Below are 57,671 nucleotides of genomic sequence, written 5' to 3' on the forward strand. Positions count from 1 at the left end.
AAGCAGCTCAGGGTTAGCGAGCAGCTGTTTAATGTAGTTCATAAAGTTTTGTGCTGTTGCGCCATCGATGATACGGTGGTCGAAGCTCAGGGAAAGAGCCATTACAGGTGCTGCAACTACTTCGCCATTTTTGATAACGGCTTTTTCGCTGATGCGTCCAGTTCCGAGAATTGCAACTTCTGGGAAGTTGATGATTGGAGTAAAGAACATACCGCCAGCAGAACCAATGTTACTGATGGAGATTGTGCTTCCTCTCATTTCGTTCGCGCTTAATTTGCCATCGCGGCCACGAGCTGCCAGATCACGAATGGAATCAGCGATCATCCAGATGGATTTACGATCAGCATCTTTGATAACAGGAACGATCAAGCCGTTGTCTGTATCTGTAGCGATACCGATGTTGTAGTATTTTTTGTATACAATTTCATTAGCTTCTTCATCGATCATAGCGTTCAATGCTGGGAACTCACGGGAAGCTGCAACCAGAGCTTTAACGATGAATGGCAGATAAGTTACTTTTGTACCTTTTTTCTCAGCGATAGGTTTCATGCGAGTACGGAAAGCAACCAGTTCAGTTACGTCCACTTCGTCCATGATTGTAACGTGAGGTGCTGTGTAAGCTGATTTAACCATCGCATTGGAGATCGCTTTACGGATACCTTTGAATGGTACGCGCTCTTCTTCCACACGTTGATCAGCTGCAGCTGCTGCTGGTGCTGCGGATTTTTTCTCTTCTTGAGCCGGAGCTTCGGAAGATGCCACTGCGGAAGAACCGCCACCGTTTTTGAAGGATTCAACATCTTCTTTAGTAACTTTACCATTGTTGCCAGTACCGTTAACTTGAGCGATGTCTACGCCTTGTTCGCGAGCAAATTTACGCACGCTTGGTGTTGCCAGAACGTCCTTGGCAGGTACTGCCGGAACGCTGTTGTTTCCGCCTTCTTTAGCTGCATCCGAGCTGGAAGCTGCTGCGGAAGAACCGCTTGTGTCAGCTCCGCCTTGAGCTGCATCTTTTTCTTGATCGTCTGCAGGAGCGTCGTCTTGCTCAGGAAGCTCGCCTTCAGCATCGATGATTGCAACAACTTCGCCAACGTGGCAAACTTGGCCATCTTTTGCGAATACTTCTGTTACTGTGCCGTTAACCGGACAAGGTACTTCAACGACCGCTTTGTCATTCTGTACTTCCATGATGATGTCGTCGTCAGTTACTTTGTCACCGACTTTGATGTGCATCTTGATGATTTCGCCTTCGTGAAGGCCTTCGCCCAGTTCAGGGAATTTGTATTCAAATTTAGCCAACTGAAAAACCTCCTTGATTATGTCTCAATCCTGAAAACAACCCTTAACTCCAAGAAACAACCGTTACTGCTAGTGCAATAAACTGTTACTCAAGGGGCTAATGGCTGTTTACAGTGCAGCTTGCGCTGCGGTGTGGATCACCATACTGCGCCTTGCGGCATGTCAGATGATTAAATTAGAAATTTACGACTTTGTTAACCGCAGCAACGATACGTGCTGGGTTAGGAAGCCATGTATCTTCGATTTGTGCAAATGGATATACAGTATCCGGACCAGCTACACGCAGAACCGGTGCTTCCAAGTGCAGGATTGCTTTTTCATTGATTTGGGCAATGACTTCAGCTGCAACACCTGCGCTCTTTTGAGCTTCCTGTACAACAATTGCACGGTTTGTTTTCTTAATGGAAGCAACGATAGTATCGATGTCGATTGGGCTAACCGTACGAAGGTCGATAACTTCAACTTTGATTCCTTGTTTTTCGAGTTCTTCTGCTGCTTTCACAGAAGTGTGAACCATCATACCGTAAGTAACGATAGTTACATCAGAACCTTCACGAACAACGTTCGCTTTACCCAGCTCAACTGTGTAATCTTCTTCAGGTACTTCTGCACGGAATGCATGGTACAAGTTCAAGTGCTCCATGAAGAATACAGGGTCGTTATCGCGAATAGAAGCGATCATCAGACCTTTTGCATCGTAAGGGTTAGAAGGTACTACCACTTTAATACCCGGAGTTTGCGTAAGCAAACCTTCGAGGGAATCTGTGTGCAATTCTGCCGCTTTTACACCGCCACCGAATGGTGTACGGAATACGATTGGAGAATTATATTTACCGCCGGAGCGGAAACGCATACGAGCTGCTTGAACTACCATTTGGTCAAGGGCTTCGAAGATAAAACCAACGAATTGGATCTCGGCAACCGGACGGAAACCTTGAACACCCAAACCAACAGCCAGACCGCCAATAGCGGACTCAGCGAGTGGAGTATCAAATACACGCTCTTCGCCAAACTCTTTTTGCAGACCTTCCGTTACACGGAAAACGCCGCCTACATTACCTACGTCTTCACCGAAAAGCAGAACGTTAGGATCACGTTTCAACTCAACGCGAAGCGCATCACGGATTGCTTCTTTCATGTTCATTTGTGCCATTTGCTTCATTTCCTCCTTAAACATTGACAGTTCACATTTGAATTCATACATGTATACCGGGACACCGGAACCCGTCCCGGATGTTTATGCTTTATCGGAAAAAACTTATTGGAAATCAGCTTTTTGCTCTTCCAAGTGCTTAGGCGTTTGTTCGAACATGCTGTCGATCAAGCCTGAAATCGTCATTTTCTCGGTTTTTTCCGCTTTTTTGATCTCTTCGTTCACTTTTGCTTTTGCTTCTTCTTTCACACGTGCTGTATCTTCTTCAGTCCACAGACCTTTTTTCTCCAGATATTTAGCAAAACGTGCGATTGGATCTTTAGCATTCCATTCAGCCTCTTCTTCTTTTGTACGATACTTGGAAGCATCGTCAGAAAGGGAGTGAGGACGGAAACGGTAAGTTACTGCTTCGATCAGAGTTGCGCCTTCGCCGTTACGACCACGTTCAGCAGCTTCCTGAACCGCTTTGATAACTGCGAAGATGTCCATACCATCAATTTTAACACCTTTGATACCTGCTGCTACCGCTTTGTGAGCGATGGACAGCGCTGCCGTTTGTTTAGCAAAAGGAGTTGTGATGGCATAACCATTGTTTTGTACAAAGAAAATAACAGGCAATTTGTAAACACCAGCGTAGTTCAGACCTTCATAGAAGTCACCTTCTGAAGAACCACCATCACCTGTGTACGTAATTACAACTTGTTTTTGTTTCTTCAATTTGTAACCCATAGCAATACCCATTGCGTGCAGGATTTGTGCACCAATGATGATTTGCGGCATCAATACATTAACGCCATCCGGAATTTGTCCACCATGTTGGTGTCCACGGGAGTACAGGAACGCTTGATAAAGAGGAAGTCCATGCCACACGAGTTGCGGAATGTCACGATAGCCAGGACATACAAAGTCTTCTTTTTCAATTGCAAATTCACTACCAACCATTGTAGCTTCTTGACCAGATACTGGAGCATAGAAACCAAGACGACCTTGACGGCCCAGGTTTACTGCACGGTCATCCCAAGTACGGGTAAATACCATGCGATACATAATTTCTTTTAATTGATCGTCGGAAAGCTTAGGCATCATGTCTTTGTTAACGATTTCGCCGTCAGGAGACAGCACGGACAGAGCTTCTACATCCTCCGTATATACTTCATAAGGAACCTTGCTCATTTTTTTCTTCACCTCAACAAAAAATTTGAATATCAAGTTCCGCTGTTATAATATTATTATACACCTGTTTCACTGCATACGTCAAAGATATCCGTAATTTTTTTATGTTTCCTTCCGGATTGTATGTATAACAGGGGCTTAATATTGGTATAACAGCATAATACATGTTTGCGTATTTGACCTATCCCCGCACAAGGTTAATCTTACCGTATTGCGCGGTCGAATGCAAAAATTAACCGAGAAAGGTGACGTTTTATGACGGATTCCCGCTATTTGAAACGCACGATTGTAAAGGAAGAGATTGAGAGCCGCTATCTCGGAGAGAAGCGCAAATTACGAATTTATCTTCCCCCAGGCTATAACGAATTGTTATCTTACCCTGTCGTATATTGTCAGGACGGTGAAGAATTTTTCAACTTTGGACGTATCGCCACCACTGCCAACCGCATCATTCTCGACGAGGGAGCCGAACCTTTCATTATAGTAGGAGTTCAGGTTGACGTGTCTGTAAGAACTCAGGAATACGCCCCTTTCGGCGATCGGTTCAAGGCGTATACCTCATGCTTCGCTGAAGAGATTATTCCCTATGTAGAAGAGAAATATCCTGTGCGCCGCTCTCCGCAGGAACGTGTTCTTGCCGGAGACTCACTGGGTGGCAGCGTTTCACTTCATCTTGCTCTACTCTATCCAGACCTGTTTACACGTGTCATCAGCATGTCTGGGGCTTACTACTCCGCTTCCCAGGAGATCTACGCTGCAGCTGAAGACTTGTCCTGGTTATCGATCTGGATGATTGTTGGTTTGCAGGAGACTGCCTTTGAAGCCGATACCGGCACATATGATTTTGTTCAATTGAACCGGGATACCCGTGATTTGCTCGAAAAACGAGGTGCGCTTGTCTCCTATCAGGAGAAAGACGGGCATCACCAATGGGGATTCTGGCAGAACGAGCTGCCGGAAGCATTGCTTTACTTTCTTCAAGAAAATTAATTGGATTATTGAACAGGCGGCTGAAATGCCGCTTTTGTTTTACATTCACATGGTACCGCTTACATGAACGTTCAAAAAAGAAGCAGGCTCACCTGCTTGTCCGTTCCAGCTTCTTCTCTTGTATCACACAAGTCATTCCTAGAGAACATCACCGATTGTTATATCAAAGAATGTTCCTTCTCAATCCGATCCATCAACACGTCGCAGCCTGCATCAACCAGCCTGTATACTTCTTCAAAATTCCCTGTATAATACGGGTCGGGTACTTCACGGAGCGTCTCGTTCGGCAGCAGATCCATCATCTTGATAATTTCCGCATCCTCACCACCTGTTACACTTTTTACGTTAGCTGCGTTGGAATCATCCATGCATATAATGTAATCAAAATGTGTGAAGTCCGCACTCGCAAATTGTCTTGCCGCCATGTTGGCATAAGAAATTTGATATGAATCCAGCAATGATCGTGTCCCCTCATGCGGAGGTTTGCCAACATGCCAGTCTCCTGTACCTGCTGAGTCCACTGAAATCTGCTGATCAAGTCCTCTTTCACTCACTTTATGACGGAGGACAGCCTCAGCCATTGGTGAGCGGCATATGTTGCCCAAACATACAAACAAAACGTTAATCATGTTATTCCCCCTTACTCAAGGTGCGGTTAAGTGGCGCTGGTGTTGTCTGAGGTTTCACACTCTCCGTTTGTACCAGAGAACGACGAGGCAGCTTCCATTTATAATGAACAGAACACATTCGGAAGAACACAACTGCGGCGAAACATATTAACAGCCCAACGTTGGTTGTGAACCATCCCATACCTATGGCAAAACCAGCTGTTATTGCCCACACGGCATAAATTTCATCACGCAGTACCAATGGCTTCCTGCCAGCCAGCAGATCACGAATGATTCCTCCGCCTATACCGGTCATCACTGCGGCTACAATAACCGCACTAATGGGATGTCCCATATTGGCTGCGTATAACGCCCCTTGAATCGCAAATGCTGCAAGTCCAATCGCATCGAACAGCGCTTCTGTCCGCTTCCAGTGACCAATCCACTTAAGAGGTAGTACGAAAGCAATCGCTACAGATATAAGGGCGAGCATAATCAGCATTCCCTGGCTCCACAGCATCGTTACGGGTACACCAATGAGAACATTACGAATGACTCCGCCTCCAAATGCGGTCACGAGTCCCAGTACCAGCACACCTAAAATATCATATTCCTCTTCCATTGCCACGAAAGCTCCGGACATTGCAAATGCAATGGTACCTATAATGCTGAATACTTCAAAAATGTGCAAGTCCAACCTGTTCAAACCTCACTTTTCAAGTCATCTCCATGTTGCTCTACCCATTGTATCCGCGCATGCCGAAATTGTGCAACCACATTTTGTGGATTATACTGGTTTTGTGAATGATTTTTGCATCATTCTAACACCTTAATTAGAAGTGAATTGTTTCTTTATTGATTAGGAAGGATGAAATAGAATGACTAAGAAACGAATTGTTATTTTTACGGGGGGAAACCTCTCTCCTCAATTTCTAAAAGAAATCGGTAAGGATGACATCATTATCGCAGCTGATCGTGGGGCGTTGTTCTTAATAGAACATGGGATTCAACCACATATCGCAGTAGGTGATTTTGATTCCATTACCGAACAGGAACGGGAGAAGGTACGAGATAACAGCGAACGGATAATCACCTGTGATCCTGTGCATAAGGATTTGACCGATACCGAGATGGCATTTGAAACAGCATTGGATCTTGAGCCTACTGACATTCTTATGTTGGGCGCAACGGGCACACGCATGGATCATACACTGGCTAACGTACATATTATGGTCCGCGCTATGCAGCATCATATTTCCTGTACTCTGCAGGATGAACACAATTATATGATGCTAACAACCTCCGAAGCTTTTGTGGAAGACCGCGGATATGAGTACATCTCCCTGCTCCCACTTACTAATGAAGTAACAGGTATCACACTGGAAGGTTTCATGTACCCGCTAGATCAAGCTACTATACGCATGGGACAATCTTTGGGGATTAGCAACAAACTGCTCGGAAAGTCTGGCACCGTCTCTATTGATAGTGGGTTATTACTCATTATTCAGAGCAAAGATTAACCTTCCGCCTATACTTATTACGTTTTTGTAACCTATGATTTAGATTAAAAATAAGAGCATAAAACAACAAAGACCCTTGAATATCAAGGGTCTTTTCTATTTTTGTAACATTCGAGCTTCGTCAATGATTAATTTTTTGACATTTTTAATGGTATTTTAATAAACAAACCCAAACCGTTGCGGCCCTAGGGAGAATCAGGTTCCATCCAATTTCTAGGCTGTTACAAAGCTGTTATACTCGCTCTAGCAACTAAACGAAAACGAATTTTGGAGGTACTCACATGAAAACAAACATCTTTGTCCAAAAGGCCGTAACCGTCGGGTTGTGCGCTACACTAGGTTTTGGAGCTGTATTAATGACTAATGCACCTGTCGCACAGGCAGCAAGCGCTTCTGTATCCACAGGACAACAAATCGTGAACTATGGTAAAACCTTTACAGGAACTCCATATAAATTTGGTGCGTCAACTTCTACAACCAAAAATTTTGACTGCTCTTCTTTTATGAAATACATCTTCAAAAAGTATGGTGTAGACCTGCCACGTACATCCGTTAAGCAATCCCAAGAAGGTGTAGCTGTTTCCAAAGCTAATCTGCAAGTGGGAGATCTCGTCTTCTTCTCCAGCGGTAGTCGCTCTACAGGCTCCAATATTACTCACGTAGGCGTATATGCAGGCGACGGAAAAGTTCTGCACACGTACGGATCACCAGGTGTAACTCTCTCCGACTTGAACTCGGGGAACTGGAAAAAAACATATATTAAAGCTCGCCGCGTACTGTAGCTCATATTCCGAAAATAACGAAGCGAGTAGGGCCGGATCTGATGATCCGGTCCTTTTATATTTACCCAATGAAGTTCTCTCTCCAAACAGGAGTTATGTGGAAAACAGGAACTATGTTCGGTGATACGACCTCTTTTATTGAGTATGAAGCATATAACCGATGCCACGAACGGTATGAATTAATTTGACACTCCTCCCCTTATCCACCTTCACTCGTAAATGTTTGATATATACATCCACCACATTAGTATCCATTGCAAAATCATACCCCCATACTTCCCTTAAAATAACGCTCCGGGGACACGCCTCATTCACATGACGAGCCAAAAATTCCAGCAATTCGTATTCTTTCGGAGTTAATACCAGATATTCGCCTGCACGACTTACACGACGTGAACGCAGATTGACCTTGAGGTCATGTACTACAATGACTTCTTCATCTTCCTGTGAAGCATGCGAGAACACACGTAAAAGATTCCGTATTCTGGCCATCATCACATTACCGTGAATAGGTGCTTCCATCACATCATTAGCGCCGTAATCGAGTAATTCCACAATCAATTCAGGCGATATCTTGGGAGTTATCACAAGCAATGGGGAGGTGACACCTATGTGTACAAAAGACTCTAGTCCATTTTTCAGGGTATCTTCGTGACATCCTTCATTCATTAATATGATCATATTGAGATTCGTGAGTGTTAGTTCAGAAATACGGTTCAGATCTGTCCATTCCATTTTCTCGACTTGGTACCCTTCTGCACACAGTATGCCTTGAATAAAAGAAACCAGATCGCCCCTGCCAACCAGTAATATGGATGTTTTCATTTTTTCACCCGGCCTGTCTTGTACGCTGCTACATTTGTTGGTTTAAACTACACTTGGTCTCCACATCCTTGTGACCACTGTGCATCGCAGCATTGTTGTATGTTTATCATGCCGTAAAATGAAAAAGTCCATTCCCGGAAGGAACGGACGCGGAACATTCATTTGATTTTTCTCTAACCAAAGTACCGGTGAACCAGTGTACGCGCCTCTGCCGTGTCTTTTGTTCCATGAACAAGGACACGACCATCCTGAAAAATGACCATCCTGTTTGCTCCTGTTGTAAAAGAAACCAAAAATGGATTAACCTCCACTTTGCCTTCATCCAACTTGCCGAGACGATCAGCCGTATGTTGTAAATCCAGATTCATCCGCCGTGAAGGGCGAATCTGTACCGTATCCCTACCACATAATACGTCTGTTTTTTCCAGGTTTGAGGCAGAGAGGTACGGATAGTTAGCCTTTACTCCGCAGGAAGGACAATCTTCTTTTCGGGCACCGTCGACGTTAATGGATATGTATTCATTTCTCCACACATCGAATGATAACAACTTGCGTCTCAGTGCACCTGAATTACCACTGAGAAGCTTCATTGCTTCGGCAGTCTGATTAGCCGTAACCATCTGCACCGCCTGAGGGATAATGCCTGATGTGTCACAGGTATCCCCACCTAACGGAACCTCACCCAACAAGCAGTTTAAACAAGGCGTTTCTCCAGGCAGAAACGTGTAGGTAATTCCATAACTGCCCACACATCCTCCGTAAATCCACGGAATACGATACTTCTGAGACATATCATTTATTAATAGCCGGGTATCAAAATTATCTGTTGCATCCATGATCAAGTCTGCGTTCTGAACCAGTTCTTCCAGTTCATCTACTCTGACGTCCATCACTTTGCCTACAACCTCAACGTTAGAATTAATGTCAGATAGGCGCTTCTTCGCTGCCATCGCTTTGGGCATTCGCTGAATGGCGTCTTGCTCAATATATAATTGCTGTCGTTGTAGGTTGCTCCACTCCACATAGTCACGATCTGCAATAGTAATATGGCCAATTCCTGAACGTACCAATGTTTCCGCAATACCCGTACCAAGCGCGCCCGCTCCAACAATTAATACTTTGCTGTTATTCAATCTATGCTGACCTTCCTTACCGATAGGTGCATACCGTTCCTGTCTGGAATAGCGGTCTCCCTGTTCAGAAGATCGTGTCTGATTAGTCATGTATGAATCATTCCTTCCGCCGGACTACTCGCTGCTGCATAGCGCTTAACGGGAATCATGCCTGCCTCATAAGCCAGTCTGCCTGCTTCAACCCCCATTCGCATGGCCTTCGCCATCTTTACCGGATCTCCTGATCCGGAGACAGCCGTATTCAACAATACACCGTCAGCTCCCAGCTCCATCGCATGAGCAGCATCTTTAGGTGCTCGAAGTCCTGCATCCACAATAACAGGAACGACGGCTTGTTCAATAATAATCTCCAGATTATAGGGATTAATAATTCCTCTCCCCGCCCCTATGGGTGAAGCCCCAGGCATAACAGCATGTACGCCGAGTAGTTGCAATCGCTTGGCCAGAATAACATCGTCCGAGATATAAGGCAGTACCGTAAAGCCCTTTTCAAGCAAGATCTCGCAAGCTTTATAGGTTTCAATTGGGTCAGGAAGTAATGTGATTCCATCGCCGATAACTTCTACTTTTATCATATCACAAAGTCCTGAAGCCCGAGCTAGTTCAGCGATTCGCACAGCTTCCTCTGCTGTTGCAGCACCCGCTGTATTGGGAAGCAGGGTATATCTTTTCAAATCCAGTGTGTCCAGAAAGTGCTGTTTGTTCCGATCTTCCAAGTTCAAACGCCGAACCGCGAACGTTAATACTTCCGTACCGGAGGCTTCAACCGCCTGGCTCTGCACTTCCAAGTCCGAAAATTTGCCTGTACCCAGCAGCAATCTAGACTCAAACGTATAATTTCCAATCCTCAACATAATTCAACCGCCTCCCACAAAATGTACAATTTCAATTCGGTCTCCGTCTCTTAACGCCGTCGTTTCATGATATTCCCGCGTTAAAATTTGCCGATTCAATTCAACCACGACGGTTTTTACTTGCAAATTAAATGAATGGAGCAATTTATCTACACGATTTAAGCTATCTTCAATTTGCATGGTTTGTCCGTTGACAATGATGTTCACTGCAACATCTCCTTTATGTTCAAACGTTCTGGACAAAGGTCCTGAATCCCCAGTTCTTCCGAGGTTTTGCCACAAATCAAGTCAGCCATAAGGCTGGCTGTAATTGCACTAAGCAATATGCCGTTACGATAATGTCCAAAAGCAGCGAATAAACCCGGTACACTATCACAAGCCCCCACATAGGGCAATCCATCCGGAGTCGAAGGACGGACACCAGCCCACGCTTGGATAAAATGTGCTTCCTTCATGCCAGGTACCCAGTTTGTTGCAGCTGCAAGCAACTTCTGAATGCCTTGTACCGAAACTTTCATGTCTGTTCTTCCAGGAAGGCTTGTTGCACCGATCCATACTTCTCCATTGGCTTTGGGAACAATATATATATCCTCTGCATACACCGTTTTGTCTGGCCTGTACCCGGCATGGTGGGGAGAAAACTGCACGGCTGCAATCTCCCCCTTTACTGGTAAAACAGGCGATTTCAGACCTACATGTCTCATCAATTCTTCACCATGTAACCCTGTAGCAATAATTACATTTCTCGATGTCATCGTTCCTATTGAAGTCTCGATTCCTTGCACACCGTTTACATTCGTATGCAAACGGACATCCTGTACCCCTTCCATCACCCTTGCACCCATGGCTTGAGCCGATCTGACATAAGCCTGCGTTAAGTTGACAGGAAGAACCTCGCTCTCGGAAGGTCTGTAAAATGCTCCATACGTATCCCTGTTTAACCATGAAGCTTCCTGTTGGACAGCAATACGATCCCACCAAATATGTTCTGTAGATAAGGTAGACGATCTACGATCATTCTTGTAACTGCTGACCTCACTGTATGAACGAAAAGGAGTAATAAATCCATGCTGTTGCAGCCCCATTTCCACTCCGCTAAGCGAACTGATCCGTTCCTTCTGCTCATGAAGCAAAGCTCTGCTCTGCCTTGCAAGCTTTGCCATTACAGCATGAGTGAATTCCTCACTATCAGCAGCAAGCATGCCTGCGGCTGCACAGGAAGTTCCCCCAGCGATCCGCGCCCGCTCAACCAGAAGAACGTCATGGCCTCGAGTAGCGAGTTCACATGCGATGGCACATCCGATAACTCCTCCACCTACAATAATGGTTTCTGCATGAAGCTTGCCTCGAACTTCCGCTCCAACTTTACTTCCCGAAACGATTCCTGGATGATAGCCTGAACGATTCCTGCTTCGACTTCTTGCTTCCTCTCTCAAGATCTCATCTCCTTGGTTCGGCGTACTTTTCTGAATCCGTGATCGCCTGTCGCAATGAAGCGGCAGCTACTTCCGGCTTATCGGTCGTCCAAATCGTTGAAATTACAGCGGCTCCTCTAGCACCAGCAGTTCGAATGGCAGCAATATTCTCAGGACTAATCCCGCCAATCGCGATCACGGGAATCGAAACATTAGAGCATACCTCAGCTAACGCACTTAGCCCTCTGGGTTCGCAATTCGGTTTACTATTTGAAGCATAGACATGCCCATAAAAGAGATAATCCGCTCCCTGTTCTTCTGCAACTTTTGCTTCTTCCAGAGAATGAACCGATATGCCTACGCGCAGCCGATCGACTCTCCTCAACTCATCCTTATCATAGCTGCGAATAACCGCTTGACCCCAATGCACACCACCAATTGAAGCATATTGATCCAGCTGATCTGAGCCATTCATAATGATTCGGTCAGATGGAACACCTTGTGTTTTTAGACCTTGCGCCCAATAAATCTGTTCTTCAAGGGTCAGCTTTTTTTCCCGAATGTGGATATAATCGACCCACCGCCATATACCCTTAGCAATATTCAGAAAAGAGTCCAAGTCTCCTGTACCTGGTGAAACCACATGCAGTTCGAATGATCTTGTTATTACATGTTCGTGGAAGATTACCGTCCTATTCGCCCTCCTCTTGCATGATTTAAGCTGATATACAACAACAAAAAAGCCACTCCCGTAGGGGAGTGGCCACGAATTTAAAATTCATGGATCAACTGAATGACTGTCGCATGCAATTACTCTATACATAACGCACAACAACTATAGAAACCATCCATAGTCGCAACGCTGTATACATAGAACTGCATGATTCATCTTGCAGGCCATATCGCAAAGTCAACGATAAAGCTCTTTGTCATTAGCTGAAACGCGCCACTTCCCTACGCTGGTATGATCCAGATCAGGTACAAAGGGTCCGGAATCGCATTCTTCCATCTCAGCCGCATCGTGCGGCCCCCCTAGTGTTCATATGAAGCTGTAGCCTATGTTACCATAGACACCTTTTTTTGTCACCGTACATTTCCATGAATTACGTTGTTCACCATTGCTGAAGTCATGTAGTTAACGAAGTTGCTGTTTCTGGTGCGAAGAATTTCGTAGAAACTATTGTTTGTCGGACCAAGCTTCAACATCCCACGTTTTGGTTACCCAACCTTCATAAAATTCAGGTTCATGGGATACGAGCAGCACGGTACCCTTGAATTCCTGCAGGGCACGTTTTAGCTCTGCTTTTGCGGTTACATCCAAATGGTTTGTGGGCTCATCGAACAAAATCCAGTTACTTTCACGCATCAGAAGCTTACATAAACGAACCTTGGCTTGTTCACCACCACTAAGTGCGTTAAGCGGGCGGGTGATATGCTCATTTTTTAATCCACAACGTGCGAGATGGCCCCGGACTTCATTCTGTGTCAGATGAGAAAACTCATTCCACACATCTTCGATCGGGGTAATATTACCTGCACGTACTTCCTGTTCGAAATAAGCTGTTTCCAGATAGTCCCCCAAGAAAGTCTTACCGCTAATTGGTGGGATTTTCCCCAAGATCGTCTTGAGCAGTGTGGATTTACCTACACCGTTACATCCAACAATGGCAATTTTCTCGCCACGCTCAATCGTCATCGTCATTTTAGGCAATAATGCATATGAATATCCGATTTCAAAATCAATACCCTCAAAGACGGTTTTACTACTCGCCCGGGCATCCTTGAATTTGAATGTGGGTTTGGCCGCTTCGTCTGGACGATCAATCCGTTCAATCTTGCCGAGCTGCTTCTCACGGCTCTTGGCACGACCGGAAGTGGAAGCGCGGGCTTTGTTCCGCTGAATGAAATCTTCCTGCTTCTTGATAAACTCCTGCTGTTTCTCATAAGCATCAATATGTTGCGCCTTATTCATGTCGGCCATTTCAAGGAATTTGTTATAGTTCGCTGCATAACGCGTCAACTTGGCAAATTCCAGATGATAAATAACGTTAACGACCTCATTCATAAACTCTGTATCATGCGAAATCAGAATAAACGCATACGGGTAATCCTTCAGGTAACGCGTCAGCCATTCAATGTGTTCCACATCGAGATAGTTCGTCGGCTCATCCAACAAAAGAGCTGTGGGTTTCTCCAGTAAAAGCTTGGCAAGCAATACCTTCGTACGCTGACCACCACTAAGCGCGGCCACATCACGATCTAGACCGATGGCGGACAATCCAAGTCCATTCGCCATCTCTTCCACTTTCACATCGATCAGATAAAAATCACCTTGCTCCAATTGCTCTTGAATGTCACCCATTTCTTCCAGCAACAATTCGAGCTTGTCCGGATCGGCGTCTGCCATCTGATCCGTAATAGACATCATTTCTTTTTCCAACTCAAGCAAGGGCAGGAACGCATCCTTAAGCACATCACGAATCGTTTTTCCAGGCGTGAGCTTGGTATGCTGATCCAGATATCCATAACGAACTTTGGGGGTCCATTCGACCTTCCCTTCGTCCTTTAACAATTTCCCGGTAAGAATGTTCATCAGTGTGGACTTACCCACACCATTTGCACCAACAAGACCTACACGCTCTCCGGCAAGTAAACGAAAAGATACATTTTTAAATAACGTGCGGTCTCCAAAATTGTGACTCACGTTCTCTACTGACAATAAACTCATAAGATGAGGTTGCTCCTATCTATTGGACATTACTATCGTTCCGAAACCCTATTTTAGCACAGGTGTCGCCTTTTCTGAAAGTAATGTAAACATCTCATGCAACCTCGCTTTTATATTACAAACAAACTGCCTTTAATTTATGGAACAGTTATACTCAAAATAACCTTGTGCTGCCGCTTGTTTGGCATTTGTAAACACTTCTTCGGCTCTGTAACCATTGCTACATGTGGAAGGGTAATAGTATTTAATTCCACTTACAGGATCAACTCCGCCAACGATCGCTGTTTTCTTCACCAGTCTGCCACCACCAATGGCATAATTGTTAATCTTTTGGTTACCTACAGGTATTCCCTGAATAAACGCCATCAGCCCCGTATCATTAATCGAATTGTACCAGTCTTCCTGAGAAATCAAAGGCATGGTAAAGGTGTAGGAAACACCATTCCTTCTTGCAAACTCATTATGCCGGTTAATAACATCTGCCAAATCTTCCTGCACACTTGTCACGATCCGGCCTCGTCTGACCTGCTCAAACGTCTCGGCATTCTGAAGCAGAGGGATTTGTGTGCTGGAGGCCAGTTCTTTCTGGAAACCCTCAACCCACATGCCCAAGCCTGCATCATAGGCATACACATACCCATCGAGTGTGAAGTTAATACTGCTACCATTTGAATCAGAATATGTATAGGGCTTTTTAGGACTCCAAACTTGCCGGAATGAATCTTCAAGATCACCTGTCATCTCAGTTTCGTTCGCCAAAATGTAATAACCATCATAATCCAGCACGACCATTGCAGGAATGTAATTAAACATGGCCCGTATAGCAGCAGGATCATCCTGAATCCCCATATTTAGCGCCAGTGTTTGGGTAAAGGTAGTCAAGGCAAGCTCTTTGTCCGCTTTTACAAATTTGGTCGAATCATACCCTGCTTCATCGTCTTGCTTCTCATTTTGATGCATCACAGCCCCTGCATCCAGTACGGCAGTCTGAAGTGCCATCTTATATCGATTGCTTAAATATTGTGCCTCTTGGGCATTGTCTGTATTGTGAGAAATAACCCAGAATATAGGTAAAAAGATAAGCACAAACACAATAGAAAGATCAGTAATCTTCATTGAGCACCATACCCCCATATGTGGTAAACACGGCTGCAGCCTGTGCAGACCCGTTCAACCACTCACGAATCAACATGGCAGGTGTGCGATTGGTATTTTTGACGGTTACAGTGAAGAAATCCCCCATTGCCAGTGTATATCTGCGCCCAGGATCGTCTAAAGCTAGCACACCGGACGAAGGAAACAGCTTTGCTTTAATTTGGGCTGAATAATAGCCATCTTGTACAGTTTCATAGGTGCCAGAAAATGTGCTCTGATCCATCGGATCTGAGTAATGAGGAACATATTTTTTGTGCAAATGCTCCATGGAAATCTCATAGGCATTCCCCGTTCGGGCCATCTGTTCTTCGAATTCTGTATACATGACAGGGGAAATGTATCCCTTTGTTCTGACTGCATCAACAAAACGGGTAACCGTCTGAACAACGGTCATGCGTGCCATGTCATCCTGTCGATCTGCAGTCTCTGCTGCCGGATATACATAAAGCAAAATCACTGCCAGCAAAACAGCAAGCAGCTTGGATGCAGCGTTAATCAAGGTGTACTGGCCTCCTTCCAAAATGCAATCTTCAGCAGTTCGCCAGCCTCACTTCTTATGAACTCGGGTCTATACGAAGCAGCAAGCTGGACAGGAATGGTTCCTCTTCTGTTTACAAGGGGATCAATGACATATGCAATCCCGTCCACCTCCACGCTGACCATTGTCCCTGTCATTTGCCTCACAGTGTTCAACACTTCCGCACCACTATAACGGATTGGCTCACTTATACGCAGAGTGGTATTCAGCCGTCCTTCCATGTCTGCTGTCGTCTGCACCAAGTGATTCAAAGCGTCTGAAAGAACCCGAACATTCTGCTGCCCGTACAGGCAGGCTGTCACAAATAGGACAACCGCCGTACAGAACAACATGAGCTGCTGTGTATTCTGGGACATGTTAAACCAACTCCTGTCAGGATTGCTGGAAAATAAGCCCTCTTACCACATTGGATCTGTCTTTTACGATAATTGCTTTGAATTTACCACTTGGATTGACATATTGGTTGTCTTTTTCACTCATAGTTTGATTAATAATCCCTACTTTATCATCTGGAGAAATCACTGAACCGTAATCTGCATTATTGAGATCCTGGGATATGTTCAACTGATTGCCATACCATTGACCTCCCTTGTTTTTACCTGTAATAACTTGAATACCGAACTGATCCTTGTCCGCATATTTACGCAACGCGTTTGTGACCTGTGATCCGCTAATGGTTGTTCCGTCATACACGGTAAATGCAGCTTGGGACAACTCGGTCTGGATATCGGCAAAATTGTTCTGTGCCGTTTTGGTTGCCTCCTGAGCCGAAATAAACAATAGAACCACAATTGTAATAAGGGCGATGGTCAGAAAGATGCCTGCTGCCACCTTTAAAGCACTTGATGCATTGTTCATGATAAATCCTCCTATATCGTTTTTAATTTATTTCAGACTGTGACGTACATGGTCGTTACAGTTTCTGAATCTGTTCATAATAAATGTTCATTTGCAGGAAACTCATGCCTACCAGCGGAATGACCAGATAGAGGAAGATCAGGGCATACATCGGTGTAAACCCGATCATTCTTCCCCATGATGCTTTAACATCAATCATCTTGGTGTATTCCTGCTTCCGTTGTTCAAAATAAAAGGCCATCATACTATCCAGATCATCAAATGCCTCTCGAATCGAAATTTTCCCAAGTGCAAGTTGCAGTTTTTCAACCAAACGCTGAAATTCAGGCAGACCTGCATCTTCTTTCAATTGTTCAAGTGCATGCTCCGGCCCATGTTCAAAGTGCAACAGACATTTTTGCAGTGGTCTTTTGAAAATAACAGCAAAGCGATTGAGCCATTCCAGTATTTCCTCTACAGACATACGGTCCATCTCTCGCAAGATTGAGATAACCGTCTGAAACTGATAGATTTCATGCCTCATGTCCATGCTTCTCATCTTGCGCTGGAACATCATGAGCCAGATCGGCATGTGATAACCCGCTAAACCTATCATCATTGCAATAATTAACTCCCACCAGTGGAGATATTGCTTGTTGTAACCTTCCAGCTTCTGCAGGATGCGTGCGATAGTTTCAGTCTGTGCATCATGCTCCAGTGGAACGGGATTTACGGACTGCAATGCATTGGATATCTCATCAAAAGTTGCTCCTCGCTTCATTTCGATGCGCTCGAGTACAGCTTGATCCAAGCTTGTCTTCTCGGTAGCCTGCTTCAACTCCGCCTCTCCCATCGCGCCAAACATCCGGTCATCTCTCACAGGATCATGTAAAATATGATTTCGTTCAACCTGATGCAGCAGAAAGACACATCCAATGGTCAGGACAAAACAACTTACAAATAACATCAGCCTTCGTATCGCCAGCCATTCATATTTCAGTTCCGAGCTACTTTCCCGCATCAGTCTTACGGTTTGACTGTAATTGGTACTGCCAGGTTTGGCCACGAACAACATCGCGACTTTACGAATGAACGTCTGCCTGTATAGAAACTGATCGATTCTGGAGTGTTTGCGCCCTGTCCGATAGCGGGTTTCATCATATTGCTGAAGTCTTTGCAAAAGCAGGTAGGCAAGTATGATAATGACATAGATCGATATTTTGGTTACAAACCCGATTTTGCTGCGATAAAATTCATCCATAGTCGGAAAACTTCCTCTGGCCCAACGTTCGATTGGAGCTGTGAATAGAACGGGGGCTAGGGCGATGATATTCAACCCTTTTAACAGATAGTCCAATTTGTCCCGCCGCAAAATCTCCAGATGAATTTCCTGTGTCAGATTCCCCAAGCCTTTCAAGTAAATCGAACCCTGTGCTCTATCTTTATCCCCGAACTCCATCACCATATATGAAATACCGGCAAAACCTTTAAGAAAGCGATTTGGCGCAATCCCATAGTACCGTTCCAAAGCTTCGTTCGGATCCGGAGAAGTCAATGCTTCATAGATCAACAGCACTTGCTCGGCAGCCTCTCCTTTACCTGTTTCCGCTGCTTCATAAAGTGCCTCCTCTACCATTCCATGCTGATGATACCGATGTCTCACGTCGGCAAACAGGTCCAGCATCTGTACCAAAAGTCGCTTCTCCATACGATTCAGACACATATCCAGTACAAGACTGTTTAGAACTACAGCGCAGAGTACCGACAATATAACAAAGGCGATACCCGGCTGCATAAGGAAAAGGATTACACTGATACTCCCGTATCCTCCGAAGATAATTAGAACCACGTTCATAGTCATTCGTCTTAATGCTGGTTCGTCGCCTACATGCCGGAATGAGATTCGTTTCTGTACTTGTAAAATATAAGCAGAGAATAGCGGCACTTTCATGCCCCACCGATAAGACTGTAACAGGACCGATCCCCACCGCAGCGTACGAGTGCCGTTTAGCGTAGCGATCCCGATAGATTTACTTGCATTGTCTCCTCCTCTGTGACGTAACAGGTTCAGTACAAGTAGCGTGATTATCAGGCCACCTGCATATATCCCCAACACCAACAGAAGAGCTATCTTAACGGTCATAGGTATCACCCCAATGTTGCTTGATGAACTGTTCGAACAGCGCAGCGTCCTGCAGTGTCATCTGATCCCGCATATCCGTAATGCTTCCTATGGAGATCGGAGCTGTGATGACGTAATTGCCATCCTTGTACTCGATCACATTGCGAAACGTAAATCCCGCCCGTTCCTCCACGCTATCCCCTTTATTCGCACGTGGCAGACACTCCGTAATTCGTTCGATATATCTTCGTCCCTCTGCGTCCTTTTTCATATGTACATCGAAATTAATGACACTTACTACTTGCTCCTCGGCAATATGTTCATGTTGGAACATACCTGTTTTGAGCAGTGAATTACGGAGGGAGAAAACCAAATCACGAAACGTTTTGGCATGATGGGTAAACAGGGTGAACAGACTGGCAACCTGGGACATCTGAATCATCCATGCGGCTACTTCGTCACTTGCGACCTCACCGAGAATATTTACAGTACCATCCGTCTTTTTCTGTAAGTCCAGTCCCTGTTGACCTGAGATGTGCTCCGTCTCCCGGAAGCTTAGTATGTTACGCCGACTGTATATACGCCGAAGCTGTAACTCGAAAGCCATCTCCTGTACACGCAGGGTATACGAAGCGTAAATATGCTTCACCATTGCCATAAGTAGTGTCGTTTTACCCGATCCCTGTGCTCCTGTTACAGCTGTGATTCGACTGCCTTTCATCAAATATTGCAGCAAAGTGATTGGCAGATCTGCGTTGTTACCAGTAATCAACTGTTCCAGTGAAGCATTGGGAATATCAAATTTCCGGACAAAGAATGCCCATGATTCGGCAAAGGGAGGACGCACAACAACGACACGTGATCCATCCTTCATCTCGTTCACCTTGTATCCATTTGCTTCCGAAAGCTGTCCCGGATAGTTGTATTTATAAATATTTTGACATACCCTCTTCAGTTCACGGATATTGCCAAACGACAGGAAGGACAGATGAATGGACTTACCTTTATAGAAAATCCAGACACTTTCCATTCCAGTAAGTGGTTCTTCAAGGGGAGCATCTTCAAGTCCATCCGTGAGCAGATCATTCCACGAAGCTGGCTGCCGTAGCCCCATATCCTGAAGGGCATCCAGCATGCCACTCACACCACCACTAACGCCATCTATTCGTTGATCTCTTATTTCATCAACCACCGAGAAACCTTTGTAATGCTGGTAGATACGTTGAACGATGATATCTGTTTTTTCTCTGAATCCAAGCTCTCTATACTCACACTCAAACACATATCGGATGTCCTCCTCGGAGATATAGTAACTTCCTCCGTCGTCTGCACCTTCACTCAGCCTCAATCTGCCAAGATCATAAGTGTCAATCATGCGTGACAAGGCATCGACACCAAATTGCTGCCGGTATAGATAAAACACGATTTCGAATTGATCCTGAACCGTCAGCAACTCAGCTTCTCCAAAATATATGACCTCATCGATATTTGACTTATTCAGTCCTATACTGCGGGTAAGCAGATCACCTATCAGGTTTTTGACATACGTTTTATCACTGATGCTTCCTGATACACAACCTTTAAGCGCCTTGCGCATCTCGGCACGCTGATTGATTCTTCGGCGATATTCTTCTTCGTGCAATCCTGCATCCGCAAGTTGACTATGACTAAGCTCATGAAGCGAGTTCTTTACTTTCTCTGTCAGCACTTCAATCGTGAAGGATTCGCGCTCAGGAGCACGGTTATTTTTTTCACGATGGGAAGCTCTGTATTTGAACCAAACATACGCAAGACATAACAGCAAAATTAAAATTAACCATAGGGTATTCCAGAGCATCAGATGTTCAGGCTCCCCTTTCCAGCCTTTTTAGTACGGTACGCATCCCTGCCCCATCCATAATAAGACGAGCGAGTTCAGCCATACTTGCGGCAAAGCTCCCTTTACGAATATCTTTATTGTTGCTCAGACCTTCCAATTGCAAGTACGCAGCCGCATCACGACGATTGAAGGCATCCAGAAATCCGGTGGTATAAGGCAACACTGATATCGATCCCTTGTATCGAAAACGCCGACGAATATTGGTGATGGTTGTGCGTGAATGAGGATCATACTTATTCAGCACGATGTGCAGTTTCTGATCACTCATGCTCTCGGGTCTGATTTTTTCAAAAAAATACTCCAGATCCCTCATATTTTGATTCAGGTTCACCACAACATAGTCCGCTTGATCCAGCAGAACCTGGTCACTAGTGCCTGCGCGATCTGCATCGAGAAGAACCAGATCATAATATTCATTGGCTACGTGCAACAGCCTTTTTAATGTCTCCACATGCTCTTCTGTTGAACGTTCCAATCGATTAATTCTGCCAGTCAACAAATCCAGACGGTCATTGAGGAGCGGCTTGGTGTAGTCCCTCAAATTATGCTTGTTCAGACTCCCGCTGATATGCAGCCGTTCCACAGCATCCCATCCCCCCTCCTCGAATGTAAATACTGATCCCGTGTCCTCTATTTCTTTAGGTGGGAGGGCAGCTTCTGTGCTGCTCCCGACAGGACCTGTATTTACAAGCAAAATTCTTGTCCTATATTGAAGGGCCATCGCATAGGCGCCGATCAACGCACTTGAGGTGCTGCCTGTTCCTGCAAAAGGACTCCAAAACGTAATGGTGCTCATGCCCTCATCCTTTCTGCTTCTTTAATGGCCCGGCGACTCTGGACATTTTCCCATCCGGTCAACTGCTCCACTAACCTGCATAGCGATTTTTTATAGTTCCGTGACAATGGCCCCAGGCGAATACGGCGATGATGCTCATTTTCCAGTTTGACCGCTGCAGTCAGTTCATCCCAAGGCAACATCAGCGATTCCCCTGTCCATACAAATGGACTACCTTCCAGATACGCCCACAAATATCGAGCTTCCAGTTTGCAATCAACGGCATTAATCAAAATGCGCTGAAATGGTAGTTCTGATGGTAGGGACTGCTCTTCAAGCAACCGCTTGAGCCAGCCTTTGCCCCGTTCCAGATTGTAACGTTCATAATCACTGACCCAGACACGGATATCTGCCGTGAGCCATAGATCACGTGACGCAAAGTGTGATGTTTCCATGTCGTAAAGGACGTAATCATAACTCTCCAATTTCTCGCCACTCGCTTCAAGATGACTCTCAACCGCTGTTGAAGTTACGAACTGACATGCGATATCAAAACCTTCAAATTCTATAATACGCAGAGATTGCTGACTTTCCCCAACGCCGTATCCATATTTCTGCTGTAATGTTCCATCAACAAGCAAGACACGTTTACCGGAGGAAGCCAGTATTTTGCAAAGGTACAGCATCAGGTCATTCTTCTCGCATAACCCAGCAAAGATCCATGTTTGCATAGCTATCGAATCTCCTTTAAATTTCTTTTACACGTTGTTACATGAATAATAAATGGTTTGTCCTGCTTTTTACTCCCCGCCCGTCAGCAAGCTTTTCTGCTCATCCGCACTTGAAGCAGATGCTGAAGAATCATTACTCCCTGTACCCGTCGTTCCGCCGCTACCAGAACCATCATTCCAGATGACCCCATCAGTAGATGATGAGTTATTCGCTCCAGGGCGACTATTGTATGAAACGGAGGACTGTGCAACGTCCTGCTCCACACCTTGGGATGGCGCTGAGATGGATGCGGCGAGTGAGCTTTCTAACGAACTCCGCACTTGCCGCGCTAACTCCACTTCAGCCCGACGTACAAGATTAGGATCACTCTCCAGCAGTTTTAACACTTCATTGTTAGCAGGGTATGTCGGAATCGCTGGTGTCTGGAACTGTGGTTCTACATAGGTTAAGGCATAGATTGAAGCTTTATGTAAATAGGCATCTACAATTGCACTTGAAAGGGACAGGATCTCCTCCTCCGTCATCGTAATCCATAGTGTAGCTGCATTTAATCTTTGGACTTTCTTTTTGGACAGGAGAATGTAGTCTTGACCCGTTGGAAACTGAATACGAATATCAATGATGTCTCCCTTAGCAAGTGAAGAAGGTAATAACACAACCTGTAGTTCACGATTCCTTAGATCCGGCGGTGCCGGGGTATCTTCATACACCATTTCAGTTGTAATGGCTGTTCCCTTTTTTAATTCTATTTTCGCCACTTGACCATCCATCTGCTTGGAGCTGGACCAAAGATTCCTTGGTGCCTGTGCATCCGGAACGGCTATGAGTTTGATATCCTCGGGCAATATCGACTCCCCTGCTTCAACATCCCGTATTGTCACCCATCCCTGTGCCCCCGAGTTCCATTGTTGCATCAATTCAGCTTCTTTTTGTTCGTAGGCTGATGAGTATCGGGCCTCCACTTCAGACCTCGTATCACTCATGGTTTTGACATTGTAAATGACATATGCCCCAAACAACAAACCGATTGCTCCTGCTCCCGTCAATCCAGCGTAAATCAGTTGACGGCTTTGTTTTCTTAATTTAGACAAAAGAGGCTCTCCTTTCGCAATCTCTTCTAATCATGTACTCTTTTTCTTGCAAAGAATGAACGTTTCTTGGGAAGCTGCCCCATCATATGAGTCAGAATATGAGCAAAAACCTTATCCATCTGCGGTTCCCGATCAAAGGGATCGATATGTAAAGGCAGACCGTAGACACTGGAAGTGTCCAACGTTTTGCGCATGCGCTGAACTGCGTCAGCTGCTGCGAGTGGCAGGCAGTAGATCCATTTGTCTCTCGGGTACCGGTTGTGTGAACGGACAAAAGATCCAATCTCAGCTTGTCTCCATTCGGCACCCGAACCTATAACAATGGGCAAGTCAGCTCTGAGAAATTCTTCAAGCCGGTTCTGATCCTGACCACTGCCCAGATCCATCACAATGAACTGATAGCTGCCTCCCAATAAAGACAGGATGTCTGCACGTCCCGATTGTTTCCAGTAATGTACACCATCCACTGCAAACTGTCTGCCTGCTGGCACGGGTTTACCTGCATGTGCGACTTGTTGAATCCGTGCAAACGATTGGGAACGTGGCGACATCTCGATTATGGCCACTTTGAAGTTCTGCCGCTCCAGATAGTGACTGATGGCTATGGCCGTATGCGTAACCCCAACTCCGGATGATGCCCCCGTCAAAGCGATCACTCTTGTCCCTCCGCTTATCGTCACCGTCGTTTCTGAACCACCAGCCGCTATTCCCGGTCTGCGCAGTAGCTCCTTACGAACTTCATCAGCCGATTGAAAGCGCTCATTCGGATTCAGTCGCAACAACCTTCTCGCAACAGGAATATAGGTACGTGGAACATCACTGCGAATGGAGCTCTCAACTCCCTGAATCCATTCCGTATAAGTTCCACAAGTCATGAGATAGAGCAACAATGCTCCAAGCCCGTACAGGTCAGAACGCGCATCAGTCTGTCCTGAACCATATTGTTCTGGTGCAGCGAAGCCGGCCGTTCCCAATTTAACCGTATCATCGACTCTTTGTGCTTTATAGCTCCGCGCTATCCCAAAATCAATCAGTCTCACTTCATGTTCCGGTGTAATCATAATGTTGGATGGTTTCAAATCCCGATAGATGACAGGTGGGTCCAGACTGTGCAAATAACTTAATACATCCAGCAGCTGAAGCACAAACTCGGTCATATGTTCAAGCGGAATCTTCCCCCGACATTGCTTGAAATAGTCACTAAGTGTCAATCCCTCAATGTACTCCATAACAAGATAGGTATACCCCAGCTCATCCGGTACAAAAAAATCTACGATTTGCGGTAATCTGGGATGCCTCAGAGATGTAAGAAGAGCAGCTTCTGACTCCATACTGCCTTCGTATGGCATCGCCGTCACGCTTTCTTTGATCGCCCAGGTTTTGCCTGGCAACTTCAAATCCTCTGCTTCATATACATGACTCATTCCACCCGAACCGAGAATGGACACGATACGGTACCTTCCCCCCAGCAGGCTTCCACGCTCGAGCCTAGCCGGATGTCTCATATAGACTCCTCCTTGTGTGCATAACAAAAAAGGGAAAGCTTCACCGAAGCGGAACAGACCGGATATCCGGACTCTTCACTTCGGGATGCTTTCCCTCAACTTGTTATGGTTAATATTGGTATCATTATAGTATAGGCAATAAGGTATTGTAAAGCATAAAGTTTAATGCCTTTAATAACTTAATACTTAATCATATATAGCGTGATTTCTTCACGGTTGTGAAACAACTGTTTGGAACGCTGAATCTGCATCCGGGAGCGCTCAAATGTATCGATGACTTCTTTAATCAAAGCGAGCGGCTTCTTATGCAATAACTTCACCGTTACAACTGCTGTTCCCCCTGATTGAAGACTGTATAACAGATCCGATATAAGACGGCTCATCAGCTTGGGGCTCCAGCTCATATCACATACGAGCAGATCAAATTCCCCTTCGCGGAAACGTACATCACCGGCATTTTTTTTCAAAAAGGTCAGTTTGGGCGATTCCAGCAGGGTCGCATCCATCTTGGCCGGATCAACAGCTGTAACTTCAAGCCCGCGCTCAAGCAGGAAAGAGGTCCATCCACCTGGTGCAGCACCGATGTCCAATGCTTTGTGAAAAGAAGTAAAGTCGATGCCAAATGTCTGCTCCGCTTCAAGCAATTTGAATTTGGCGCGGGAGATTTGCCCCTCTTCCTTCTGAAAACGAACTGCTCCGCCACTCCAGTCCGACAGATTTTGATCAGGTCTGGATACACCGGCATATAACATGTCATCCGTTACGAAGACAGATATAACATGATCCGCATCACGAACAACCCACTCACACCCAAGATCATCCAGCTTCTCAGTCAATAGCTGTTTCAATGAAGCAGCGTTCTCCTGCCAGAAAGCACCTTCAGTTTTACGAACTTGTAATGTAACTTTAGTGCCTGTTAACTCCGTATGGTTCGACACAAATGAAATCAATTTTTCCATTGCTTGCGCTGAATCTTCCGTATTTTCCTGAAATTGAACAGGTTGAATATGACGTAAAAACGTCGGGCTTTCTTCCAAAAGCTTGATCGCTACCTCTTCTTCCGCAATCGGAAGACCGGCAAGCAGAATTTCACCTGGTACGAGTACCGTGCTCTTTACTGCCCCGAACGTACGGCGCAATTCCTCCTGAGCATAGGGCGTAAAACCATGATTGGCTGTGCAAATAAAACGGGAGAAGTCTCCTTCACCCCAAGATGACTGTGTACTCAAAATGTGTTACCCTCCAGAACGTACGCGAATCCAGGGACGTGCATCATCCCACTGGATATCAACCGGAACATCGTACGTATGCTTAATTGTATCTTGTGTTAAAACTTCATGTTTGGGCCCTGCCGCAGCAATACGACCATCGCGGATCAAGGCCACGTGTGTGAACAAAGGTACGATCTCTTCGACGTGATGAGTCACATAAACGACAGTGATATTTCGCTTACGCAGTCGATCAATTTCGGCCAACATTTTCTCGCGTTCATACAGATCGAGTCCGGCACAAGGCTCGTCCATAATCAGCAATTTGGGATCTGCCATCAATGAACGAGCCAGCATCACTTTTTTGCGTTCCCCTTGAGAAAGGGTGCCGAGCGGATGATTAGCCAGTTTTGCAAAGCCCATTTCATCAAGCAGGTTCAATGCTTTGGCCTTCACATCATCCGGGATCGTTTGATAGAAACGCAAAAAAGCATAAGCTCCTGTTGCGACAACTTCCCACACCGGATCTCGAGGTGTCAGTTTCTCAATCAATGTCTGACTGATATAACCAATTTCTTTCCGAACCTCCCGCACATCACATTGACCATACAGATTGCCCAATACTTCAATGCGCCCCTGACTTGGAAACATATATCCATTCATCATTTCCAGCAGCGTTGTTTTACCTGAACCATTACGCCCAAGAATCACCCAATGCTCGCCTTCTTTAACATGCAGATCAACGTCATCCAGAATCTGATTGTCTTCCCTTCTAAGAGAGACATGCTCCATCGAGATTACACTCATTTTAGCACCGCCTTTCGGATTTCCCCTAACAGATGCTCGACAGAGTTCATCCGATAGACCATTCTGGGCACATCATGTTCTCCATCAAACAGCATAACCGCAGGAACGCTCGAAATCTGAAACTGCTGTACAAGTTCCGGGATATCGTGAATATTCATCTCGGTCAAAATCCCTTCGGGCAGCAAATGTTCGGCGATCTCAAGCATTCGACGTGCTGCTGCGCAGGTTCCGCATAGCGGGGTAAAGATAAATACAGCCTGAGGCATGCCTTCCCATACACCACGCATTAACATTTTTGTTGTAATTGGCTTCATCAGCTTTCTTCTCCCGCAGCAACACGCAGCATAACCTCACCCGACATCGGACCATTATGGACGGTAACAGAGTCTGGTTTATTGCTGTACAACAATTCGTACATCTGACGTTTGCCATACATGCTGGACGTGTGCAAATAGATCTGGCGTGGAAACAAACCTTCCCGGACGATCGAAGCAGCAACTTCTCCGCCATTTGGTGAATCTGGACCCAGTTCAAAATCTAGGGATAGAATGTCCACGTCACCTTCTCTAAGCAGCATCAGGCATTCTTCTGCATTGGTAGCCAGAACAAACCCTTTCGGACATGCCCGGTAATCATCCAAAAAAACATGCATTACAATCGCTCCTCTCCCATTTAAAGCCAGGAACGCATGAGCTCAATGTCACCACGGTGTGTTCCATCTTCGCCTGATTCAGTTTCCAGGACAACTACCGCTTGCTGAAATTCAGGCGCACATAACAGTTCCTGCATCGCTTTTTTCCCTATATAACCCTGTCCAATCCGTGCATGTCTGTCCTTGTATGAACCGGAAGGATATTTCGAATCATTAAAGTGAACAGCCGCAAGAGCATCCCAGTATCCCAGCAGTCTGCCTTTCTCCAGCAAGGATGCCTCATTGCCTGACGTCCACATGCCTGAAGCAAAAGCATGACACGTGTCAAAACAAAAAGCAATATGTTCAGGATACCGGCTTAGCTTACGAATCTGTATCAACTCTTCCATCGTCGTACCCATGGGACCATGATCCCCAGCCTGATTTTCAAGCAGAACCTTAGCCTGTCCATCCCAATCTGCTAAAGCGGTATCCAGACAGGATATGAGATTCTGATATCCTTCAAGTGGTTCATTGCTCTTGAGATGTCCAAAATGGACTACAGTCCCTACTGAACCGCAGGCATCTGCAATATGCAGATCATTTTGTATCGATGCGATGGTTGCATGAAAACCCGCCTCTCCTCGGGTTTTGCCCAAAGCCGGATTCGTGGGATAGGGTGAGTGAGCAATGGAAGATATCCCCTGCTTCTCACACCAATCCCGACACTGTTCAGCATCTTTGAGGTCCAGTTCTTTCAAGCCAAGGCTCCGCGGGTTCTTCGGAAAATATTGAAATGCCGTAGCCCCCATCTCATATGCTCGCTTGGCTGCCTGAAGAAATCCACCTCTGGTGCTGACATGTGCCCCGATTCCACTTTTAAGCCTCATGCTGGCAATCCGGACAGAAGAAAGCCTTCTTGCCCGTAATTTCCACGCGCGCTATCGTTCCCCCACAACGAGGGCAAGTTTCCCCTTCACGATCATACACTCGGCACTGCTCGTCAAAACTTCCCGTCTTGGTATCTCCCTGCATCAACGGCATTTCCATATAACCGCCTTCCGAGGCAGCTTCCCGCAACACGGATTGCACAGAATGGTACAAACGTGCTGTGAGTTCAGACGAAGCAGCAATATTTTGCGTCTTGGAGCTTGGTCTCAGGCCTGCTGCAAATGCAATCTCATCCGAATAACAATTTCCGATGCCAGCAATAATGTGTTGATTAACCAGTGTAGTTTTGAGTGTACCCCGGCGTCCTTTCAACAGGGCAGCAAAACGTTCTGCATTCATGCGCCGATCAAGAGGTTCAGGTCCAAGGTCAGACATGGCCTCCTCCGTCTCTTTGGAAGTAAGCAGATGCAGATATCCTAAACGGAGCCCGATAAAGAATAAAGTATATTCTCCAAACTGAATTTCCACTTGAGTGGAACGATCAGGGCGTTCAGCTTCTGTACCCCAGAAAATCATTCCGCCCAGCATAAGGTGCAGCACAAGCCGCTTACCATTAGCCAGATGAAAAATCAAATGTTTGGCCCGGCGCTCTACAAATATGATACGATTGCCTGTCAGTTCACGGGTGAACACATCAGGATCAGTATTAATCGACTTTTCACGGTTAACCACCACACCTGTAATCGGCAAATCGAGTATTTTCTCGGACAGCAAGGTCCGGTAGTTTTCCATTTCCGGCAATTCCGGCATCGTACATCTACCCCTTCTTGGATGCTTGGCTTGTCGTCTGCGACAGCCACTCAATCAGTTTATGCAAATCTTCAAACACATGATCAGGACGAACCTTGGTCGCCTGGATGTGGCTATCCATATTGTCCCGTGTCGTTATTCCAGTAAGAACCAGCAGGGTCTCGCAACCCGCAGCTGCTCCTGCCGCAATATCTGTACGCATATTGTCTCCGATTACAGCAACTTCATCAGACTTTAAGTTCAATCGGCTAATAGCCGACTTCATAATAATACTTGACGGTTTGCCAATGACGGTAGGATGAACTCCGGTTGCTGCTTCTATCGCTGCCCCGATCGTCCCCGCTCCCGGCGTAAGCCCATCATCAGAAGGTAGCTGCAAATCAGGATTGGTCATGACAGATTTAGAACCGCCATTGATCCAGCGAAGCGCTTTGGTCAATTTATGATAGGAAAATTCGCGATCAATTCCTTGTATAACGTAATCAGGTTCATCATCTGTTAGTGTAAGCCCTGCAGCTTCTATCGCTTGCAAAAGCCCTTCTTCTCCGATACAAGCCACTTTCGCACCCGGAGACTCTTGTGCCACGTATTCCGCAGCCGCCACCGCAGAAGTACATACCTGAGATGCATCAGCGGGGATACCCATCCCGTTCAGATGATCTGCCACACCTTGCGGTGTACGAGAAGAATTATTAGTCACAAACAAATAAGGCATGCCTTGTTCATTCAATGTCTGAATAAGCTTATCGGCTCCTTCGATACGATGTCTGCCATGATAGAGCGTACCATCCAGGTCGATCAGATAGGCCTTAATCATATACAGCACTTCCTTTCTTTATTCCATTAACATTTCATGTCCTTAACCATTTGCATCGAACTTCAATGCTAACCTATGTATACAGTACATAAAAATGGCTTGCTCGAATCTGCACGCAACACGTCGAACCGAATCGAACACGGACGTCTAGCCCCGCGCGTCTTCTGTACAAGCTTGTCATTTCCTGCGCTTTCCCGGAAAATAATTGAATCATTTCCCTGCTCATATTGCCCATCCTACACGCTTTCCGGCCAGATTGCAAAAGGGACCTCGGGAGTAACTTCCCCTCAGTCCCGTGCAATTAACGGCTTGTTCTCCCGTCTTGTTTGGCTGTACTGTTTCGCACATCCACCATTAGGATTCGCTCTTACGGTGAACAACTGGAATCAGCTCGTGTTCAATCGCAAGTTTCGTATTTGGGAATATCGACTGTGCTTCTTCCAGAAGTGGCTGCAACTGATCCTCATCTTTGTAGCGAGAGCTAAAATGGGTCATGATCAGCTGTCCTGCATCTGCCGCTCTCGCCGCCTCAGCCGCTTGCTTCGAAGTACTATGATAGTACTCATGAGCCGTATCAGCCAAATCATGCAGAAACGTGGCTTCGTGTACAAGAACATCCGCATTTAGTGCAAGTGGCTGTACATTGTCACATGGGCGCGTATCTCCCAAGATGGTAATGACCATCCCTCGCTTGGGTGCACCCAACACATCTTCTGGGCGAAGGAAGTCCCCGTTGTCGAGGGTAATCGTTTCTCCCCGCTTCAAGCGACCAAATAGCGGCCCCGGCTTCAAGCCATACTCAGCCAGTTTTGCAGGGTCCAAGCTGCCTGGACGATCCTTTTCGGTAATCCGATACCCGTAACTGTCGATACGATGTTCCAGCAACGCAGATTCCACAATGAAGCTCTCATCTTCGAAAAGCACTCCGCCTGTATGTTCTACAATGCTTAGATCATAGTTTAGACGTGACTGGCTCAGCTCCATAGTTGTCATGATCATTCGTTCAGTTCCTGGCGGACCATACACCGTTAACGGTGTAGTGCCACCCTGATATGCTCTGCTGGAGAGCAGACCTGGAAGTCCAAATACATGATCTCCATGTAAATGGGTGATAAATATTTTCTCCAATTTGCTCAATTTAAGCGGAGAACTTAAAATCTGATGCTGGGTTCCTTCCCCACAGTCAAACAACCACAATGCTCTGCGCTCATCCAACATGCGCAGCCCTATGGAAGTTACATTCCGCTGAAGCGTAGGTACACCAGCGTTAGTTCCCAGGAAATATAGTTCCATCTGGATCGCACCTCTTTCTGCTGCCAGCAAAAAGCCTCCGACAATGCGGAGGGCTTTGCCTGACCTTTTACTTTTAAGCCTTCTCCACGTTAAAATACTTCGCTTGCGGATGGCTGAATACCATCGCCGATACGGATGCTTCAGGTTCCATCATGAAACCTTCAGTCAGTTCCACACCAATATCCTCAGGCTGTAACAACTTAAACAGTGGCCCTTGGTCTTCCAAATCGGGACAGGCCGGATATCCAAATGATACCCTGATTCCCTGATAGCGTGCTCCATGACGTTGCTTCATGGTCATCTGTGCTGAATCCGGAAATCCCCAGATATCTCTCATCATATGATGAACCCGCTCAGCTAATCCCTCTGCTACTTCAAGCGCTACGGATTGCAGAGCATGTGAGCGAAGATAATCACCTTGCTCCTTCCAAGCTGTCGATAACTCCCGTACACCGTGCCCAGCCGTTACGACCATGAAACCAACGTAATCCATTTGTCCAGATTCCACTGGCTTCAAGAAATCGGACAGACACAGGTATGGTTCAACTTTTTGACGAGGGAACGTAAATGTATGCAAGATATTACTTGTATTCTCCGGGTCATAGATGATGACGCTGTTACCGCTGGACTGAGCCGGGAAGAAACGATACATCGCATGCGCCTGAATAATCCCGTCACGAACAGCTTCCTGCATAATATCATCCACTACCGCTTTCAGGTCAGTGGCTTTCCGATCACCCGAAGCAAGCAGCTGCTCTACTGAGCCACGCAAACCAAGATGGTGACCTAGCAACATCTGCATGTTCACATACGGTAATATGTGTGATAGCGGATAGTTCCGCATAACATGTCGCTCCAGATCCGGTGGAACGAGAACCGGGTTGTCTATTGCGATATCCGAACGCTCTACCCGAGTTAGCTCGGGAAGGGATTTAACAGTTTCTGCGCCAGCTGCGTCAGCCTCTTTTTCAGCGTCCATCTCCAACTGCATCACTTCTCGAGTGCTTGGGTTCATCAGCTTGTTGGCCAAATCCAGTCCGTCCATCGCATCTTTTGCATATACAACCATGCCGTTATATTCCGGGCGTATACGATTCTTGGTGAATTTGCGTGTCAATGCCGCTCCACCAACCATAATAGGTACATCAATTCCTGCTGTGCGTAAGTCCTGAGCTGTAAGAATCATCTGTTGCGCCGATTTTACCAACAGACCGGATAGACCGATCGCATCGACTTTCTCTTCTCTGTATGCCTCAATAATTCGCTCTGGTGGTACTTTTATACCCAAATTAATGATCCGGTAACCGTTATTGGAAAGGATGATCTCCACCAGGTTTTTGCCGATGTCGTGTACGTCGCCCTTTACCGTCGCTAGAATAATCTTTCCTTTAACTGACGTCTCATTCTTCTCCATGAATTGTTCCAAATAAGCTACCGAAGCCTTCATAACTTCCGCGCTCTGAAGCACTTCTGCTACGATCAGCTCATTATTGTTAAACAGTCGCCCTACTTCTTCCATGCCCCGCATCAACGGGCCATTGATTACTTCAAGGGCTTTATATTTGGCGAGTGCCTGCTCCAGATCGGGCAGCAAACCTTCTTTGCTTCCTTCAACAACATACGATGCGAGACGTTCTTCCAACGACAGGTTCGAAATCTTTTCTTTTTTCTCAACCTTTTTGTTACGGAACGCCGCTACGAAGGCAGCTAGTGTTTCGTCATTCGTATTATATAACAGCTCTTCCGAGAGTCTGCGCTCTTCTGCCGGAATGGATGCATAACGCTCTAGCTTCTCTGTGTTAACGATGGCATAATCGAGACCTGCTTTGGTACACTCATATAAAAATACAGAGTTTAGCACTTCACGCCCTGCTTCAGGCAATCCAAATGAAATGTTACTGATTCCCAGTATCGTATGACATTCAGGCATCGCTTCTTTAATGACACGAATACCTTCGATTGTTTCTTTGGCCGAACCGATATACTGTTCATCGCCCGTCCCTACTGGAAACACCAGGGTATCAAAAATCAGGTCTTCTGCTTTTAATCCATATTTGTTCACCAGCAAATCGTAAGACCGCTTGGCTACCTCCAGCTTGTCCTCACGACTAATGGCTTGACCGCGTTCATCAATCGTTCCGACAACGACAGCACCGCCGTATTTATGCAACAACGGAGTGACCAGCTCGAACTTTTCCTCGCCGTCCTCAAGGTTAATGGAGTTAATTATCGCTTTACCTTGAGAGTATTGCAGTGCAAGGTCGATGACGGCTGCATCTGTCGTATCAATCATCAGTGGCACCTTTACTTTTTTGACAACAAGTTCAAGGAACTTCTCCATGTCTTCGGCTTCTTCACGGTCCGGGTCTTGAACACAAACGTCGACAACATGTGCCCCATTTTTCACCTGAGCCCGAGCAATTTCCGAAGCTTCTTCATATTTCCCTTCAACAATAAGACGCTTGAATTTCCGTGATCCAAGTACGTTCGTACGTTCCCCAACCATGTAAGGGCGATTGTCCTGTTCAACGTAGACTGGATCAATTCCCGACAATGCTGGTGGATGTGTTCCGTTCATTTCTCTTGGAGGGTACTTGGCAAGTGTATCCCGCATTGCCCGAATATGTGCAGGTGTTGTTCCACAACAGCCACCCGCGATGTTCAACCAGCCCTGTTCGGCAAAAGCACCGATCTTCTGAGCAAGCGATTCAGGCGATTCATGGTAATTACCATTTTCATCCGGAAGCCCTGCATTTGGATAACAGCTTACTGCAACTGAAGCCATTCCGGAAAGCGAGCGAATATGGTCACGCATGAATTCCGGACCTGTAGCACAGTTTAGTCCCACTGAAATTGGGTTAAGGTGTTCTAGGGATATATAAAAAGACTCAATGTTCTGACCAGCGAGGGTTGTACCCATCGGTTCGATCGTTCCTGAGATCATCAAAGGAAGCTTGATACCACTTTGTTCGAATGCCTGTTGAATTCCAATGCTACCTGCTTTTACATTAAGCGTATCTTGTGAGGTTTCGAGCAGCAGCGCATCAACGCCTCCCTCAATTAAAGCAAGCGCTTGCTCAAAATAACTGTCGATGAGCTCTTGAAAAGTTACGCCACCTGTTACTGACAGTGTTTTGGTTGTAGGTCCCATGGCACCTACCACATAACGTGGAGACTCCGGTGTCGAAAATCGATCCACGGCCGCTTTTGCAATTCTGGCTGCTTCGAGATTAATTTCACGTGCACGGTCCTGAATGTCATATTCAGCAAGTACAACAGAAGTTGCACCAAACGTATTTGTTTCAATTAAGTCAGCACCGGCTTCCAGATATTCCTCATGAATACGCTGGATTAGCTCTGGACGTGTAAGTACAAGCATTTCATTACAACCATCCAGGTCTTCTCCGCCAAAATCTGCGCCTGTGAGATCTACTTGTTGAATCATGGTCCCCATTGCACCGTCGAGGATCAATATTCGTTGTTTTAATGCATCATGTAGGCTAAGCTTATCCAATATCGTCACCTCCGCAAAACGTTAAATCTTAGTTTAACAGAAACTAACTTAATGTGAAAGATCGGGTTTGATCAGTCCCCTGGCGGTTTTTATGAAGGTAGAATGAATTTGTGAATCGACAAAAATAGCGGAATCCGATATAATAGCGATTAAACCAAGTGGAAAAGAGGGAAAGAACATGGCTGAAATTGTAATCCGAAATACGAACGAACGTATCACTGGAGACGAAAATGTTCGAAATTTCTTAAACAAATATGAAGTACTATTTGAAAAATGGGACGCGTCCAAATTAAAAACTGATCTGCAAAACAACTTTGGACTCACCGATGAACAAAAAGAAGAAGTACTAAACACATTTGACTATGAAATCAGAGACTTGGCTGCACGTCGCGGGTACCAAATCTGGGATGTAATCACGCTGTCTGAACAAACACCAGATATTGAAGAGAAGCTTGCTAAATTTGAAGAGATTCATACTCATGCTGAAGATGAAATCCGCGCAATTGTAGCCGGCAAAGGAATCTTTGTCATCAAAGCTACAGATGATGTAGGTTACTTTAATGTAGAATTGTCTCCTGGAGACGTTATCTCGGTACCTGAGAACACCCCACACTTCTTCACTTTGATGGAGAACAAACAAATCATTGCCGTGCGTCTATTTATTGAAAAAGATGGCTGGATCGCAGATCCTTACCCAGATCCAACGTTTATCAAACAAGCCTAATAAGCAAATTCTATTATTTGCTCAACAAACCCCTGTTCAATTCGAACAGGGGTTTCTGCATATTCAGATAGTATACAACATTAGATGTTCTATATAAAATAATGTGGATATTTTGCCTTCATCTTCTCTTGTTCAACAACAACTAGTCTGAGATGAGCTTCCATAACCTCAACAGCTCGCTCGGTTTCACGTTCCGTGATAAGTCGGTATATTTCTTTATGTTGTGAAATAATAACCTCTGCATCGGAATCTTCAGACAAGCGTAATAAACGAAGGCGATTAAAGGGAATATTGAGCTGCTGTAGCATTTTCCAACTTCTCATTTTTCCTGTGCCTTGAAACAATATCTGATGAAACTCTTCATCCAGTTCAAAAAGCCGATAGAAATTATTTTTCCCTATACATACTTCCTGCATGGCAATATTGGTTTCAAGTCTGAATCTGAATTCTTCCGGAAAAGAAGCACAAGCCAGAGTGACAATTTCCTTCTCCATCTTCTCTCTCATAAACCGGCCTTCTTCAACATGCTCCAGATTAATATGGGAGACAATAGTTCCACTCTGTGGAATGATATCCAGTAATTCTTCCTCGGCAAGCTTCATGAAAGCTTCACGTACTGGCGTTCTGCTTACTTGCAACTCATCCGCAATTTCCTTCTCGGAAATCTTGGTACCAGGCTCAAGTTCAAGGTGCAGAATTCGTTCCTTTATCAGATTGTATGAATAAGCCCGGGTCGAACCTCTAATCTTTTGATTAAGTGACATTCCTTAACCTCTTCCTCTCAGCCATATTCATCCATCTTAGCACAATTTGCCGTTCCACTTAAATTCCATAAATGAAACGGCAATGGGCAAATTTCAGTTTACATCTATTGTTGCTTGTTTTCTTTGTACTTCTTATATGTGTCATTGGAAAGCTGCATATACTGAGGCAAGCCTTGGCTCTCCAGCTCTTTTACAAATACATCAAACTCAGAAAGTTTGCGTTCTCCCAAAATGAATTTAAGCGTATTTTGATCCGAGAAATCCTTAAGCGGTGTGCTAAGCAGTGTCACCTGTTCACGATCGATATCCGAGTAAGGAATTGGAGGCTCCGCAGGAACCACTTCTTTGATATCTTTCATGTCTTGCTGGAATTTCAGTTCTTCCTCACTAAACATGGAGTGCAACAAATCTGTGGTTCCTCCATAGGCAAACACACCACCGGAGAATCCATAGTCGATGCGCAAGTCCTTTGTGCCTTTTGGATTCAATCCGTTATAGTTCACATCTTCGGCCAACTTACGAACGCCATCCTGTTTGGTGAAGGTTTCGCCTTCTACACCCCATTTGGCAAATTCTTGACCTTCATCACTATAGTATAACCAGTCAATAAATTGCATGGTTGCTTTGAAATTCTCGTTGTCTTTAATTTTCCCGGAAATCATGACACCGTTTTCAAGTCTGGAGCCGGACATCAATTGACCTTTTGGACCACCAGGAACTGTAATTTTGGCGATGGAGAAATTTCCTTCTCCCAACGTTTTGTTCATGTCATTTCGATGAAGCACTACCGTTTGCGAGTTACCATTAATAATGAAGGATTTTCCAGAAACAAACTTTTGAATAGCCTGGTCATCGTCCTGGGTGAAGCTTTCTTTATCCAGCAGCCCCTCCGATACAAGCTTGTTAAAGTAAGTTAACATTTCCTTGTATTCCGGCGTAGTCGAAGTGTATACAAATTCATCCTGATCTTCTTTATACGTTAAACCATTGCCAAATCCCCACCCAGCTTTCGTTCCAAAACTGGTAGCAGCAATATTCAAGGTACTGTTAAATTGGAAACGATCTGAGAACGGAACGGAATCTGGATAGATTTCTTTTAGCTTTTTGGCGGCATCATACAATTCGTCCCATGTCTTTGGAATGGCAATGTTATTTTTCTCAAAAATATCAGTTCTCACAATAAGGGTATAGTCCGGCCAAACCTCTTCATGTAAACCTGGGAGTACATAATATTTCCCATCTTCTTGTCGAAGACCCTCAAGTTCATCCTGAAGTCCCCATTTCTCAACCTTATCTTTGAAATTGGGCATCAAATCAACATAGTCACTCACTGGCAAAATCGCACCAGAGGATACAAAAGCAGATTCTTCACCCGGATAAGTTTTCGGAATAACCAGAGGGGCATCTCCAGAGCTGATCAGAAGGGATCTTTTCTGGGGATAGTCACTCATCGGAACGATGGTAGGCTCCAGCGTGACTCCTGTTCTTTCCGTGATTTTTTGGAACAGGAGCCAATCCTTTTTGTACGGGTATGCTGGCTGGTCGCTGTACAGAATAGATAGATTAAATGGTTCAGCGGCTTTGAAGGTCTCTCCTACACCATAGGATTCCATGGCCCCCTTGGATTCTGGTTCAACTTTCTCTCCACCAGCACCGTTGCTACATGCTGCCAGAACGACACTCATCATTGTTGCCAATACCATCTTGCCTACAAGCTTACGTGGTCTATGTTTCATTCAATTCTCCCCCTGCATGTGGTTTAGATTGGCCTTACAATCAAGATGTTGAACTATATCGGGTTAGGATTACTGTTTAACAGATCCCAACATGATACCGGTTACAAAGTATCTTTGAACAAATGGATAAATCGTTAAAATAGGCAAAATGGTGAGTACCATCGTGACCGATTTGATATTTGCAGAAATTTGAGTCAAATTATCCGCTGAAGCACCAGCCGAAGCACCTCCCGTTGCACCTGCAATCATGTTGCGCAAGTAGATCGTAACGGGAAACAGTTCCTTTTTGTCGAGATACAGGAAGGCAGGAAACCAGGAGTTCCAGTGTCCCACAGCGTAAAACAGAACCATCGTTGCCATGACAGCTTTACTCAACGGTAGAATGATCCGTAACAAAATGCCATACGTATTCAAACCGTCAATGGCTGCCGCTTCCTCAAGCTCCTCAGGCATGTTTTCGAAAAATGATTTCATAATTAACATGTTATAAATGCTGATTGCACCAGGCACAACTAGTGCCCACATCGTGTTATTGAAGCCCAGAGAGTTAATCAGGACATAGTTAGGAATCAAGCCGCCACTGAAAAACATCGTGAACACGGCGAACATCGTCAAAAATTTTCGTCCCATCAATCTTTTCTTGGATAGGGCATAAGCGAAGATGGTCGTCATGAACATGGAAATCAAAGTACCTACAACGGTATATATAATTGTGTTTTTATAGTTGGTCCAGAACATGCTGTCGCGAGAGATGGTCTTGTAGGTTTCTACATTAAATCCTCTTGGGATAATGCTTACCTTGCCTGAATTGATATAAGCCTCGCTACTGAAAGATTGGGCCACGACATTCAGAAACGGATAGAGCGTGATGAATACCACAAGCAGCAAAAAGATAGCATTGAAAACTTTAAATACTTTGTATGATTTTGATTCCAGCATATTGCTCCTCCTTTACCACAAGCTTCGTTGTGTCAGTCTGCGTGAAATGGCATTAACCGAGAATACCAGGATCAGTCCAATAATGGATTCGAACAAACCAATGGCGGTAGCATAGCTGAAATTGCTCGACTGCAAACCTACCCGGTACAGATAAGTAGAAATCACGTCAGATGTCTCGTAGATCAGCGGATTGTAAAGGAGCAAGATTTTCTCAAATCCAACCGCGAGGAAATTACCCATATTCAAAATCAGCAATGTAACGATCGTTGGCAAAATGCCCGGTATGGTTATATGGAGGGTTTGCTTCCAACGGTTCGCACCATCGATCCGCGCAGCCTCATACAAAGAATCATCAATTGTTGTCAATGCAGCTAAATATAGAATGGCTCCCCACCCCATACCTTGCCAAACCTCAGAGGTGATATAGATTGTTCTGAACCATTCCGCACGCTGCATGAAAGGAATGCTGTCACCAGTAAAGAATGAAACCATTCCATTAATGGAGCCATTAACTGCCGTTAATTGCAGAATCATTCCGGCAACGATGACGATGGACAAGAAGTGCGGAAGATAAGATGCGGTCTGCACAAACTTTTTGAAACGTTTGCTTTTCACCTCATTCAGCAGCAATGCAAAAATAATCGGAACTGGGAAGGTGAAAAGTAACGCAAGTCCACCAAGCATAAGTGTGTTCCCAAATACTTTCCAAAAGGTTGGGTCTTGAATGAACATCTGAAAATACCTGAATCCAACCCACGTCTCTCCAAAAATACTGCCTCCCGGTACAAATCGTCTAAATGCGATTACATTACCGAGCATGGGCCCATATTTGAAAATAATAAGATAGATAATTGGAAGAATTAACAGTGAGTACAGCTGCCAATCTTTGCGAAGCAGAGCTGTAACAGTTCTTAACCTGCTTTCTTTACGTAAAGATGTCATCGTTAGCGTGGTTTTAGCGGTTTCCGACTCCATATGTTATTTCACTCCGATCCTAAGCTTGATAAAATAAAAGCGTTTTCGATCAATTCTTATCATCTCTTCTTTTTGTAGAAGACAAGTAATCAGATGAACTTCACCCCCACCAGTAGAATAAAACCAAACAAATAATGTAAGCGATATCAATTATGGAGATCACTAGAGACACATATTGGTTAAAATGCTTACCCTCATTTTCTTACTAACCACTTCATGTTGTATTTCCAGAACTAAATGGTTTACATCGATTATGTAAAGCGCTTACAAATAATGTGAGAATTATAGCGAATAACTCCCGCTTCCACTTCATTCAAGTAAGTCAACAGATATTCGCTACATTCATTCGCATACTAGTCATACTAGTATGTTAGTTATATTCTAAATCAGCAGTTCTATAATTTCAATAACTTTTAATAAAAAAATTCATCTTTTGTTATTACGATATAGTTCAAGCTGTCCCAACACAAAAAAACATTGTTAGGTTTTATGGATAAAATACATCTCATAAAACCTAACAATGTTTGTGTAGTACACTAAAAATACGATTTATGATGCACTCATTGAGAATTCAGCAATGATTCGTTCCAATTCGGATAAATGCTTGATTTGATGGTCAGGCACATACGATTCGGTATTCTCTTTATTCTCACGGTTAATCCAAACAGACTGAATACCTGCAGACAATGCTCCACGAATATCAGTCGTAAGCTTATCTCCAACCATCATACTCTCCTCAGGTTGCACTCCCAGCTTACTCAATGCGTGCTCGAAGATCGAAGGATCAGGTTTGCCTTTACCGAACGAACCCGAGATAATAATTTCGTCAAAAAAAGGAGCCAATTCAGGAACGCCATCAAGTTTCTCTTGTTGTAAAGCAGGACAGCCGTTGGTTAAAAGCAAAAGCTTGAACTTCCCTTGTAGATGACTCAACGTTTCCATCGTTTCTTCATAGACATGGGGTCTTGATCTCCGCTCCGCCCCAAATTGTATGGCGAGTTGTTCCGCCAGATCTTCACGATCAACACCCAACTTTAACAAGCCACGACGCCATGACTCTTTACGATATGCGGGTGCAAGCTGCTCCAACTGGCGAAACTCAGGCTGATCCCCACCCGTGAAGTTAGCCCAAAGACCTTCAAACGGGTTAATCCCAATCATTTTGGTAAACGAAAAAGTTTCATAAGACTCATACAGATTACGTGCCTCATTACGAACAGCTTCTTCAAGGTCTTCGGGTTTAACGCCCGTCTCTTGAGCTGCGATCAAGCAAGTCTCATGAAAGGCCTCTCGAACACTGCGCTCATCCCACAGTAAAGTATCATCTAGGTCGAACAAAATCGCTTTTAACGCCATTTCGGTCATCTTCCCCTTTATGCAAAATTACTTTTTCTCGTATGTTTCCACGGTGATCTGATGTGCTTTGGCGAATTTCAGAAGACGTTCAGTAATTGCATCAGTATCATAACGATTCAGTAGTTTGGTAAATACCCATCTCTTACCTCGTGCATTATGCTCAATCACAACCGTACCTGGCTCAATTCTGAATTTCACGATATCGTCGACTCCAATTGAACGCTCACGGTTCCCTTTTGTCGTCAAAATCCGGTTACTTCCTATTTTGACATAAGGACGACGGAGCATGAAGATGATTGCCAAAAATACATACAGCAACAAGGTCACCCAGTCCCAAGTGGTCATCGGAGCTTTGACAAGAAATGTACTCATAAAGAGGTACAGGAATGCTAGTCCGATCAGAAAAATAGGAAACAGAAGACTGCGTCCTTTAAATACGTCCTCACCTGGTGTGCCAGAAACCGGTTTACCGCTTTTTTTACGTTGCTGATTCAACTGCTTAGAATTTTTTCGAACCGTTCTCTCGAACGAACGCGACATGAGAATCCCCCTTAGATGTTCTTTGTATCGGCTTACATAATTGCAAACCAACATTTCCCCCTATAATTTGCAACCTCTAGATAACAGGAAAAAACCTAAATATCATAATGATATCATTAGGTTTCCTTAATGTTTGAGTTTGCCTTGGTGGCCTTGATCGTTCTCATCATCTACAATTTCAATCGTATCCAGTTGTTGTCTGAAATTGCTTCGAATGTTATTCAAATAGATTTCTCTAAGTTTGGCACGTTCAGCGAGCTCTTCCTCTGTCAATCCAGTGGATTTTTGCTTACGGGCCAATTCATTAATACGTGCTACCAGACTATCTATATCCAAGCTTGTCCCCTCCAAAAATACAAAGTCATATTAACTTTGACATGTTAAGGGCAGCTTGTCAAGCTGACACGCATTAGCGCGTGTGGATATGCAGCTTTAATCTGTGAATTGAGGCAGTATTAAGACTTGCCCCACCTGTATTGAAGTTGAATGAAGTTGATTCACTTTCTTGATTGCTTCTATATATACACGTGTATCCATTGTTTCAGGTTTGTGATCCAATGATATACTCCATAGCGTATCTCCTTGTGAAACTGCCATCTTCCCCCCAGGCAACAGATCGTTCTCATTGCCAGCGAACACAGTCAATACTGTACTGCATCCAACCAGTATAATTAAGCTTACGATTATTAATTTCAAGACCCAAGTTGGGACATTACCTTTTGCAAAAACCTTTTTAAAATTCCTTATGTTAGTTTCAACCACTTCTGAATGCACCGGTTCGTAAATACTTTGATAAGTAGAATATCTCATTAAATATCGACCTCCAAACGTTTGTTCCTATCCTGTTGAAATTAATATAACACGAACACATGTTTTGTACAATAACTTTTTAGAACAATTGTTCGCTTTTTTTTGTTGATACTACATTCTATTATCTTTCTTCTATTGTATTGGAATTGTCATTTGCAGTATTTGATTAGACCAAAAGAAAATTTTCATCTTAATTTGCAAAAAAACATTGATTTTATGGCATTTTATTTAGAACTTATGTTTGTACGAACGGAGGTTCTATGTTATAATTTTCCCAAACGTTACTAAAATGGGGTTGATACGGTATGTCGAAGATATCCAGCAGGCAACAGGCTATTCTGGAGTTTATACGCAATGAAGTCCGGTTGAAGGGGTATCCTCCTTCCGTACGCGAAATTGGTGAAGCCGTTGGGTTGGCTTCCAGCTCTACAGTACATGGACATCTGGATCGTTTGGAGAAGAAAGGTCTGATTAGACGTGACCCAACCAAACCAAGAGCCATTGAACTTCTCAGCCAGGAAGAGTCAGAGCATTCACATCAGTTTGCTCACAGCGTTGCTCGCATTCCTGTCGTGGGTAAAGTTACTGCAGGGGTTCCGATCACAGCAACAGAAAATATCGAAGATTACTTCCCTCTTCCTACGCATTATGTAGGCGAACAGAAAGTATTTATGCTTTCGGTCGTGGGAGACAGTATGGTTGAAGCAGGCATTGTTAACGGAGACTATGTTATCGTACGTCAGCAGCAAACTGCAGATAACGGCGATATCGTAGTAGCCATGACTGAAGACGATGAAGCAACGGTAAAAACGTTCTACAAAGAGAAAGATCATATTCGTCTTCAACCGGAAAATTCGACTTTTGAACCGTTGCGTTTGAAACACGTTAGCATCCTGGGCAAAGTCATTGGCCTTTTCCGTGATATTCATTAATATGTATTGAATTTGTACAGAAGTCTCACAATAAGATACATAAAGAGGTTGTCCCGTTCAACGGGACAACCTCTTTTTTTTTATACAACTTATATTGTTCTACGTTAGTAGATTATTCGCTGCGTTTAAGAATGCTTTTATGATGAGAGAACACATCAAAACTCTGTTGACCATGGTAGGAACCCATTCCACTTTCTCCTACGCCGCCAAACGGAAGATAATGTGATGTCATATGAGACAATGTATCATTAATGCAACCACCACCAAAAGATACTTGATTCAGAACCTGATTCTGCAGATCCTCATCCTGAGTGAAGAGATATAATGCCAGTGGTTTTGGACGGCGGACAATCTCATCTAGCAAGGGATTGAGGTCGGTATACTTAAATACAGGAAGAACTGGACCAAAGATCTCTTCTTGCATCACTGGGGATTTCCAATCCACTTCGCCCAGTACTGTTGGTTCAATGAGCAGCTGATCACGTTCAGAATGTCCACCGATCATTGTTTTGCCATCTTGGAGTAACACCGATAAACGATCAAAGTTACGTGCGTTGACAATGTGCGGGAAATCAGCATTTCTCATCACATCGTCTCCAAATTTATCCTGAATTTCTGCACCGATCAATTCCAATAATTTGTCATGTACTTCCTCGTGCACAAGCAAATAGTCTGGAGCGACACAGGTTTGCCCAGCATTCAGGAATTTACCGCGCACAATGCGCTGAGCTGCCAGCTTCAAATCTGCATCCTGGTGGACAATGACCGGACTCTTACCACCTAGTTCTAACGTAACTGGAGTCAAATGCTCAGCAGCTGCCTTCATAACAATGCGGCCAACACCTGTACTGCCTGTAAAGAAAATATAATCAAACTTTTCTTTCAACAATGCCGTACTCGTCTCGACTTCCCCTTCCATAACTGCCAGGTACTCACTAGGAAATATCTCATGAATCAAATCATAAGTCAGACGTGACACGGCTGGGGTTAATTCAGACGGCTTAATAATGGCACAGTTACCCGCAGCAATGGCTCCAATTAGAGGGCCGAAAGCCAGTTGGAACGGATAGTTCCATGGTGCAATAATAAGAGCAACTCCATAAGGTTCAGGATAAATTAAGCTTGTTCCATCAGGTATAGCAGAATTTGTAGGCACAGGTTTTGGTGTAGCCCATTCCTCCAAATGTTCCAATGCAAAATCCAGTTCACCCAACACGATCCGAATCTCAGAGCCATAAGCCTCTACTTCAGATTTATTTAGATCCGCACGAAGTGCGTCAAGAATACGTTGCTGATATTTCTCAATTCCATGTCTCAATTGCTGAAGAGCACGAATACGGTACTCAATAGACTTCGTTTGTCCTGTATAAAAAAATGTCCGCTGTGCGGCAACCAGTTGCTTCTCTTGTTCCATATTAACATCTCCAATTAATTGTTCAAAATTTAATTTCTAAAAACATAAATGAATTATAACGCAATTATATGAAACTATCAACATATAGATACTGTAAAAACAGAGCAAACAATTAAAACGCACTCTCGCTTCGACGATATGATCATAATTTAATTAACCATTCTCTTTTTTATTGACTACATTAAAACCTCAATGCTAAGATGCCAAAAATTTATGCTACGAATGCCAGCTTCCTCTTTACATTCTTATTCCAGTCCCCGTTTTAGTCCAACATGATGTATCCATTCTTCCAAATGGTGGGCACGTGTTCTGTCTATATTTTCTCTTCCTGAATTTTTTCTTCATTATATACACTTTGAGGGAGAATCCACACTGACATCTCTTTATTAGAATAGGATTGACAAAAAAAGAGGTCATTGTTATAATCGCCCTCATATCTTAAGGAAGGATGATTCAGATGATTCGTCGTCTAAAAAAACTAAAGAATGTGGCTACCGCATCACGCTTCTAAGTTACTCAGAAATAAAACTTAGAAGCGAGGAAACTAAAATGAATATAAACCAATTTAATCACTGGTCTGAAATTAAGTATTTAAAAGATATTGTAACCAATCCATTAATCGAAGTTGGCGATTACTCCTATTACTCTGGTTATTATGATAACAATTCATCTTTTGAAGACGGATGCGTAAGATATTTATGGGGAGATGACAAATCGAGGAGCTTATTCAACCCCATTGAGGAATTTGGATGGCAAATAGATCGATTGATTATTGGTAATTATGTATGTATCGCAGCCGGTGTCGTTATTCTTATGGGAGGAAATAACAATCATCATGCGGAGTGGATCACTGTTTATCCTTTCGCTAATCAAATTAGCCGTTCCTTCTCACCCAAGGGAGATACCATTATAGAAAGCGATGCATGGATCGGCATGAATGCAATGATTATGCCTGGTGTCACCATTGGTGAAGGTGCGATTGTTGCAGCAGGCTCAGTTGTAACAAAAGATGTCTCCCCTTACACGATAGTTGGTGGAAATCCTGCAAAAGAAGTTAGAAAGCGTTTCTCAGAAGAAGAAATCATGAAGTTAAAAGAAATGCGCTGGTTTGATTGGAAAAGAGAATCAATTGAAGCAGTCACTCACTTACTTTCTAGTTCTTCTATTGATGAGTTATATGAGCATTATTTATCAGAAATTAAGGACTGAGCTCCTATAGACATAAAGCTAGGTAGAATAATATTCTACCTAGCTTTTTTTATATCTCCTTGCCCATATAAAGAAAAACCCCTCAGCGCTAGAGCGCCAAGGGATTCAGCTATTAGTACAACGTGATATATTGATCGCGTTCCCATTGGTGGACTTGTGTACGGTACATGTACGTTGGTTTCATATGTTGGCATATCTCAATAAAAACGGGCATTTCTAGGGATAAATACAGAATAGCACATTCAAATTTGATCATAAGTTTTCATAAGTTGTGGGACGTTTGGGGGACGTCCCCCTATAAAGCTATATGAATCAAATACTACGGCTTTACAAAATAAAATTGCTTAAAAGTTACTATATATAGAAGAAAGAAATCAAGCCTTCGAATCATCCCTGGCTCGACTAATTATAAAATAACTGCAATTATCTCTTCAATCTTAATCCAACTGTAATCTTGTTCGTTTCTGACAAGTTTTGACCGTCCTGTTTGGCCTGTCAATTGATGCGACTAAGCTTTTTATCTTTTCATCGTCAAAAGATTAAACACCGTCAATGTGACGATCCAAGAATACAAAAAAGCCAATCATCCGGAAGACTGGACTTATAATTATTTAAAAATATTTCAAGCTCCGTTTATTTGACAAGAACTTTAATCTGGTTGGCTCCTGTTCTTGCTAATACTCGGAACCATGCAGTAGCAGCAGTTGCAATTCCTTCATCATTAGGTCGGCAGTAACTATCCACCTGACAGGTTCCATCATCCCTCACAAGGAGCTTACCCATCATTCCTATGGCTACCCATTCCATTCGATCTATACGGGAGACGTACTCGCGTGAATGATCATAAGAGGTGCTAATGACAGCAGTGTTGATTGTATAAGCTGGTACTATAACCTCTCCTCGCTCATCCTTTTGCTCCGGAACCACTCTGTCTTAGTATTGGATCTTGCCCCATTCGTCTGTTTCATATTTGCCAATCCAATTTAGGGGGCTGGCTCCCCCTATAAATGACGGCCTCGCACTGACAATACCTGCAACATAGTCATCTCTGTTTGTTGCTTTCCTAATTTTTTCACCAACCGTTGTTACGAAATATCCCGGTTCAATCGGCTGCCCATCTAGGGTTTCAAACATTTCGGCGTAATCCGCAGCAGGTGACATAACAGTTCCATCAATATACAGATTACAGGTTGAACCTTGGAGTACGGAGGCTAATCCTGGGCGAGAAGCCTCTAAACCATTGGCCAGATGCCAAGAGATAGGATATAAAGTTTGACCGGCGTATCCCATAATATGTGAAAAAGGGTGGTCCGACTGAACAGTTGTAACGCCGCCTTCGGCATGAGAAAAATTCCCAAAGGCTTTAGTAGTTCCTCCTTCTGCATGAGAACCAACACCACTCGCTCTTGCTCCGGATCCTTCTGAATGAGCAGCATACCCATCCGCTGTGCTATTTCCCTCGGCATGAGAAATAAATCCAGATGCTTGTGATAAATACCCTTCCACGTGAGAAGCTTCACCCGTAGCAACACAAAGGTAGCCTTCGGCGTGGGACCCATAACCGGATGCTGTTGTATAAGCTCCTTCAGCATGGGCCGCATCGATTGTAGCCAGCGTCATATACCCTTCTGCGTGAGATGCAGCTCCCGAGGCGAGTGTGTGGCTTCCTTCCGCATGAGCTGAATCCATGCTGGCATTGCTCTGATACCCTTCCGCATGTGCTGCTAATGCACTTGCTATTGTCTGGTATCCTTCCGCGTGAGAAGCAAACCCGCTTGCGGTAGTCGTATTTCCTTCGGTCTCAGAGCAAAATCCCCATGCATTTTGATTACACTCTGAATCTGCCATTACCATTCCTCCTAAATTTAGATATAATGTACTCTGTTAAAATTTAGAAGGATTGGACACTGCATTATCCCCTTACACAAATGCCTGTTTTAGGAAAAATCAAAACCACCTGTATAACGGGTGGTTTGTTCTGCGGCTGAAAGCCTTTGTTACTGGCCAGCCCTAAAAGGGCGTTGAAGGTTCGCCAAACGCACTACTTTTTCGGATACCCCTAAAGGGGTCCTCTATTTCTTCTTCTTTCGTAGTTCTTTTGTTTCTTCTCCTGTAAACGGATCAATATACTCCGCCATTGTTATTTGTTCCGCGACGATATCTTCCTGCAATTGGTTTTGGATATATTCTTGTAACACTTTCTTGTTCCTTCCAACGGTATCCACGTAAAATCCTTTACACCAGAACTTCCGATTCCTGTATCGATACTTTAAATTTGCATGTTGGTCAAAGATCATCAAGCTGCTCTTTCCTTTTAAATATCCGATAAACGCTGATACACTAAGCTTCAGTGGGATGCTCACCAACATATGAATGCGTTCTTTGCATGCTTCCGCCTTAATAATCTCCACGTTTTTCTCTCACATAGTTGTCTTCGTATTTTCCCAATATCCTGTATTAATTTCCCGTAAATAACCTGGCGTCTGTACTTTGGCGCAAACACGATATGATACTTACAATTACATTTTGTATGTGCTAAACTGTTCACATCAGATGACATCTGTATTCCTCCTATTGTCGATAAATGATCTGGATGCCAACGCTAGCACCTTTTTCAGACAAACATGTATTATTACCCTAAGTAAAGTTTAATGTATTCTTCTAATTGGTCTAGCCAAGCGTCGATTGTCTTCTTTGCTAGGGCACTGCTAAAACGTCCTAGTTCTCTCTCTCCGTGGCTTACAACTACTGTCGGGAGGAACTTTACTTCCGTGTGATTGGAAGGATCATACTCAATCCTAGAGACGCTGACCTGCTGTCGTTCCTGAGCAATCTTGTCGAGAGTCTTCTGGAAGCGTCGGCAGTGACCGCAGTCGTTGCTGTAATAAAGAGTCAGGTTCATTCGTCACCGTAATCATTCGGGAACTTATAGAACTTTCCGATAGTTACTGTCCATTTACCGAAGTACAAGCACAAGTAGATATTTCTCTTGCCCATGTGGTCGTTAGTGTTGAAGTTAGCCCCTAAAAGGAAAGTTTGGTTGTCATATACCTCAATGTTCCAGCCGTGATAGTCTCGTTCTCTCATATTCGTTCCCCTTTCTATTAGGCGTGGATTGCTATTTCTACACAGGAAGTAACCACGTGCTCAGGCGCATTGCCAGTGAAACGCCCTACCTCTTTGCCTTCTTTTAAAGACCACCGTAGGAATGCTCATAACCCCGATTTTGGAAGCAGCCTCAGCACCGATAGTAGAATCAACATCAATCCCACGCTCGACAGTAACCTTAGAGAGTGTAGGAGCAATTAATTTACATGGAACGCACCAAGGTGCATAAAATTTAATGATGTCATTTGACAATTCCTCCGATTACGGGTAAATAAATACGCCTCTCCTTACTTAGTAGTTTGTGAATGCTTCAATGAAGGCTTCAAGTGGTTGCAAGCCATCCTCCTTAACGTCCATTCGCATTTTCTGTGTTTGTTGGGGAGTAGACTTCAACCATGTATGTGATAATGTCGTTTCCAGCTTCATCAACATCCGGTACGATGTTCTTAAACGTCAGCACTTTCACGATGTATTAGACCATGTGGTTACTCGTCTCATTTCCGATGATAATCTTGTCACCTACAGCGTACTTCACAGATATGATAATGTCTGCCATGTGGTTCTCACCTCCCTTCAGGGATTAGTTGAGACTCTCTTCGGGAGTCACCACAGCAGTCTTCAGACCGTCAACCAACTTAACTGAGGTCTCGACTTGGGCAACTTGTCCATGGAAGTCACTGCGGTGAGCTTTGGCTTTAGTTAGAAGCTCTTGGTGATGAGCAATGATTGCTTCCGCATCCTGAGCGATATTTTCCATAGTCAGTACACCGTGTTGCAGTCGAAACTGAAGACCAAGTAAAGCATCCTTCGTGTCACTTCATTTTCAGCCCAAGCCAGTTGTTCAACCAGTTCCCTGTAAGTAGGTGCTTGCAGGGTTACCTTTTTACCGAAAATGCCTTTTACGATGTTTGCGATTGATTTAAGCACCTTGTTGGCTGGCTTTCTGACGGATATAATAGAGAACCCTTGTCGAGTAGGTGGAGGTGTCGTAACCACAGACCTCAAGCAGTTCCGTGATATCTTCGATGCAGAGGTTCTCATTACGCTCCTTGGTTTCCTGAGCGAGAATGGATATCTCCCGTTCATACTTGGAAGGAATCTTGGTTTTCTCTTCTTTTACGTCAGACTTACGGCTCTCGATTTTACTTCTAATTCGAGCCAAGGTACGGTTAATCGTCATCGGGTAAACGTTAAGACGTTCCGCAATCTGTGTATTGTTGTTGCTTGCGTCCTCCAAGACTAAACACATGACCTTCTTCTCGAAATCCGTGAACATAGGGTCTTCTAGTAATTGCTTTACATAGAGACGATTGGTAACCTCTTCTTCAATACTTCTCTCGTCCTTGTTGGCGAACTCGAAGTTTTCCATACCGTCGTAGTGCTCAAGTTCATCACTGAACATCGCAATCTCTCGATAGCGTTCGACAGTCACCTTAAGCAGTTCGGACATTTCATCCTCGGCGGGGCGATACCCAAGAGATTCCTCAATCTCGGCCATCCTCTTAATGAGGTCAACTGCACCACGACTTAACCGGACAGACTGAGAGTCACTATAAAGAAGTTGATTGATTTCCCAGAGGATGGGGCGCACGACAAAGGTCGTAAACTTAATGCCCCTATCAAAGTCAAAGTCTCTAATAGATGTGAGTATGCCGATACACGCGTGTTGGTACAGTTCGTCCTCGGTGATACGAAACTTTGAAACAAGTTCCTCGACACTCCCTTTAAAATGCTTGATGATCGAGAAGATAAAGTCTCTATTAGCTTTCAAGAACTCGCCCATGAGTTCTCTATCTTCTTTACATGCTTTCAGGAGTTCTATATTGTGCATATCCTTCAGGCTGTCTTGCCTAAGATGTAGGTAGTTGGGACTCAGCACTATTACTTCACCTCGAACTTTCTGTCTTCTTGTGCAGCTTTCAAAAAGTTCACTACCTCACCATCTGCAGTAACCACGACACCATCCTCGTTGACTGTAAGAGTTTTTTTGAAATCGCTCCACTTCAATTTCAGTCCTTGAGGTTTTGCTAAGCCGTTTCTCTCCATAAATGCTTTGTACACAGTGTCATCCATCGTCTTGATTTTCTTGTGGTTGCCTGTGGCTTGGGCATCTGTTACCTCAATATCCAATTCGTTATCGGCTATCTCGGGGGTATTAACAACACTCATTTATCCCATCTCCTTCCGGTATTAAACCGTGTTATTTGCTTCATACTCTAGTAGTCGCGCTATGTATGGTATGAGATGCGAGCAAAAAGAAAAGACCCCTTTCGGGGTCTTCAGGCTGTCGAGAAAGTCTCCACAGCTATTTTTTTATACACTTAATTCAACACGACACCGCGTTAATATTGTATAATATCAGTATATAAACGTACGGAAGGGTGTACAAATATGTTGCGTTCGAATCGAGAAAAACAACAGGCTTACGAATTTGTTCCATTGAAGAACTGGTTCCTCAAGATCATCTGCTCCGTAAAATGGATAAGTATATCGATTTTTCTTTCATCGACGAAAAGGTTCGTCCGATATATTGTACGGATAACGGTCGCCCTGCGATCGACCCTATCGTGTTATTTAAGATGATTTTTCTTGGTTATTTTTATGGTATCCGTTCCGAACGCCAACTCGAACGTGAAATTCAGGCCAACCTCACTTACCGCTGGTTTTTGGGGTTAGGTCTCACCGACAACGTACCGGACCACTCTACGATTAGCTGGAATCGGCGTACTCGTTTTAAAGACACCGGAATCTTTCAGGAAATCTTTGACGGGATTGTGCTACAAGCGATTCAGCACCGTATGGTAGGCGGACGTGTCTTAGTTACCGATTCAACTCACGTTAAAGCGAATGCGAATAAGCATAAGTACACCAAAGAACAGGTTCTACAAAACATCCGTGATTATGTGAATGAACTTAAGCTGCCGTAGAGGCCGACCGGAATGCACATGGAAAAAAGCGCTAAAACCTAGAGAGGACGTGATAGAGGAAAAGGAAATTAAAATGAGCACAACAGATCCTGACAGCGGTTATATGATACGTGATGGGAAGCCGGAAGGATTTTTCTACTTAGACCACCGTACTGTGGATCTGAAATACAACATGATTACGGATGTACATGTGACCGCTGGAAATGTCTATGATTCTATACCGTATTTGTCCCGTTTGGATCGTCAACAACAACGATTTGGTTTTAAAGTAGAAACCGTTTCTCTGGACTCGGGGTACTTGACTTCACCCATATGCAAAGGGCTCCAAAGCCGAAATATTTTTGCCGTTATTGCTCACCGAAGATTTCACCCGACCCAAGGTTTATTCCCCAAATGGAAGTTCATATATGATGCACAGCGCAATATTTATGTTTGTCCGGCAAAGCACGAATTACCGTATAGAACGACCAACCGCGAGGGATACCGACAGTACACCTCTGATCCACAGCATTGCAAGAACTGCCCGTTATTAAACGAATGCACACGATCTCCAAACCATCGAAAAGTGGTGACCCGTCATGTCTGGGAGGACAGCAAAGAGTGGGTGCGAGGCAACCGGCTCAGTCGATCCGGAAAGTATCTCTACCGAAAACGAAAAGAGACGATTGAGCGAAGCTTCGCGGATGCTAAAGAGCTCCATGGGTTTCGCTATTGCCGTTTGCGCGGACTTCAAAACGTCAGGGAACAGGCCCTGATGACGGCAGCTGTGCAGAACATGAAGAAGATGGCGATCCACCTGGATCGCCTTGAAAAACGGGGGGAATCTCCCCTATCTCCTTTTTAAACCAACCACTTAAAATATGAGAAACCCCGTACTTTGAAAAAAGTACAGGGTTTCTCGACAATCTGAAGACCCCTTTCGGGGTCTTTCTATTACATCAGCGGATAGATTTTCTTGCCGACCTTGAGTCGTTTTTTGGCAGACTCAGACGGTTTGATAAGGATTGCTCAATATGGTTCAATGACCATCGGCTCTCCGGTCTGAGGTTCTTGACATACTTTGCGTCATAGTCCTTGGGTTCGAGATTAAAGGAATTGATAAGATAGATTCTGTTACCTTGAACCAAGTTTTCGAGAATAGTATCGAGACCTCTCCGCAAAACACGCTCAACATCATTCGGGTGAATCTCATGAAGTGCTCCGTGCTGGTGGGATTCCTCCTTCAAGACCTCTGTGGTCTCTCGGATTATATCTTTCAAGTGCTTATTAGCCATAGCGACAACTCCCTTTCCCGGTATGTCACTACCAATATAGGGAGTCGCTATGGGCTAGTAACATATCTTGTTTAGCTACCTTTTGATTGTCATCAGTTCTTTGTTTACTTTTGACAGATATTTAGTGTTGTACACTCCCCATTTAACGTTGCCCTCGCTCTTATCGTACACGCAACGATGCCAAGGTCATTACCGAATCTCTTTTGTGTGTAAGCAAGGTACTTAGCGCCAAACTCGATATTAACTGAAGGATTTTTCAGGCTACCCTTAATCTTCATATATCTCTGTGTGGCGGGGAGCACCTGAAGCAACCCTGTGTCGCCGTGAGTACCGACGAGATTAGAATTAAAGGTAGAACTCGTCTCAACCTGAATTATTGCTAGAATAGTATACGGACTGAACTCGTAGGTCTTGCTGTGTTTTGCAATAAGTACGGCAAACTTGTTAACGTTCGACTTGCACCGGAAGAATGTTTAATCCCATCAAGTAAGGCGTATACTGCTTGCATGCGCTGTGTACAAGATTTTGATGGGCGGTCACGAACTTGTTGTTCGTCATGTCTCTTACGTTAGTTGTCATTAGACAATGTTCCCTTCAGCTTCAAGAACTTCCAACAGGGTCTCGTAAGAAGGCAGGTTGATTACTGTCTCTTCAATCCAGTGTTGGAACATATCGAACTTATCTTCAGAGACCAATTTCTCTTCAGTGATGGAACTCAGGAAAATACTCTTCCCGTTCGCTTGGAAGTGAATCTCCTTCGTGTGTTTCTCAGGAACTTCTTTAAGTAGCAAACCTGCGGCTATTCTGTGGTCAATGTTCATCTGTATCACTCTCCCTTTACTCTCAGTAGTAGAGTTATGTAGGGAGAAAGATGCGAAAGAAAAAGAGACCTGAAGGTCTCGAATTTCTTACAATTCACCTCAATCATTGGAAGAGGATACTTCGGCGTAGTTGCATAGCTAAATTAGATCTAAACAGGCAAAACAGGAGTTAGCTTTTTTCCTGATAGCGTCGATATTTTCGTTCAATTTGATGTCCGAATTGTACAGGTCTCCGTAGCTTTCTTTCAGGGCATCCAGTTCCGCAGAGATAAGGCACTTGCCCTCCCCTTCAAGCACATTGGTATAATCCAGTCCCATATCAGAAACAGCCTTCCTGTTGTTCTGAAGAATTCCATAAACGTCCCTGAACTTAATTTTCATCGTCTTGTCCTCCTAATCGTGCTGAGACGGTTTGTGTAGTCTGCTGAGAAGCAGTCCTGAAGACACTGCTTGTTACCTTCAATAGAAGCCTGAAGCCCAGGGGTGGAAGATACGTTAGTGTCCATGATGCGTTCTAGCAATGATTCAAGCTGATTCTTGTTCCTGCGAATTACGTCTACCGTGGCGGGCGACACATGCCGCATGGCTTGCTCCATATTCCGGATAGCACTCTCAATCATCTCTACTTGCTCTACTACAACTCCAAGAGTGTAAACATAAGCCCTTTCCATTTTATTCCTCCTAGTAATATGCATTTAAAATGTCCTAGCATTTAACGATTTACTCTACCGTTAATAGATGACTTCCATTTATCTTTTTGCCAAAACACGAAGTCATATATAGAGTCAGTTTTTAAAACACCATTCATGGCGTACCTGCATTTTTTTCATATAGATCTAGTCCTTCGAGCGACGAATCATCTTCTTTGCTTGCTTCTCAGCGGTACGACGGGTGGCTCGGTTATAAGCCATAAATGGGATAGACTTGTCCAACTCCCCTGCTTTAATCAAAGAAGCCACATCAGATATCAACAGTGGGCTATTTCCTAGAATCATTGCGTTTTCGTTTTTGTCCATCATCAGTTTTACCTTCTTTCGTTTGAGGGTCTTTGTACCTTTACTTCTTGCCACCCTTCTCACGATAGAACATGCCACCCTTCCAAGCGGGGCTATCCTCACCACGGAGCACAATAGGTATGAGTTTAATGACGTACAGGTGGATCTACTTTTCGTACTTTTTGTTTCTTCTGTCCGTTCTCGTTCACTTCATAGGTATTCGTTCTCAACTTGTTCGTTGAGTCCTTCAACCTTGGTCTATCCTTTTGACAATGTAACCACTTCTTCATGTATGGTGTGACAAACCTCTCAATTAAGAGGGACAGTGTAACCTAGATGGAAGGAGCGAACTTAAAAAATTGGCAGATACAGTCGGGGTCATCGCATCCGTTAGCGTTAGTGTTCCGATCATGAAGGATCTCTTGGTGCTCATAGTACCCTTGAGCTACGACCGTGATGATACGGTCTTCATCGTGCATACGTATGATAGCTGAATCTCCTGCTCCGATGAAGTGGAACTTACCTGCTTCCAGTTCTACCTGTGCGGCAGAAACCAGACCATCCTGAATCTCTCCGTCGGTAAGTTCTCCGGCATTTCCGAAGTATTCAAAACCCTGTGGGAACAAAGGGACTGCGAAGGCTTCTTCTGACTTAAGCGTTTGTTCAGCTAAAGTGCTTTCTAATTCCTCGACACGTTTCGATAAGTCTTTATTTAACTTGACCGTCTCGTCATAGCGCGCGGCTTTTTGGATGATGGCAAGAAAGTCACCACCGTTCATGCTAGGCACTTCAGGGAAACCGAAAGGCTTAAAGGAAATCTGTTTTGTCATTGTTGTTACCTCCGTTGTTTGTTTTACTGTCCCTATAGTGGTCGCTCCATACCAGTTGGTAGTTGCGATTAATTCTGTAACTTCGTCGTGCTCCGTTTCCATGACATCATTCTCGTACTATGTTCGGTCAAAAGTAAAGCTAGTTTAGTGTTGCGGCTAAAGCATTCGACTTCGCCGTTAGTAATACGTGTGAAGCTGGTATTCGGACCCTCGGCAGCATCTTTGTTTCTTGTAAGAATCTCTCATTTCACCAAAGTATTTATCATTATATACTTTGTCACTTTCCCGTAACTCAATACGTTCGTCGCTCCTTAGCACTGAGCATGTCCACTCCGTCTTAGCAGAAACCCGCCCGTCTACTTCGACTAGAGTAGCTTCTGCCAATCAGGTGTTTGTCCCTTGTCTATCCATGACATGTCCATCACAAACCAGACCTCCCAGATAGTTAACGAACAACTAATAGAAGGCCTGGATATTAGCTATAAATAGGCTTGGAACGTAGGGTCATAAACGTGAGTAGCCGCAGAAAGAGTAAGTCTTGATAGAAATTCGTGCGGGGGTAAAACTCAGCAAAGAAGTACAACCTTAGTGGGCAGGATTCAAACCTATCCAGGCTACTATTAAATAGTTGTGTTATTGGTAGGCTCGGTTGCCTCCTCTTTCACTTCTTCCGCTTGTAATGTCCAGTATGCCACCTTTGTAAAGTGAACCCCTGATACCTCACCCAAGATGTTTTCTACAGCGAATACTTCACCTTCCTTTTGATATTTACGGAATATTTTCTTATATTCTTCCTGTACGTCTTTAGCCGCTTTGAGGATTATTTCCACAGGCTTATCTACGCCATCCTCGACAATCTTACCTTTAAGCTTAGGGTCAATCTCGAACCATTCCACCCTCTTAACTTCACCGTTGTCAAGGAAAAAATTAGCTGTTATCTGAACCTTCATTCTTATAGTCACCCTCTTCGTCTGTATACTGGTATTCTTTAAAGTCTTTAATGTGAATCTCAATGCTCTCCATCCATTCACCTTGCTCGTTAAGCATCTGTTCGATCTCCATGAGTTTCTGAAGGTTGTACTTGCTGACCGGAGGAACGATAGATTCCTCACCCTCGTCGTACCGAACCCACCACCTGCGGACAGTCTCGATAGTAAATGTCTGATTGATGAAGTTACCGCAGAGACTGCACCACAGCACCAAAGCCTTATCACATTCCATCTCTTCAGGTG

The 57,671-nt window shown here is 44.4% G+C and carries 60 protein-coding genes, 3 pseudogenes and 1 riboswitch (2 of these 64 only partly in view); of the genes and pseudogenes, 8 read left to right on the top strand and 55 right to left on the bottom strand.

The features are described from left to right. The 3 genes from BLV50_RS09065 to pdhA form a co-directional block, all read right to left on the bottom strand. Window positions 1-1,299: the 5' portion of a dihydrolipoamide acetyltransferase family protein gene (locus BLV50_RS09065; RefSeq protein WP_072733282.1), read on the bottom strand. Its footprint begins 15 nt before the window's first position; the window shows 1,299 of its 1,314 coding nt (coding positions 1-1,299); the start codon lies at window positions 1,297-1,299; its stop codon lies beyond the left edge, outside the window. 175 nt (window positions 1,300-1,474) lie between these two features. After that, on the bottom strand, window positions 1,475-2,452 hold the full coding sequence (locus tag BLV50_RS09070; RefSeq protein ID WP_072733283.1) for an alpha-ketoacid dehydrogenase subunit beta: 978 nt from the start codon (window positions 2,450-2,452) through the stop codon (window positions 1,475-1,477). 105 nt (window positions 2,453-2,557) lie between these two features. Next, complete coding sequence (pdhA, locus tag BLV50_RS09075; protein ID WP_053780908.1) at window positions 2,558-3,625, bottom strand: pyruvate dehydrogenase (acetyl-transferring) E1 component subunit alpha; 1,068 nt, start codon at window positions 3,623-3,625, stop codon at window positions 2,558-2,560. Window positions 3,626-3,880: 255 nt separating this feature from the next. Here pdhA and BLV50_RS09080 point away from each other — a divergent pair, with 255 nt between their 5' ends. Then, entirely contained in the window at window positions 3,881-4,615 is a 735-nt protein-coding gene (locus BLV50_RS09080; RefSeq protein ID WP_090807090.1) for an alpha/beta hydrolase, read from the top strand. A 158-nt stretch (window positions 4,616-4,773) separates the two neighbouring features. On the opposite strand, the gene BLV50_RS09085 is transcribed toward BLV50_RS09080, so the two are convergent. Further along, window positions 4,774-5,244 carry a low molecular weight protein-tyrosine-phosphatase gene (locus tag BLV50_RS09085; protein WP_072733284.1) on the bottom strand — a complete coding sequence of 157 codons (471 nt, stop codon included), beginning with the start codon at window positions 5,242-5,244 and terminating at the stop codon, window positions 4,774-4,776. Window position 5,245: 1 nt separating this feature from the next. Then, window positions 5,246-5,914 carry a trimeric intracellular cation channel family protein gene (locus BLV50_RS09090; RefSeq protein WP_064640785.1) on the bottom strand — a complete coding sequence of 223 codons (669 nt, stop codon included), beginning with the start codon at window positions 5,912-5,914 and terminating at the stop codon, window positions 5,246-5,248. A 187-nt stretch (window positions 5,915-6,101) separates the two neighbouring features. On the opposite strand from BLV50_RS09090, the gene BLV50_RS09095 reads away from it, so the two are divergent. Both BLV50_RS09095 and BLV50_RS09100 read left to right on the top strand, forming a co-directional pair. Then, window positions 6,102-6,743 carry a thiamine diphosphokinase gene (locus BLV50_RS09095; RefSeq protein ID WP_063562833.1) on the top strand — a complete coding sequence of 214 codons (642 nt, stop codon included), beginning with the start codon at window positions 6,102-6,104 and terminating at the stop codon, window positions 6,741-6,743. A 281-nt stretch (window positions 6,744-7,024) separates the two neighbouring features. Next, window positions 7,025-7,525 (top strand): C40 family peptidase, encoded by a 501-nt coding sequence (locus BLV50_RS09100; RefSeq protein ID WP_053780904.1) that lies wholly within the window; start codon window positions 7,025-7,027, stop codon window positions 7,523-7,525. 135 nt (window positions 7,526-7,660) lie between these two features. Here the strand turns inward: BLV50_RS09100 and BLV50_RS09105 are convergent, their stop codons facing one another. From BLV50_RS09105 to metH, 26 genes are all read right to left on the bottom strand, one after another. Beyond that, a complete protein-coding gene (locus BLV50_RS09105; RefSeq protein WP_090807092.1) occupies window positions 7,661-8,350 on the bottom strand; it encodes a winged helix-turn-helix domain-containing protein in 690 nt (229 codons plus the stop codon). Between the two features lie 173 nt (window positions 8,351-8,523). Beyond that, window positions 8,524-9,573: a ThiF family adenylyltransferase gene (locus tag BLV50_RS09110; RefSeq protein ID WP_090807093.1), complete on the bottom strand. Its 1,050-nt coding sequence runs from the start codon at window positions 9,571-9,573 to the stop codon at window positions 8,524-8,526. After that, window positions 9,570-10,337: a thiazole synthase gene (locus BLV50_RS09115; RefSeq protein ID WP_063562836.1), complete on the bottom strand. Its 768-nt coding sequence runs from the start codon at window positions 10,335-10,337 to the stop codon at window positions 9,570-9,572. The genes BLV50_RS09110 and BLV50_RS09115 overlap by 4 nt, the downstream gene beginning before the upstream one ends. Before the next feature lie 3 nt (window positions 10,338-10,340). Beyond that, the gene (thiS, locus tag BLV50_RS09120; RefSeq protein WP_063562837.1) at window positions 10,341-10,544 is read right to left on the bottom strand and encodes a sulfur carrier protein ThiS; all 204 of its coding nucleotides are present in this window, start codon (window positions 10,542-10,544) and stop codon (window positions 10,341-10,343) included. Then, the gene (gene thiO, locus BLV50_RS09125) at window positions 10,541-11,773 is read right to left on the bottom strand and encodes a glycine oxidase ThiO (protein ID WP_177031146.1); all 1,233 of its coding nucleotides are present in this window, start codon (window positions 11,771-11,773) and stop codon (window positions 10,541-10,543) included. Before thiO ends, thiS begins: the two co-directional genes overlap by 4 nt. Window positions 11,774-11,777: 4 nt before the next feature. After that, window positions 11,778-12,395, bottom strand: coding sequence for a thiamine phosphate synthase (locus BLV50_RS09130; protein WP_218135381.1), 618 nt, complete (start codon window positions 12,393-12,395; stop codon window positions 11,778-11,780). Window positions 12,396-12,686: 291 nt separating this feature from the next. Beyond that, window positions 12,687-12,796: riboswitch (TPP riboswitch) on the bottom strand. A gap of 133 nt (window positions 12,797-12,929) precedes the next feature. Beyond that, on the bottom strand, window positions 12,930-14,480 hold the full coding sequence (locus BLV50_RS09135; protein WP_063562839.1) for an ABC-F family ATP-binding cassette domain-containing protein: 1,551 nt from the start codon (window positions 14,478-14,480) through the stop codon (window positions 12,930-12,932). A 132-nt stretch (window positions 14,481-14,612) separates the two neighbouring features. Further along, window positions 14,613-15,596 carry a hypothetical protein gene (locus tag BLV50_RS09140; protein WP_079693926.1) on the bottom strand — a complete coding sequence of 328 codons (984 nt, stop codon included), beginning with the start codon at window positions 15,594-15,596 and terminating at the stop codon, window positions 14,613-14,615. Further along, complete coding sequence (locus BLV50_RS09145; protein WP_064637150.1) at window positions 15,583-16,134, bottom strand: hypothetical protein; 552 nt, start codon at window positions 16,132-16,134, stop codon at window positions 15,583-15,585. Before BLV50_RS09145 ends, BLV50_RS09140 begins: the two co-directional genes overlap by 14 nt. Then, complete coding sequence (locus tag BLV50_RS09150) at window positions 16,131-16,529, bottom strand: hypothetical protein (protein WP_090807099.1); 399 nt, start codon at window positions 16,527-16,529, stop codon at window positions 16,131-16,133. Before BLV50_RS09150 ends, BLV50_RS09145 begins: the two co-directional genes overlap by 4 nt. A 16-nt stretch (window positions 16,530-16,545) precedes the next feature. After that, complete coding sequence (locus BLV50_RS09155; protein WP_063562843.1) at window positions 16,546-17,031, bottom strand: hypothetical protein; 486 nt, start codon at window positions 17,029-17,031, stop codon at window positions 16,546-16,548. Between the two features lie 55 nt (window positions 17,032-17,086). Continuing rightward, complete coding sequence (locus tag BLV50_RS09160) at window positions 17,087-19,153, bottom strand: hypothetical protein (protein ID WP_090807101.1); 2,067 nt, start codon at window positions 19,151-19,153, stop codon at window positions 17,087-17,089. Continuing rightward, window positions 19,143-20,969 (bottom strand): P-loop NTPase family protein, encoded by a 1,827-nt coding sequence (locus tag BLV50_RS09165; RefSeq protein WP_063562845.1) that lies wholly within the window; start codon window positions 20,967-20,969, stop codon window positions 19,143-19,145. The genes BLV50_RS09160 and BLV50_RS09165 overlap by 11 nt, the downstream gene beginning before the upstream one ends. Window positions 20,970-20,976: 7 nt before the next feature. Beyond that, window positions 20,977-21,807, bottom strand: a complete 831-nt coding sequence (locus BLV50_RS09170) for a CpaE/TadZ family protein (RefSeq protein WP_090807104.1) — start codon at window positions 21,805-21,807, stop codon at window positions 20,977-20,979. Next, on the bottom strand, window positions 21,804-22,517 hold the full coding sequence (locus tag BLV50_RS09175; RefSeq protein ID WP_090807106.1) for a hypothetical protein: 714 nt from the start codon (window positions 22,515-22,517) through the stop codon (window positions 21,804-21,806). The genes BLV50_RS09170 and BLV50_RS09175 overlap by 4 nt, the downstream gene beginning before the upstream one ends. 69 nt (window positions 22,518-22,586) lie before the next feature. After that, window positions 22,587-23,609, bottom strand: a complete 1,023-nt coding sequence (locus tag BLV50_RS09180; protein WP_063562848.1) for an SAF domain-containing protein — start codon at window positions 23,607-23,609, stop codon at window positions 22,587-22,589. Window positions 23,610-23,635: 26 nt separating this feature from the next. Then, a complete protein-coding gene (locus BLV50_RS09185; protein ID WP_090807108.1) occupies window positions 23,636-25,114 on the bottom strand; it encodes a serine/threonine protein kinase in 1,479 nt (492 codons plus the stop codon). A 179-nt stretch (window positions 25,115-25,293) separates the two neighbouring features. Then, complete coding sequence (locus BLV50_RS09190) at window positions 25,294-26,343, bottom strand: SAM-dependent methyltransferase (RefSeq protein ID WP_090807111.1); 1,050 nt, start codon at window positions 26,341-26,343, stop codon at window positions 25,294-25,296. A 6-nt stretch (window positions 26,344-26,349) separates the two neighbouring features. Next, complete coding sequence (locus tag BLV50_RS09195; protein ID WP_090807113.1) at window positions 26,350-27,129, bottom strand: ABC transporter ATP-binding protein; 780 nt, start codon at window positions 27,127-27,129, stop codon at window positions 26,350-26,352. Further along, window positions 27,126-27,443, bottom strand: coding sequence for a thioredoxin domain-containing protein (locus tag BLV50_RS09200; RefSeq protein WP_064637133.1), 318 nt, complete (start codon window positions 27,441-27,443; stop codon window positions 27,126-27,128). Before BLV50_RS09200 ends, BLV50_RS09195 begins: the two co-directional genes overlap by 4 nt. After that, entirely contained in the window at window positions 27,443-27,781 is a 339-nt protein-coding gene (locus tag BLV50_RS09205) for a cyclic-phosphate processing receiver domain-containing protein (RefSeq protein ID WP_063562852.1), read from the bottom strand. The genes BLV50_RS09200 and BLV50_RS09205 overlap by 1 nt, the downstream gene beginning before the upstream one ends. Window positions 27,782-27,801: 20 nt before the next feature. After that, on the bottom strand, window positions 27,802-28,650 hold the full coding sequence (locus tag BLV50_RS09210) for a deoxyribonuclease IV (RefSeq protein ID WP_090807115.1): 849 nt from the start codon (window positions 28,648-28,650) through the stop codon (window positions 27,802-27,804). Then, window positions 28,640-29,461 carry an Fpg/Nei family DNA glycosylase gene (locus tag BLV50_RS09215; RefSeq protein ID WP_063562854.1) on the bottom strand — a complete coding sequence of 274 codons (822 nt, stop codon included), beginning with the start codon at window positions 29,459-29,461 and terminating at the stop codon, window positions 28,640-28,642. Before BLV50_RS09215 ends, BLV50_RS09210 begins: the two co-directional genes overlap by 11 nt. A gap of 7 nt (window positions 29,462-29,468) precedes the next feature. Then, window positions 29,469-30,278 carry a TIGR01457 family HAD-type hydrolase gene (locus tag BLV50_RS09220; RefSeq protein ID WP_063562855.1) on the bottom strand — a complete coding sequence of 270 codons (810 nt, stop codon included), beginning with the start codon at window positions 30,276-30,278 and terminating at the stop codon, window positions 29,469-29,471. A 354-nt stretch (window positions 30,279-30,632) separates the two neighbouring features. Further along, a complete protein-coding gene (rnz, locus tag BLV50_RS09225) occupies window positions 30,633-31,571 on the bottom strand; it encodes a ribonuclease Z (protein ID WP_090807555.1) in 939 nt (312 codons plus the stop codon). A gap of 73 nt (window positions 31,572-31,644) precedes the next feature. Then, window positions 31,645-35,085 (bottom strand): methionine synthase, encoded by a 3,441-nt coding sequence (gene metH, locus BLV50_RS09230; protein ID WP_072733297.1) that lies wholly within the window; start codon window positions 35,083-35,085, stop codon window positions 31,645-31,647. 178 nt (window positions 35,086-35,263) lie between these two features. On the opposite strand from metH, the gene BLV50_RS09235 reads away from it, so the two are divergent. Continuing rightward, window positions 35,264-35,809, top strand: coding sequence for a cupin domain-containing protein (locus tag BLV50_RS09235; RefSeq protein ID WP_063562857.1), 546 nt, complete (start codon window positions 35,264-35,266; stop codon window positions 35,807-35,809). A gap of 89 nt (window positions 35,810-35,898) precedes the next feature. Here the strand turns inward: BLV50_RS09235 and BLV50_RS09240 are convergent, their stop codons facing one another. From BLV50_RS09240 to BLV50_RS09275, 8 genes are all read right to left on the bottom strand, one after another. Beyond that, window positions 35,899-36,573, bottom strand: coding sequence for a GntR family transcriptional regulator (locus BLV50_RS09240; RefSeq protein ID WP_063562858.1), 675 nt, complete (start codon window positions 36,571-36,573; stop codon window positions 35,899-35,901). 104 nt (window positions 36,574-36,677) lie between these two features. Next, the gene (locus BLV50_RS09245; protein WP_090807117.1) at window positions 36,678-38,309 is read right to left on the bottom strand and encodes an ABC transporter substrate-binding protein; all 1,632 of its coding nucleotides are present in this window, start codon (window positions 38,307-38,309) and stop codon (window positions 36,678-36,680) included. A 69-nt stretch (window positions 38,310-38,378) separates the two neighbouring features. Beyond that, window positions 38,379-39,248 carry a carbohydrate ABC transporter permease gene (locus BLV50_RS09250; protein ID WP_024630394.1) on the bottom strand — a complete coding sequence of 290 codons (870 nt, stop codon included), beginning with the start codon at window positions 39,246-39,248 and terminating at the stop codon, window positions 38,379-38,381. A gap of 12 nt (window positions 39,249-39,260) precedes the next feature. Continuing rightward, window positions 39,261-40,190: an ABC transporter permease gene (locus tag BLV50_RS09255; RefSeq protein WP_371121626.1), complete on the bottom strand. Its 930-nt coding sequence runs from the start codon at window positions 40,188-40,190 to the stop codon at window positions 39,261-39,263. 582 nt (window positions 40,191-40,772) lie between these two features. After that, complete coding sequence (locus BLV50_RS09260; protein WP_063562861.1) at window positions 40,773-41,579, bottom strand: HAD family hydrolase; 807 nt, start codon at window positions 41,577-41,579, stop codon at window positions 40,773-40,775. 27 nt (window positions 41,580-41,606) lie between these two features. Continuing rightward, window positions 41,607-42,119 carry a hypothetical protein gene (locus BLV50_RS09265; RefSeq protein WP_063562862.1) on the bottom strand — a complete coding sequence of 171 codons (513 nt, stop codon included), beginning with the start codon at window positions 42,117-42,119 and terminating at the stop codon, window positions 41,607-41,609. A gap of 126 nt (window positions 42,120-42,245) precedes the next feature. Beyond that, a complete protein-coding gene (locus tag BLV50_RS09270) occupies window positions 42,246-42,455 on the bottom strand; it encodes a DUF896 domain-containing protein (RefSeq protein ID WP_024630398.1) in 210 nt (69 codons plus the stop codon). 96 nt (window positions 42,456-42,551) lie between these two features. Beyond that, window positions 42,552-42,929: a LysM peptidoglycan-binding domain-containing protein gene (locus BLV50_RS09275; RefSeq protein ID WP_063562863.1), complete on the bottom strand. Its 378-nt coding sequence runs from the start codon at window positions 42,927-42,929 to the stop codon at window positions 42,552-42,554. A gap of 305 nt (window positions 42,930-43,234) precedes the next feature. Here BLV50_RS09275 and lexA point away from each other — a divergent pair, with 305 nt between their 5' ends. Continuing rightward, a complete protein-coding gene (gene lexA / locus BLV50_RS09280) occupies window positions 43,235-43,861 on the top strand; it encodes a transcriptional repressor LexA (RefSeq protein ID WP_024630400.1) in 627 nt (208 codons plus the stop codon). Between the two features lie 112 nt (window positions 43,862-43,973). On the opposite strand, the gene BLV50_RS09285 is transcribed toward lexA, so the two are convergent. Then, entirely contained in the window at window positions 43,974-45,275 is a 1,302-nt protein-coding gene (locus BLV50_RS09285; protein WP_090807119.1) for an aldehyde dehydrogenase, read from the bottom strand. Between the two features lie 549 nt (window positions 45,276-45,824). Between BLV50_RS09285 and BLV50_RS09290 the strand changes: the two genes are divergently transcribed. Beyond that, a complete protein-coding gene (locus tag BLV50_RS09290; protein WP_090807121.1) occupies window positions 45,825-46,484 on the top strand; it encodes a CatB-related O-acetyltransferase in 660 nt (219 codons plus the stop codon). Between the two features lie 633 nt (window positions 46,485-47,117). On the opposite strand, the pseudogene BLV50_RS33750 reads toward BLV50_RS09290, so the two are convergent. From BLV50_RS33750 to BLV50_RS33755, 3 genes and pseudogenes are all read right to left on the bottom strand, one after another. Further along, window positions 47,118-48,338 (bottom strand): annotated as a pseudogene (locus BLV50_RS33750) (peptidase G2 autoproteolytic cleavage domain-containing protein). Window positions 48,339-48,556: 218 nt separating this feature from the next. Continuing rightward, window positions 48,557-48,957 (bottom strand): annotated as a pseudogene (gene tnpA, locus BLV50_RS09300) (IS200/IS605 family transposase). 159 nt (window positions 48,958-49,116) lie between these two features. Continuing rightward, window positions 49,117-49,317, bottom strand: coding sequence for a hypothetical protein (locus BLV50_RS33755; protein WP_371129239.1), 201 nt, complete (start codon window positions 49,315-49,317; stop codon window positions 49,117-49,119). Between BLV50_RS33755 and BLV50_RS33415 the strand changes: the two genes are divergently transcribed. Beyond that, entirely contained in the window at window positions 49,258-49,398 is a 141-nt protein-coding gene (locus BLV50_RS33415; RefSeq protein WP_256337905.1) for a hypothetical protein, read from the top strand. The two genes, BLV50_RS33755 and BLV50_RS33415, sit on opposite strands and share 60 nt — an antisense overlap. Before the next feature lie 233 nt (window positions 49,399-49,631). On the opposite strand, the gene BLV50_RS33760 is transcribed toward BLV50_RS33415, so the two are convergent. The 4 genes from BLV50_RS33760 to BLV50_RS09325 form a co-directional block, all read right to left on the bottom strand. Beyond that, window positions 49,632-49,844, bottom strand: a complete 213-nt coding sequence (locus BLV50_RS33760; protein ID WP_090807126.1) for a thioredoxin domain-containing protein — start codon at window positions 49,842-49,844, stop codon at window positions 49,632-49,634. Window positions 49,845-50,172: 328 nt separating this feature from the next. Then, window positions 50,173-50,349: a hypothetical protein gene (locus BLV50_RS32720; RefSeq protein ID WP_177031148.1), complete on the bottom strand. Its 177-nt coding sequence runs from the start codon at window positions 50,347-50,349 to the stop codon at window positions 50,173-50,175. Window positions 50,350-50,511: 162 nt separating this feature from the next. Next, entirely contained in the window at window positions 50,512-51,375 is an 864-nt protein-coding gene (locus BLV50_RS09320) for a sigma-70 family RNA polymerase sigma factor (RefSeq protein ID WP_371129225.1), read from the bottom strand. A gap of 98 nt (window positions 51,376-51,473) precedes the next feature. After that, window positions 51,474-51,761, bottom strand: a complete 288-nt coding sequence (locus BLV50_RS09325) for a hypothetical protein (protein ID WP_090807130.1) — start codon at window positions 51,759-51,761, stop codon at window positions 51,474-51,476. Window positions 51,762-51,973: 212 nt separating this feature from the next. Here BLV50_RS09325 and BLV50_RS09330 point away from each other — a divergent pair. Then, window positions 51,974-53,363 (top strand): annotated as a pseudogene (locus BLV50_RS09330) (IS1182 family transposase). A gap of 534 nt (window positions 53,364-53,897) precedes the next feature. On the opposite strand, the gene BLV50_RS33765 reads toward BLV50_RS09330, so the two are convergent. The 8 genes from BLV50_RS33765 to BLV50_RS09375 form a co-directional block, all read right to left on the bottom strand. After that, the gene (locus tag BLV50_RS33765) at window positions 53,898-54,221 is read right to left on the bottom strand and encodes a lytic transglycosylase domain-containing protein (protein WP_090807134.1); all 324 of its coding nucleotides are present in this window, start codon (window positions 54,219-54,221) and stop codon (window positions 53,898-53,900) included. A gap of 150 nt (window positions 54,222-54,371) precedes the next feature. Further along, window positions 54,372-54,614 (bottom strand): hypothetical protein, encoded by a 243-nt coding sequence (locus BLV50_RS09345; RefSeq protein WP_090807136.1) that lies wholly within the window; start codon window positions 54,612-54,614, stop codon window positions 54,372-54,374. Window positions 54,615-54,752: 138 nt separating this feature from the next. Beyond that, entirely contained in the window at window positions 54,753-54,995 is a 243-nt protein-coding gene (locus BLV50_RS09350) for a hypothetical protein (RefSeq protein ID WP_090807139.1), read from the bottom strand. Further along, window positions 54,992-55,285, bottom strand: a complete 294-nt coding sequence (locus BLV50_RS09355) for a hypothetical protein (RefSeq protein ID WP_090807141.1) — start codon at window positions 55,283-55,285, stop codon at window positions 54,992-54,994. The genes BLV50_RS09350 and BLV50_RS09355 overlap by 4 nt, the downstream gene beginning before the upstream one ends. A gap of 165 nt (window positions 55,286-55,450) precedes the next feature. Beyond that, on the bottom strand, window positions 55,451-55,684 hold the full coding sequence (locus BLV50_RS09360) for a hypothetical protein (RefSeq protein WP_218135382.1): 234 nt from the start codon (window positions 55,682-55,684) through the stop codon (window positions 55,451-55,453). 257 nt (window positions 55,685-55,941) lie between these two features. Beyond that, window positions 55,942-56,439: a hypothetical protein gene (locus BLV50_RS09365; protein ID WP_143038105.1), complete on the bottom strand. Its 498-nt coding sequence runs from the start codon at window positions 56,437-56,439 to the stop codon at window positions 55,942-55,944. 620 nt (window positions 56,440-57,059) lie between these two features. Next, window positions 57,060-57,389, bottom strand: coding sequence for a hypothetical protein (locus tag BLV50_RS09370; protein WP_090807147.1), 330 nt, complete (start codon window positions 57,387-57,389; stop codon window positions 57,060-57,062). Continuing rightward, window positions 57,367-57,671 carry the 3' portion of a hypothetical protein gene (locus BLV50_RS09375; RefSeq protein WP_090807149.1) on the bottom strand. Its footprint extends 52 nt past the window's final position, so 305 of the gene's 357 nt are visible here — the last part of the coding sequence; its start codon lies beyond the right edge, outside the window; its stop codon occupies window positions 57,367-57,369. Before BLV50_RS09375 ends, BLV50_RS09370 begins: the two co-directional genes overlap by 23 nt.

Source organism: Paenibacillus sp. 276b (genome assembly GCF_900107875.1).
Lineage (GTDB): Bacteria > Bacillota > Bacilli > Paenibacillales > Paenibacillaceae > Paenibacillus > Paenibacillus marchantiae.

Excerpts from the sequence above, each read along its gene's own strand:
- BLV50_RS09070 (WP_072733283.1), bottom strand. The coding sequence starts at position 2,452 with ATGGCACAAATGAACATGAAAGAAGCAATCCGTGATGCGCTTCGCGTT.
- pdhA (WP_053780908.1), bottom strand. The coding sequence starts at position 3,625 with ATGAGCAAGGTTCCTTATGAAGTATATACGGAGGATGTAGAAGCTCTG.
- BLV50_RS09080 (WP_090807090.1), top strand. The coding sequence starts at position 3,881 with ATGACGGATTCCCGCTATTTGAAACGCACGATTGTAAAGGAAGAGATT.
- BLV50_RS09085 (WP_072733284.1), bottom strand. The coding sequence starts at position 5,244 with ATGATTAACGTTTTGTTTGTATGTTTGGGCAACATATGCCGCTCACCA.
- BLV50_RS09095 (WP_063562833.1), top strand. The coding sequence starts at position 6,102 with ATGACTAAGAAACGAATTGTTATTTTTACGGGGGGAAACCTCTCTCCT.
- BLV50_RS09100 (WP_053780904.1), top strand. The coding sequence starts at position 7,025 with ATGAAAACAAACATCTTTGTCCAAAAGGCCGTAACCGTCGGGTTGTGC.
- BLV50_RS09105 (WP_090807092.1), bottom strand. The coding sequence starts at position 8,350 with ATGAAAACATCCATATTACTGGTTGGCAGGGGCGATCTGGTTTCTTTT.
- BLV50_RS09110 (WP_090807093.1), bottom strand. The coding sequence starts at position 9,573 with ATGACTAATCAGACACGATCTTCTGAACAGGGAGACCGCTATTCCAGA.
- BLV50_RS09115 (WP_063562836.1), bottom strand. The coding sequence starts at position 10,337 with ATGTTGAGGATTGGAAATTATACGTTTGAGTCTAGATTGCTGCTGGGT.
- BLV50_RS09135 (WP_063562839.1), bottom strand. The coding sequence starts at position 14,480 with ATGAGTTTATTGTCAGTAGAGAACGTGAGTCACAATTTTGGAGACCGC.
- BLV50_RS09140 (WP_079693926.1), bottom strand. The coding sequence starts at position 15,596 with ATGAAGATTACTGATCTTTCTATTGTGTTTGTGCTTATCTTTTTACCT.
- BLV50_RS09150 (WP_090807099.1), bottom strand. The coding sequence starts at position 16,529 with ATGTCCCAGAATACACAGCAGCTCATGTTGTTCTGTACGGCGGTTGTC.
- BLV50_RS09155 (WP_063562843.1), bottom strand. The coding sequence starts at position 17,031 with ATGAACAATGCATCAAGTGCTTTAAAGGTGGCAGCAGGCATCTTTCTG.
- BLV50_RS09160 (WP_090807101.1), bottom strand. The coding sequence starts at position 19,153 with ATGACCGTTAAGATAGCTCTTCTGTTGGTGTTGGGGATATATGCAGGT.
- BLV50_RS09165 (WP_063562845.1), bottom strand. The coding sequence starts at position 20,969 with ATGCTCTGGAATACCCTATGGTTAATTTTAATTTTGCTGTTATGTCTT.
- BLV50_RS09170 (WP_090807104.1), bottom strand. The coding sequence starts at position 21,807 with ATGAGCACCATTACGTTTTGGAGTCCTTTTGCAGGAACAGGCAGCACC.
- BLV50_RS09175 (WP_090807106.1), bottom strand. The coding sequence starts at position 22,517 with ATGCAAACATGGATCTTTGCTGGGTTATGCGAGAAGAATGACCTGATG.
- BLV50_RS09185 (WP_090807108.1), bottom strand. The coding sequence starts at position 25,114 with ATGAGACATCCGGCTAGGCTCGAGCGTGGAAGCCTGCTGGGGGGAAGG.
- BLV50_RS09195 (WP_090807113.1), bottom strand. The coding sequence starts at position 27,129 with ATGAGTGTAATCTCGATGGAGCATGTCTCTCTTAGAAGGGAAGACAAT.
- BLV50_RS09200 (WP_064637133.1), bottom strand. The coding sequence starts at position 27,443 with ATGAAGCCAATTACAACAAAAATGTTAATGCGTGGTGTATGGGAAGGC.
- BLV50_RS09205 (WP_063562852.1), bottom strand. The coding sequence starts at position 27,781 with ATGCATGTTTTTTTGGATGATTACCGGGCATGTCCGAAAGGGTTTGTT.
- BLV50_RS09210 (WP_090807115.1), bottom strand. The coding sequence starts at position 28,650 with ATGAGGCTTAAAAGTGGAATCGGGGCACATGTCAGCACCAGAGGTGGA.
- BLV50_RS09215 (WP_063562854.1), bottom strand. The coding sequence starts at position 29,461 with ATGCCGGAATTGCCGGAAATGGAAAACTACCGGACCTTGCTGTCCGAG.
- BLV50_RS09220 (WP_063562855.1), bottom strand. The coding sequence starts at position 30,278 with ATGATTAAGGCCTATCTGATCGACCTGGATGGTACGCTCTATCATGGC.
- rnz (WP_090807555.1), bottom strand. The coding sequence starts at position 31,571 with ATGGAACTATATTTCCTGGGAACTAACGCTGGTGTACCTACGCTTCAG.
- BLV50_RS09235 (WP_063562857.1), top strand. The coding sequence starts at position 35,264 with ATGGCTGAAATTGTAATCCGAAATACGAACGAACGTATCACTGGAGAC.
- BLV50_RS09240 (WP_063562858.1), bottom strand. The coding sequence starts at position 36,573 with ATGTCACTTAATCAAAAGATTAGAGGTTCGACCCGGGCTTATTCATAC.
- BLV50_RS09245 (WP_090807117.1), bottom strand. The coding sequence starts at position 38,309 with ATGAAACATAGACCACGTAAGCTTGTAGGCAAGATGGTATTGGCAACA.
- BLV50_RS09250 (WP_024630394.1), bottom strand. The coding sequence starts at position 39,248 with ATGCTGGAATCAAAATCATACAAAGTATTTAAAGTTTTCAATGCTATC.
- BLV50_RS09255 (WP_371121626.1), bottom strand. The coding sequence starts at position 40,190 with ATGACATCTTTACGTAAAGAAAGCAGGTTAAGAACTGTTACAGCTCTG.
- BLV50_RS09260 (WP_063562861.1), bottom strand. The coding sequence starts at position 41,579 with ATGGCGTTAAAAGCGATTTTGTTCGACCTAGATGATACTTTACTGTGG.
- BLV50_RS09265 (WP_063562862.1), bottom strand. The coding sequence starts at position 42,119 with ATGTCGCGTTCGTTCGAGAGAACGGTTCGAAAAAATTCTAAGCAGTTG.
- BLV50_RS09275 (WP_063562863.1), bottom strand. The coding sequence starts at position 42,929 with ATGAGATATTCTACTTATCAAAGTATTTACGAACCGGTGCATTCAGAA.
- lexA (WP_024630400.1), top strand. The coding sequence starts at position 43,235 with ATGTCGAAGATATCCAGCAGGCAACAGGCTATTCTGGAGTTTATACGC.
- BLV50_RS09285 (WP_090807119.1), bottom strand. The coding sequence starts at position 45,275 with ATGGAACAAGAGAAGCAACTGGTTGCCGCACAGCGGACATTTTTTTAT.
- BLV50_RS09290 (WP_090807121.1), top strand. The coding sequence starts at position 45,825 with ATGAATATAAACCAATTTAATCACTGGTCTGAAATTAAGTATTTAAAA.
- BLV50_RS32720 (WP_177031148.1), bottom strand. The coding sequence starts at position 50,349 with ATGGAAAATATCGCTCAGGATGCGGAAGCAATCATTGCTCATCACCAA.
- BLV50_RS09320 (WP_371129225.1), bottom strand. The coding sequence starts at position 51,375 with ATGGGCGAGTTCTTGAAAGCTAATAGAGACTTTATCTTCTCGATCATC.
- BLV50_RS09325 (WP_090807130.1), bottom strand. The coding sequence starts at position 51,761 with ATGAGTGTTGTTAATACCCCCGAGATAGCCGATAACGAATTGGATATT.
- BLV50_RS09345 (WP_090807136.1), bottom strand. The coding sequence starts at position 54,614 with ATGAACATTGACCACAGAATAGCCGCAGGTTTGCTACTTAAAGAAGTT.
- BLV50_RS09350 (WP_090807139.1), bottom strand. The coding sequence starts at position 54,995 with ATGAAAATTAAGTTCAGGGACGTTTATGGAATTCTTCAGAACAACAGG.
- BLV50_RS09355 (WP_090807141.1), bottom strand. The coding sequence starts at position 55,285 with ATGGAAAGGGCTTATGTTTACACTCTTGGAGTTGTAGTAGAGCAAGTA.
- BLV50_RS09365 (WP_143038105.1), bottom strand. The coding sequence starts at position 56,439 with ATGACAAAACAGATTTCCTTTAAGCCTTTCGGTTTCCCTGAAGTGCCT.
- BLV50_RS09370 (WP_090807147.1), bottom strand. The coding sequence starts at position 57,389 with ATGAAGGTTCAGATAACAGCTAATTTTTTCCTTGACAACGGTGAAGTT.